This is a genomic window from Streptomyces sp. NPDC005266 (assembly GCF_040607655.1).
Taxonomy (GTDB): Bacteria; Actinomycetota; Actinomycetes; order Streptomycetales; family Streptomycetaceae; genus Streptomyces.
Map to the genome: position 1 here is coordinate 97,815 of NZ_JBEXHC010000010.1, position 57,671 is coordinate 155,485.

The window sequence follows — 57,671 nt, forward strand, 5'->3', positions numbered from 1 at the left end:
CTCGGCCATTGATGCGGCGCAGGGAGGCCCGCTACGGGCTGGAGACGATGTGCATCGGTGGCGGGCAGGGGCTGGCCGCGGTGTTCGAGCGGATCGGCGACTGACGGGCCAGGCAGCGCGGAACGGCACACTCGGCCATTGCCCATCAAGACGCAACGGCTCTCACTGCAGCAAGTATTCGGTATTGGACCCGTCTAGGTTCCGGCTGGCACGGTTACCGCCATCACATTCGGGATGCAGACGCGCCGGGACGGCGCCCTCCCCCCACTCCCCTTGATCACTGATGCCCATGGGAGCCGCCGCATGAGTGCGTCCGCCGCACATCAGCAGAGCAGAACCGCCAATCGCGCTGGTCTCGGAGCCTTCATCGGCTCGACCATCGAGTGGTTCGACTTCTACATCTACGGCACCGCCGCAGCCCTGGTCTTCGACAAGGTCTTCTTCCCGGAGCTGGAGGGCCCGCTGGGGACCCTCGTCGCCTTCGCGACCTTCTGGGTGGGCTTCCTCGCCCGCCCGCTCGGCGGCATCATCTTCGGTCACTTCGGCGACCGCCTCGGCCGCAAGACGACGCTCGTCATCACTCTGCTCATGATGGGCATCTCCACCACCCTGATCGGCCTGCTGCCCGGCTACGCCTCGATCGGGGTCGCCGCCCCGATCCTCCTGGTCTGCATCCGTATGGTGCAGGGCATCGGGCTCGGCGGTGAGTGGGGCGGCTCGGTGCTGATCGCGTCCGAACACGCGCCCAAGGGCAAGTCCATCCTCTACGGCGCCTTCGCCCAGCAGGGGTCGCCCGTCGGCAACACCCTGAGCACCGTAAGCTTCCTGGCCATCAGTCAGCTCCCCGACGCCGCCTTCGTCTCCTGGGGCTGGCGCATACCCTTCCTGGCCTCGGCCGTCCTCGTCTTCGTCGGTCTGCTGGTCCGGCTGAAAGTCGCCGAATCCCCGGCGATGGCGAACATCATCGGGTCCAAGAAGGTCGCCAAGACGCCGCTGACCGAGGTGCTGCGCACCCAGCCGATGCTGATCGTCCTGGGCATCGGGGCCTGCACCATCGGCTTGTCGGCGACCTACTTCAAGTCCACCTTCGCCCTCTCCTGGGCCACCTCGAGCCTGGACTTCACCCGCAGCTCCTTCCTCACGATCATCCTGGTCGCCAACGTCACCCAGGTCATCGTCCAGCCCTTCGGCGCCGTCATGGCCACGAGGATGAAGAGCCTGTCGCGCGCGGTCTGCGTGATGCTGCTTCCCGAAGTCGTCCTGATGCCGCTGATGTTCATGCTGATCAGTACGGAGAACTACACCCTCGCCATGGTCGGCGTCACGGTCGCCACCATCCCGCACTGCCTGTACTACGCGGCCCTCGCCGGAATGCTCGCCAGCCGCTTCCCGGCCCAACTGCGCTACACCGGAATCTCGTTGTGCTATCAACTCTGCGGCACCCTGCTGGGCGGGACCACCCCGATCCTTGGTCAGTTCCTGCTGAACCGGACCGGCTCCATCACCGCCGTGATCGTCTACGCGGTCCTCCAGGTCCTGCTCACGCTGGGATGCATGCTGCTCCTGCTGCGCCGCCCCGACCACGACGAGCGGAGCGCCGCGCATCCGCAGCCCCGTACCGACGCCGTCGCGGCCTGATCCCGGATCCGCTTCCCGGCCCGTCCCCGGGGTAGATTGAGGAGGTGGAAATGCTGCACCTGCGGTACTTCGTGGCCGTCGCGGAAGAGCTCAACTTCTCGCGGGCGGCGCGCAGGCTGCACATGGCGACCTCCCCGCTGAGCCAGCGCATCAAGGATCTTGAGCGTGAGTTGGATCAGGTGCTGTTCGAGCGCACGACCCACCGGGTCGAGCTGACACCCGCGGGCGCGGCTCTGCTGCCGATGGCCCGTGAGGTGCTCGAGAGCGTCAACTCGATTCCCTGGCGACTGAGCGAGGCCGTCCGGCTGCGGCATGCCACGGAGCTGATCGGCATGCCCGCCGGAGTCCACCCGGATCTGCGCGAGCGCGTCCGGTTGCTCGAAGAGGCCTGCGGCGAGGCGTTCGAGCTGCGGCGCTGGCCCGGTACCTCGGCCGACCTGGTCACCGGGGTGCGGGACGGAAGGCTGGCGCTGGCGCTGGCACGGCTGCCGGTGGCCGACCCGGCGCTGGAGGTCATCGAGGTCATGAGCGAGCGGCTCGGCGCCGCCGTGCCGGCCGACCGGTTCGCCGACCGGTCCTCGGTCACACTGGACGATCTGAAAGACCTGTCCTATACGGCCACGCCATATGACGCGCTGCCCGCGTATTTCGAGGAAATTGATGCGCGGCTGAATCACGCGGGAATCAAGAAGAGAATTCGGATCAACACCGCGCACTATTCCGGCCCCGCCGAAGTGATCTCCACCGGCATCGCCTTTTCGATGACCATGCTTTCCGAGAAGAGTCCGATGCACCGCTACCGGCTGGACAACGTGGTCGTCCTGCCTGTCGAGGACTTTAAGCCCTCCCTGGTCACAGGTCTGTTGTTCCGCAGGGACCGGGCGGTGGACGGGGCCGATCTCGCGGGGCTCGTCAGCCGGGCACGCGGCATCTTCGCCGATCCGATTTCCGCGTAGGAATTCCCGTGCAACGCCTTTCCGGAACATCCGTAAAAACGGCATGACCGCTGCGGTCATGCCGTTGTTCGCCACATGATCATTCCCTGTCCGTGTATTTGCCATTAGCTTCGGTGGCGGAAACGGAAGACCACGAGACAGGAGTGGTGATGGACGTCACGGCCAAGAACGCGACCGGCCCGTTGGACGGCGTGCGGGTGATCGATCTGTCCACGGTGGTGATGGGGCCGTACGCGGCCCAGATCCTCGGTGACCTCGGCGCGGACGTAATCAAGATCGAGTCCCCTGTCGACGGCGTACGGGTCGGCCCGTACCGCCACACCCCGGGCATGACCCCGCTCGCCCTCAACGTCAACCGCAACAAGCGCAGCGTCACGCTGGACCTCAAGCGCGACGACGATCGCGAGCGGGCGCTGGAGCTCATCGACACCGCCGATGTGCTCATCACCAATATGCGCCCCGGTGCGCTGGCCCGCCTCGGCCTCGATCACGAGCAGGTCGCCACGCGCAATCCCCGCCTGGTCTACGCCCACGGGCAGGGCTTCCGCGGCGACTCCGACCGGGCGGGCAACGCCGCCTACGACGAGACCGTGCAGGCGGCGTCCGGGCTGGTGGACGTGGCGAACCGGGCCATCGGCAGCCCCGTCTACCTGCCGACGATCCTCGCCGACAAGGTCTCCGCGCTGACCATTGTCTACTCGGTGCTCGCCGCGCTGGTGCACCGCGACAAGGCCGGGGCCGGGCAGTACATCGAGATCCCGATGGCCGACACCCTGCTCGCCTTCAACCTGGTCGAGCACCTGGCGGGCCACTCCTTCGAGCCGCCCATCGGCCCCACCGGGTTCCCGCTGTCGATGACCAGGGGACACCGCGCGGTGCCCACCCGGGACGGCCTCGCCTGTGTGATGCCGTACAACCCGCGTAACTTCCGGGACTTCTTCGCCGCCGCGGGCCGCCCCGATCTCGCCGAGGATCCGCGGGTGAACGGCGACGCGATCGCCGACGCCGACATCGACCCGCTGATGGGGCTCATCGAGGAGTGCGCGCCGAGCCTGACCACTGCCGAGTGGGAGCGGGTCTGCGCCAAGCGCAACATCCCCATGGCGCCGGTGCTGGAACTGGACCGGGCCGGCGAGGACCCGTACGTCAGGGACGGGCATCTGCTCGACGTGGTGGACCACCCGAGCGAGGGCGCGACCCGCTCGATCGGCATCCCGGTGCGCTTCGCCGCCACCCCCGCCACCGTACGGCGGCTCGCCCCGCTGCCGGGCGAGCACACCGACGAGATCCTCCGCGAGCTCGCCGCCCGCCCCTGAGCGCGCCACGCCAGGACACATCCCATCGGACACCACACAAGGACATCCGCCATGGACAACCTTCCCCAGGTGCGGACCGAGCGAATCGGTTCGACCCTGCTCATCACCATCGACCGGCCCGGGGCACGCAACGCCGTCAACGCCGCCGTCGCCGCCGGAATCGCCGCCGCCCTCGACACGTTGGAGGACGCGAGTGAGCTGCGCGCCGCGGTGCTGACCGGCGCCGCATCCACCTTCAGCGCCGGAATGGACCTCAAGGCCGCGCTGGCCGGCGAGTCACCCGAGGTGCCCGGGCGGGGCTTCGGCGGCCTGACCCAGGCCGCGACCACAAAGCCCCTGATCGCCGCGGTCGAGGGCTGGGCGCTGGGCGGTGGCTTCGAACTCGCGCTCGGCTGCGACCTCATCGTGGCGGCGGAGGACGCCACCTTCGGCCTGCCGGAGGTCACCCGGGGTCTGGTCGCGGCCGGTGGCGGCGCGATCCGGCTGCCCAAGCGGATCCCGTACCACCTCGCCATGGAGCTCCTGCTGACCGGGGAGCCGATCTCCGGTCGGCGGGCCGGTGAACTCGGCATCGCCAACCGGGTGGTGCCCGCGGGCACCGCCGTCGACACGGCGGTGAAGCTCGCAGAACGGCTCGCCGCGGGCGCCCCGCTCGCGCTCGCCGCCGTCAAGCGGATCGCCCGCGCGGCCGACGGCGTTCCCGAGCCGGACGCCTTCCGGGCGCAGGAGTGGGAAACGGCCGCCCTGGCGTCATCCGCCGATGTCCGGGAGGGCATGACGGCCTTCGCCGAGCGCCGCGCCCCGCGCTGGCAGGGCAAGTAGAGACCGGAGAGAGGTCATGAAGGAAGCAGACGTAGCCCGCCACATCGCGACCCCGCTGGTCAACCCGGCGTACGCGCCGGTGGTGCCCCGGTTCACCAACCGCGAGTACCTCAACATCGTGTACCGCACCGACGCCGACGCGCTGCGCGCGGTGGTGCCCGAGCCGCTGGAGATCGGCGAACCGCTGGTGCGCTTCGAGGTCATGCGGATGGGCGATGTGACCGGGTACGGGCCGTACACCGAGTCCGGACAGGCGATCCGGGTCCGCTACGACGGCGAGTGGGGCGAGTACCTGCACGCGATGTACTTGGACAACTTCCCCGCCACCGCCTCCGGCCGCGAGGCGGGAGCGTACCCCAAGACCGTCGGGCAGCCCGGCCTGTACGTGGACCACGGCGCCCTCGTCGGTGTCCTGGACTACGGCACACTCCGGGTGGCGACCGCCACGATGGGCTACAAGCACTACGAGATGGACCTCGAGGACGCCGCGCGGCAGATCAGCGTGCCGACGTATCTCCTCAAGCTGGTCCCCGGGTACGACGGCACGCCCCAGGTGGCGCAGCTCGTCCGTACCGAGATCACCGACGTCGAGGTGAAGGGCGCCTGGACCGGCCCCGCCCGGCTGCAGCTGTTCGAGCATGTGCTGGCTCCGCTGGCGGATCTGCCGGTGCGCGAAGTGATCTCCGCGAGCCACATCGTCACCGACCTGACGCTGGCTCCGGCCACGCCCGTTCACGACTACCTGGAACAGCGGAAGGAAGATGTGCGATGAGTGAGTCGTTCACCACCGCGGCGGTGATCGGCGCCGGGACCATCGGGCTGTCGTGGACCGCCCTGTTCGCCGGCCACGGTCTGGAGGTGCGGGTCACCGACCCGCGGCCCGACCTCGCCGAGGCGGTCGAAGCGGCACTGGCCGCCGCGGCCCCGCAGTTGGCCGCGCGGGGCCTGGATGTCAGGGGCATCGCCGACCGGGTCCGGCTCGCCGGCGATGTCGCCGAGGCGGTGCGCGGTGCCGATGTCGTCCAGGAGAACGGGCCGGAGGACGTGGTGTTCAAGCGGGAGCTGTTCGCCACTGTGGTCCGCGAGGCACCCGCGCACGCACTGCTGCTCAGCTCGTCTTCGGCGATCCCCGCCACGGCGTTCACCGGAGAACTCGACGACGCGAGCCGCGTGGTGATCGGTCACCCGTTCAACCCGCCGCATCTGGTGCCGCTGGTGGAAGTGGTGCCCGGTGCGCGCACCGGCGAGGAGACCGTGGCACGGGCGGTGGAGTTCTACCGCTCCGTCGGCCGCACCCCCGTGGTCGAGCGCAAGGAGATCCCCGGCTTCGTGGGCAACCGCCTCCAGAACGCGCTCAGCCGCGAGGCCCTGTATCTGGTCGAACAGGGCGTGGTCAGCCCCGCCGAGCTGGACACCGTGGTCGTGAACTCGCTCGGCCTGCGCTGGTCCACGGTCGGCCCGTTCCTCGGCGCCCACCTGGGTGGCGGGCCGGGCGGCTACCGGCACATGGCCGAGCACATCGGCGCGTCGATGCAGCGGATGTGGGACGGGCTCGGCACGCCCGAGCAGGGCCCGGAACAGACCGAAGCGCTCATCGAGGCCGTCGAGAACGCCTACGGCCACCGCTCCTACGCCGAACTCACCGAGGAGCGCGATCGCCGGCAGATCGCGGTGCTGTCCGCGCTGCGCCCCACCGACAACGCCACCGAGGAGAACCCGCGATGACCACCACCCTGCCTGCCCCCCTCGGGGAGAGCCGCCCCGCGGACCTGCTCACAGCCGACTTCTACGGCTTTGAGAATCTGCTGCCCGAGGAGGAGCGCAAGCTGCTGCTGAAGGCCAGGACCGCCATGCGCGAAGAGGTGAAGCCCATGGTCAACGAGTACTGGGCCAAGGGGGAGTTCCCCCGTCGACTGGTGGACGTCTTCCGCGGCCTGGGGCTTGCGGGCCTGCCCTATGAGGGATACGGCGACCCGCTGCCCGCCGCGAGCAATCTGCTGGTCGGCATGGTGTCCATGGAATGCACCCGCACCGACGCCTCGTCGGCCACCTTCTTCGGCGTCCACAGCGGGCTGGCCATGTACAGCATCTACCGCGGTGGCGACCAGCGGCAGCGGGACCGCTGGCTGCCCGCGATGGCCTCGATGGACGCCATCGGCGCCTTCGCCATGACCGAGCCGCTCGGCGGCTCCGACGTGGCCGGCGGCATGCGCACCACCGCCCGATGGGACGGCGAGAGCTGGGTCCTCAACGGCGCCAAGAAGTGGATCGGCAACGCCACCTTCGCCGACCTCGTGGTGGTCTGGGCCCGCGACGAGGCCGACGACCAGGTCAAGGGCTTCGTGGTGGAGAAGGGCACCCAGGGCTTCTCCCCGGCCAAGATCGAGAACAAGCTCGCCTTCCGGATCGTGGAGAACGCCGAGATCACCCTGACCGACGTCAAGGTCCCCGAGGCCAACCGACTGCAGTGCGTCGACTCCTTCCGTGACGTGGCGGAGATCCTCCGCGCCACCCGCAGCGGCGTGGCCTGGCAGGCCCTGGGCGTGATGATCGGCGCGTATGAGCTGGCGCTGGCGTACGCCACCGAGCGCCGGCAGTTCGGGCGGCCGATCGCCCGCTTCCAGATGGTTCAGGATCTGCTGGTCAAGAGCCTCGGAAACATCACCGCCTCCTGGGGCCTGCTGGTCCAACTGGCCCGGCAGCAGGACGCCGGGATCTTCCGCGACGAGCACTCCGCGCTCGCCAAGGCGTTCGTGACCTCACGGATGCGCGAGGTCGTGGCCTGGTGCCGGGAGATCTTCGGTGGCAACGGCATCGTGCTGGACTACGACATCGCACGGTTCTTCGCCGACGCAGAGGCGATCTACTCCTTCGAGGGAACCCGCGAGATGAACACGCTCATCGTGGGCAAGGCCATCACCGGGCACAGCGCCTTCGTGTGATCCCCGGGCGAAGTGAGCCACATATGCGCCGGACCCCTCAGCCGGGGGCCCGGCGCAGCACCGTCGCCCCGTGCCAGCGGCAGACGGCCAGGGCCAGTTGCAGCGCGAAGGTGTTCTCGTCCGGCGACACCCCGTACTTCTCGATGGTCTGCTGAATCCGGTAGTGGACGGTGTTGCGGTGCACCATGAGGAGGTCGGCGGTGGCGGCGTAACTGCGGTTGGTCGCCAGGAAGACCCGCAGCGTCTCGCGCAGGGACGCCCGCCACGGGTCATCGACCACCAGACCGCCGAGCGTGTCGGCGACGAAGTCCGCCAGTTCAGCGGGCTCGTCGGCGAGCAGCGCCACAGGCGCCACCTCGGCGAAGCAGACCGCCCGGGGTGCCTCCTTCCCCGCCGCGAGCGACAGCGCCTTAGCCCGGGAGGCAGCCCGGACGGAGCGGCGGAACCCTTCCAGCCCGGAGCGCGGCGTGCCGATGGCCACCCGCACCGGCAGCCGGGCCCGTTCCAGCTCCGCCGCCACCGCGTCGGTGTCCACCGCGAGACCGGCCCGCACCGGAAACCAGATCCGCACGTCCGTCCCGTCGGTGGGCACGATCAGCGGATGCCCACGCCCTTCGAAGACCCGCCGCAGCACGGTGCTCAGCCGCTCCAGGACGCTCATCGCGTCGTACGGATCGCTGATCCGGTCGATCCAGCCCTCCACGGCGAGATGGGTCCCGGCCAGCCGGTAGCCGAGGGCGGTCTCGGCCTGGGGGACGTCGGGGGAGGGGTCGCACAGCAGCCGGGTCACCCAGTGCTGGCGCAGTGCGCCCCGGCTGCTCACCCAGCGTTCGCGCTCCTCCTCGTAGGCGCGGGCGACCTGTTCGGAGACCCGGTCGATGTAGGCCGCCGAGATGTCGACGAGCGCGATGACCAAGGACGCGGTGTCCTGCCCCGGCAGCCGCGCGGATTCGCCGAGCGCGAGGTGCAGAAAGCGCGAGGCGCCCAGCCGGTAGGCGCGGAGCAGCGCCGACATGGGGACGTCGCGCTGGGCGAGCCTGCGGGCGTAGGAAATGGCCGACGGCGGCGCGTCCACGGTCCGCACGTCGATACCGTTGGCGAGCACATGCAGCCCGGTGACGACGTTCTCGGTGATGCTGGCGTGCAGCAGGCTGTGCAGCCGTTCGTCGTGGTCGAGGACCGCGATTTCCTTCTCGGTGGCCACGACGAGCTCCGCGATGACCGTGTCGCGATGGGGCAGCAGGGCGGCCGCGACCTGTGCCAGGGGGTCCGCCGATGTGCCCATGCGTGACATTTCCTCTCCGCTCCGGGGTGCGGGGATCTCAGCGGTCCAGGAATCGCAGGGCGGACCGCGCCGCGTAGGAGCCGCCCATCCCATGTGCACGGGTCGAGCGCCACCCGAGGTCCGCAGGGCCACCTGCAGGGCCGTGTTGGCCCCGGTGATGATGTCGCCGCCGACGTAGTTCGGATTGTAGTGCGGCAGCTCGACCGTGGAGCGGACGAAGCCCCACGATCCGCTCCCGGAACGCCGCGGCGAATCGCCCGACCCGTGGCGTCCCCTGCGCAGCCGTGCGTGACATGGGCGTCGACGTGGTGGCGGACGTGGGCCGGGACGCGGTGTGGCACGCGGCCCTGGCAGAACCGGGCTCGTGTGGAGGCGACCTGGGCGGATGAGAGCCGGGAGATCATCCGGGTCCGGCCTCCTGGGAGCTGGCATGATCCGATCCAGCGTCCTGCGATCGAGTTCCTGTGCGGTACTGCGGGGGCGCGATGCCGGAGACCGCCGGGTACCCAGGGCACACGCTTTTGAGCCGAAGTGTTTGCCGACCGCAGCGTGCCGCTGCTCCGACCACTGTGAAGTCGTCGGGGCGGTCTGCCGGTTACGTGGCAGACCGCCCCTTCGTCGTGCTGCCGGATTGCGGCGTCACCCCACGCAGGTGGGGACCGGGTTGCCCGCGCAGTTGTTGGGGGTGTTGCCCGTGATGGTGCTGGCGTTGACCGTCATCGGATCGTTGGACGACCCGGAGTAGACGCCTCCGCCGTTGAGTGCCGTGTTGCCGGTGATGGTGACCGAGTTCAGGGTGGTGGCGCTGTTTTCCCCGTTCAACAGCCCGCCGCCCAGCTCAGCGGCCGTGTTGCCGCTGATGCGCACTGAGGAGAGGTTGGCCGTGTCGGCCTGGATGACCAGTCCGCCTCCCCAGCCATCGGAGTCGTTCTCGGTGATGCTTCCGCCCTGCACGGTGAGGGTGTCGCTGGACTGCGTGTGGATACCGCCTCCGCAGAAACCGCTGAGGTTCCCCGTGACGGTCGTGTTCTGCAGGGTCAGATCGCTGTCCTCATCGGCGAAGATGCCTCCGCCGGAGAAGTCGGGGGCGTTGTTGTCCGAGATGGTGCTGGTCCGGACAAGCAGGGTCGAATCCACGTCGGTGGCGATGCCGCCTCCGTTGAGTGCGGTGTTTTCGGTCACCGTCGAGCTGTTGAGCGTGAGGGAACCCTGGTTGAGGATTCCGCCGCCGCGATTGTTTTCCGGGACGCTACTGCCGCAGCTGGCGAAGGCCCGAGGAGCGATGGACGGTGCGGTGGAAACGTCTCCGTTGCGGAGGGTGAGCTGGTTGATGGTGAGGCTGCCCGTCTCCTCGACCTTGAGCAGGCGGAACTCCGAGCCTCCGGTGCGGGCGAGGGTACTGCCCCGGCCGTTCAGGGTGAGCGGACCGGTGACCGGCGTCACCGCGTTGATGCCGGCCAGCGGAGCGGCGAAGTTGTACGTGCAGTTGGATGCCAGGACGATCTGGTCGGCTCCGGGAGTGCTGTTGGACGCCACGATGGCGTTGTTCAATCCCGTCAGGTCGTTGCACTGGATGACGAAGACCTGCGCGTGGGCGGGCGACGGAAGCGCGACCACAGCCAAGGCCAGACCGACCGCCACGGCAATTCTGCGCAGTAACCGGACAAGTGACATGATGCCTCCTGGATCGAGTCGGGACGTGATCCGAGTCGTCCACCAGGGAGGCACGCCCGAAAACCGCGGCTGCATCGCTGCCTGTTCTCGGTCAGATGGCAGGCAGGTCGCGTCCCCTGGGTGGATGGGCGGCCCGCCCGTTCGGATACCTGAAGTACCTCATCCGGAGCTGTCCGTCACAAGGGCCCCTCCACGCATTCACTCCAACGGCGCAGCACGCGAAGCGCTCCAGGTCCTGGAATACCAACGGGGAGTGATGAAATACCCCCCGCGCTTCCATGCGCGGGTACCGCCTCAACGGATGCCCTCGTCCCGGGTATTCGCAGGGCTGACAATCCGAGGCAGGCGGTGACAATCGCAGGCAGGCGGTGGTTTTCACGGGGAGGGTTCCGCGGGGTCGACTCTCTCCACGGCGACCCCAAGGTGCCGGATGGCCTCGATGTCCTCCTCCGGCCTGCCGGTATCGGTGAGCACAGCGTTGCAGACGGTGGCGGATCCGTATGCCTACGGTCGCGGTCTTGCCGAACTTGGAGTGGTCGGCCAGCAGCACCGACCGGTTCGCCGCAGCGCGTGGATCAGCCTCCGGGCGGGACCATGCGGTGGCCACCGCACAGAGTCTGACGAAGTCAGGTGGCGTAGAGCCCTTCGATTTCCGCCGCGTACGCCTTGACGATCGCCCCCCGCCGCATCTTCAGCGAGGGTGTCATCAGGCCGTCCCGCATGCTGAACTCGAAGGGCAGGATGCGGAACGCCCGTACGGACTCGGCACGGGAAACGGCACTGTTGGCCATCGTGACCGCCCGCTGGATCTCCGTCTTCAGGTCCTGGTCGGCGGTGGCTCTGGAGAGGTCGGACGAGTGTTTGCCGTGGAGCATGAGCCAGTGCCGCATGGCCTCCGGGTCCAGGGTGATCAGTGCGGCGACATAGGGCTGGTTGTCGCCGACCACCAGGCACTGGGAGATCAGGGGGTGAGACCCTATCCGCTCCTCCAGCACCTGGGGCGCGACGCTCTTTCCGCCGCTGGTGATGATGATGTCCTTCTTCCGGCCGCTGATGACCAGATACCCGTCGTCGTCCAGGTAGCCGACGTCACCCGTGGCGAACCAGCCGTCGCGCAGCACCGCCTCGGTGGCGGAGGGGTTGGCGTGGTAGCCGGCGAAGACCACGGGGCCGCGGACCCACACCTCCCCGCCCCGGGCGATGTGAATGGCGCAGCCCGGCAGCGGCCGGCCCACGGTGCCGAACCTGACATGCCCCACCGGCTGGCCGGTCACCGCGGCGGTGGTCTCGGTGAGGCCGTAACCGTCGTAGATGGTGATTCCGGCGCCCGCGAACAACAGACCGAGCTCGCGTCGGAGCGTCGATCCGCCGGAGACGGCGTATCGCACGCGTCCCCCCAGCACCGCTCGCAGCCGGGCGTACACCATGCGGTCGAAGACCGCGTGCGTGGCCCGGAGAAGCGGGCCGGCACCAGGTCCGTTGCCCGTGTCCCGTTGCTCCACGGCCTCCGCATGGCGTATGGCGATGTCCGCGGCACGGTCGAAGAGGTCGCCCCTGCCGGACTCCTCGGCGACCTGACGCGCTCTGCTGTAGATCTTCTCGAAGATGTAGGGCACCGCGAAGATGAAGGTCGGCCGGAAGGACGCGAGGGCGGGCAGCAGCGCGGCGGGCGAAAGATCGGCCTGATGCCCGAGGAGCACGCCGTTGCGCAGACAGAACACCTGGACCATCAGCCCGTATATGTGAGACAGAGGCAGAAAGGCCAGGATGGACGGCTGCTCGCCCGGCACCGCGAGGATCTCCTGCCAGCCGGTGAACAGCGTGTCGCACTCGACCGCCAGATTGGCGTGGGTGATCAGACACCCCTTCGGGGGTCCGGTGGTGCCCGAGGTGTAGGTGATGGTGGCGACCGACCGCGGTTGCACCACTTGGCGCTCCCGGTCCACCACCACGTTCGGGATGACGCTGCCCTGCTCGGTCAGCCGTGGTAGGCAGTCCGCGTCCAGCTGCCAGATCCGGCGCAGCTGCGGCAGGGCGTCGCAGACTGCCCCTACCGTCATGGCGTGGTCCTCATGCTCGACCACGATCGCCACCACCTGCGCGTCGGACAGGATCCAGCGCACCTGCTCGGCGGAGGACGTTGGGTAGACCGGAACGACCACGGCGCCGATGGACCACAGCGCGTAGTTGAACAGTGTCCACTCATAGCGGGTCCGCGCCATCACAGCGACCCGGTCCCCGAAGTGGATGCCGTCGGCCAGCAGCCCCTTGGCGAGGGCCACCACCTCGTCCCGGAAGGCGAGCGCGGTCACCGGAACCCACTCGTCACTCCCCGGGCCCGCGCGGCGCGCGAGCTGCTGGAACGTCGGGTCCCGCTCGGCCACCTCGTACACGGAATCCGCAAGACCGCCTGACCGCAAGGTCTCCACCAGGGGCGGAAGGCTGAAGTCCCGCACTGTATCCCCCTTAACGTGCTAACAGCGTGCCACCCGGAGGCGACAGGGAGCGCAAGATACCGCCTGCCCGTCCGCCGCACCAGCCGTTGGCGCCCCTGGCGCCCGGGGCCCGGCGCTCCTCTAGAGTCGGCCGTATGACCGAGGCACCGGCCCAGGACCGCGGCATGCGGTCCCGCGACGCGATTCTCGACACCGCCAGCGCACTGATGTCGCGGCACGGCTATGCCGCCACGTCCATCTCGATGATCTCCGCCGCGTGCGGTCTGCCAACCAGCTCCCTGTACTGGCACTTCGGCAGCAAGGAGGGGATCTACGTCACGGTGCTGGAGCGTGCCAGGGCCGCTCTGCTGGCGGCCCTGCCCCCGGTGGAGGTGCCCGGCACCGACGTCACGCGACGCCTGGACGCCTTCCTCGAAGCGGTCAAGGAAGCGTTTCAGCGCCATCCGCACGGTCTGAAGCTGCTGCTGGGGCTGGGCATGGTGCAGCAGGACGCCAGCGCGGCGGCCGTGGCCGAGGTGCACCGCTACCGCGATGCGCTGATGGCCTGGGCCCAGGGCTCGCTGAGCGCGGTCTTCGGCCTGTGCGGCCGCCCGGATGTGTCGGACGAGCTGGCGCGGTTCACGCTCAGGATGGCCAGCGGAACCGCCGTCTCACGCTGGTTCGACCCGGGCGCCGTACTGGAGACCGGGCCGTTGCGTGTGGCGTTGCTGGCGCTGGTGGCACAGCACGGCGTTCCGGTACCCGGGGCCCCGGCCGGCGCCCCGGGTACCGGAACGCCGGCCGAGGCCCAGGGCCCGGCCGCGCGCGCTGTCACGGACAGGGATTGACGACGCGCGGCGAGTCCGGTCCGAGCGCGGCGCCGCCACCGGCCGAGTGGGGGCGGCCGCGGTGGCCGCCATCGTCGCGGCCTTCCCCATCAAGCGGGGGACGGCCGCCAGAACGCGCAGTGATGGCCGGCCGCGAAGCCGGTGGTGGGCGCGACCCGGTCCGGTGCCAGCACCTGGACGCGGTCCCCGTCGGCGGTGTGGTGGGGCCACGTGGGCAGGCGGGGCCCGTTGGGATCGCCGGTGGCCACGAATCGGGCCCAGTAGGCGGTCATCGTGGCGGACAACCGCCGCTGGGCGGGCGTCAGGGGCGGCACGGAGTCCATGGGGAAGAGGTAGGCCAGTTCCGAGGCGTGGAACGCGCCCTGCGGGGTGTGCGGCGCGGGGATGAACGGCGGTGCCTGCGGGTCGTGGAACTCGTAGGCGTAGACCGGCGCCCGGCCGCTGTACAGGTGGCCGTCGGCCCGGGCCGGGCAGGCGAACCGCTGGTCGGTGACGGCGGCGGAGTACGCCAGGTTGGGGGAGGGGTGGGCCGAGGCCGGGTACGTGCCGAGGACCGCCGCCGCCCGGTCGCCGTACTGGAGCCGGATCAGTGCGGCGTACGAGGCGGGGCTCAGCGGGCCGCCGCCGAGCAGATCCACGTAGAGGGCGGTGAAGTAGCGGTATTCGTCGTGGGTGCTGCCGCTCAGCGTGGGGACCGCGTTCACCCGCCCGTCGGCCCACGCGGTGTCCGGAGGATGGGGAAGGACACGCGGACCGGTGTTAGGTGCCCACATGGACGCGGTTCCGGTCCCGGTGGCGCGGATGAGATCGGCGGTGGGGACGGCGCGCAGACAGGCGGCCGCGGTGGACGGGTCCGCGCAGCCGACCGAGGCCGCGAAGCCGTTCCCCTTGCGCTGGGCCGCGTCGAGCGTGAGCGGTCGCAGACCGCCGTCCGCGACGCAGCTTCCGCTCTGCTGGATCGCCCGGTGGAACAGGCCATTCGCGGTGGGCGAGGCGATGTGGAGACAGGTGTCCGCGGAACCGGCGGACTGGCCGCCGAGCGTGACCCGGTTCCGGTCGCCGCCGAAGACGCCGATGTCGCGCCGTACCCAGTGCAGCGCCGCCTGCTGGTCCATCAGACCGTAGTCCCCGGAGGCGTGGTCCGGGCTCTCGCCCGACAGGGCGGGGTGGGCGAGGAAGCCCAGGGCGCCCAGGCGGTAGTTGACGGTCACCACGACCATGCCGCGCGCGGCCAGCGCGGAGCCGTCGTAGTCGCTGCCCGCGCCGTAGGCGTTGCCTCCGCCGTGCAGCCACACCAGCACGGGGAGGGGCCGGTCGCCGGCGTGGGCAGGGGTCCACACATTGAGGTACAGGCAGTCCTCCGTGGTGCTGCCGGTGCGGTTGGACTCCCCGGGCAGGACGGGGCCGCCGTCGGGGAGCAGCGTCAGCGGTAGCTGCGGGCAGGGGTGTGCCGGTGAGGTGGCCTCCCGGACACCGGTCCACCGTGCGGCGGGCCGCGGCGGGCGCCAGCGCAGCTCGCCCGTCGGCGGGGCGGCGAAGGGGATGCCCTGGAAGACCCGCCCGCCGTCACGGTCGGCCGCGCCGTGCACCCAGCCGTGGGTGGTGCGCACGAGCAGGGGGCCGTGTCCGGCATCGGCCCGGGCCAGGGGCGGGGGCGCGGTGAGTGACAGCAGCAGGGCCGCGGCGGCGGTCATGACGCCGGCCAGGGTCCGTAGCAGGCCCGGCGGGCTCGGGAATCTCATCGAATCGCTCCTCATGCCGTACGGGGCCGGGTCACTGCGTGTGCTCGTAGGCGCCGATGTCGCAGGACGCGCCCTGGGGGCGGGCGACACCGCGCTGATCCGTGGCCGGGCAGCCGTCGGCCGCGTCGAGGGCGGGGCTGCCCGGCAGCAGCGCGGCGGTGTCCGTGGGGCCGCCGTTGTCGGCGAGCGGTCCGACCAGCGGGGTGCGGCTGGGCAGATCGCCCACGGCGGTGAGCCGGCAACTGCCGTCGCTGTCGATGTTGTGGCCTCGCGACGCGATGGTGGCGAAGGCCTTCTCGCAGTCGGCGGCCGCGCCGTCGACGGTATTGCCCGCCACGATGGAGTTGCGCAGGGTCAACCGCCCCAAGGGGAGATCGATGACGTCGGGGATGGGCCGCGGCAGGCTGTCGAGGTAGGCGGGGGCGATGTTGATCCCGCCCCCGCCGTCGCTGGAACGGTTGCCGATGACGGTCGAGTTGAGGATCTCCACGGGACCCAGGCCGCGGATGTCGATGCCTCCGCCGTAACCGCCGAGGCTGCCGGGGCGGTCGCCGGGGTTCGTCACCCGGTTGCCGGCGATCGTCGAGTTGGTCACGGTGCCGCTGTCGTCGAACCTGATGCCCCCGGCCTCTCCCGCGACGTTCTCGCTGACGCTGCTGTCGATGAGATCCAGATGCGAGTCCGGGACGTTGAAGACGCCGCCGCCGTAACCGGCGGAGTTCCCGGTCACGGTGACACGTCGCAGCGTCATGTGCCGCCCGTTGGCAATGCCGCCGCCACCGGTGTCGGTGAAGGGCAGTTCGCGCTGTCTGGCCACTCCGCCGGTGATGGTCAGATCGGACAGCCGGGTGTCCGCCCGCATGCGGAAGGCCCGGTCCAGCCGGTTGGCGTCGATCACGGTGGTCCGCGCGCCGGCGCCCCGGATCGTGGTGGGCGCGTTGATGTTCAGGTCGCCCGTGGTCGGGTCGGGGTGGTCCCCGATGATTAACTTGGGGTCGGGCGGGATGGTCAGCCGGTAGTGGCCCGGAGGCAGCGTGATGGTGCTGCCCGGCCGGGCGTTGGCGGCCATCACCGCCGCGCGTAAGGTGCAGGCGCCCGACGCGGTACGGCACCGGCCGTCCGACGGGTCGGCGTCCACCGCGTCGGACGTGGTGTCCACGGTGAACTCGGCCGGGTCGGCGGCCGCCGGCGCCGCGGCGCCGGCGGCGGGTGCGACGGGTGCGGCGAGGATGGCCGCCAGGGCGAGGCCGACGGCCGTGGGCGCGGTCGGGGCGATTCGGACTCTCATCCGGTGAGCTCCTTCTCGGCGAGCAAGCTGAGCGTGCGGGGACTCCTGTGCCAGGACTGCGAGGGTTGGTACAAGACCGCTGGCTGGTACGTACGTTCACGGCTCGTGCGAGGAATGCGGCCGGCGCCCAGGCCGACCCGGTAGGCGCTGGAGCGCGAGGGCAGCAGGCGGGGCCCGACGAAGCTACGCGGCCCGCGCTCTGTAGCGAGCGTTCCATTCAGAGCGGCCCTTGTCCACAGAGCCGGCAGAGAAAGGTGCGGCGGACGCGGCGCCATCCGGCAGCCGCGCCGATGTGCACGCGCATCGCACGTCCGCGAACGACCGGCGTTCACCATGTGGTCGCCGTGTCGGCCCAACCATTCCACCTGCTCGTTGGTCTCACCCTGCGCACCCCCTGACGGCCATGGCCGGCGAGCCGGGGGCCGCGAGCCGACGAACCGCTCGGCCGGAACGTCGGCCTGCCCTTCGTCGACTACAAGGCCGTGGTCGGTGACATCAACGGCGACGGCAAGGACGACGTCGTCGTCGGCACCGGTTTCTCCGACGGCCCGGAAGACTATCTGCTGTGCACCTTCCCCGGCAGCGTGAGCGGCCTTGACGCGGCGGGCGCCGTGGTGTGGACCGGCGGCCCGCACCAGGGCACCGCGGCGCGGCTCGGGGGACGTCAACGGCGACGGCCACGCCGACCTGCTCATCAGCGACCCGAGCGCGGACGACAGCGATGGTTTCCACAACGCCGGCGCGATCACGGTCGTGCCCGGTAGCGCGCGCTGGCCGGCCGACTCCGAGGCACGGACGCATCTGCATTATGTTTCCGCGCGCCCGAGTCGACCATCATGAAGATCGGGTTGGTCTTCGGGAAGTTCGCGTTCATCGCCTCGGCGACCTCGTTGGTCGCCTTGATCCAGATCGCGATCAGCTCCTGGGTGCGCTCGTCCTTGGTGATCAGACCGCGCTCGTACCGTTGTCGCTCGACATCAAGGGCGTCGTCGGCGTCGCCGAGACGGGCGACCTGTTCGGCTCGGCGCCGGCCCCCGGCGACTACAACGGGGACGGGACGGCCGGCATCGCCGTGGGCGTCCGGGGCAAGTGGCGCGGAACCGGTGCGGTCAGCATGCTGTACGGCGGCGGAACCGGTGCGGTCAGCATGCTGTACGGCGGCGGCGACGGTCTCACCGGCGACGGCTCGATCCTCTTCGGCCCGGACTCGTTCGGCTACGAGGCGGTAAGGGCGTCCTTCGGCGCGGCCCTCGCCGGGGGAGCTCCGGCGGCGGGCCGCTTCAGGGGTGGGGCGGAGCTGGTCGGCGAGATCATCGGCGCCCGCGTCCATGGCTCAGGTCGGCAGCTACCAGGACATCGCTCGCTGGGCGGCGGACGACCGAACGCCCTGAGGGCTCCGGGTCGCCCCCTCGGTGTGGGGTGGTACAAGGTTTCTCAGCGTCTGGGAGGGCTCCAGGCCCAATTCGTCGAGCAGGACGCTGCGGCATTGTTCGTATTGCCGCAGTGCCGCGCCTCTGTTGCCCGCGGCGAGATGTGCCTTCACCAGGACGCGATGGCCGCTTTCCCGCAAGGGTTCCGCGCGTACGGCGGCGAGCCCGGCGGCGACGGCCTCGCCGTGGCGGCCCGCCGCTGTCAGCCGTTCGGTCATCGCCTCCAGGGCATACAGCCGGAGCTCATGGTATTGCTCCTGTTCGACCAGCACCCACTCGTTCTCCGACCACTCGGGTAAGAGGTCGGCCGAGAGGTCCGCCCGCGTCTGGGCGGTGAGGATGTCATCGCATGAGCGCGGCATGTCGAGCAGCCGGTGCGCGCGTCTCGCCGCCTCGTGGATGTCCACGTTGATGCGCTTGGAGATCGCCAGTTCCTGCGTGCACGCGTCGATGACCTGATGTCCCGTTCGCGTCGCGCGCCACAAGGACGATCTGAGATTGGCGTGGGCGCGGGACGCCGTGACGTCCGGCCACAGGGTGCCGGCCACATAGGTCCGGGTTCGCGGCATGTCCTGCAGGGCGAGAAACGCCAGGAGGCGTTGGGCGCTGGAAGAAATGGGAACGCGTATGTGATCGACCGTTAGCGCGAAGCCTTTGAGGAGTCTCAACGTGATGACATGGCCTTCTGCGCTCATCGGCCCCCCGGGTCGATATCGGCTTCAGTGACCCACCCCATGACGGTCATCGGGGTGCACGGAAGCCATGTTACGAGTAACTCATGATCCTGTGTCCGGCTTCGGGCAAAGGAGGTTATATGGCGAGGCATCACCGGAACGTCGCGGAGGCGTCACCTGTCCGGCTCGAGCAACTCGTCGAGCCAGGCGCGCACGGCGGTGAGCAGGTCATCGGCCGCGCCAACCGCGGCTGGGGGTGCCTGGTGCCGACCGCCCGGTCGCACGATGCGCGCACGGAAGCCGTCCGGCCTGCCGCCTTCCACCCACACCCGGAGGATCAGGACACCAGTTCGCTCTGAGGGTATTTCCACGAAAAGAAAATATGCCTCACCCATGTCACCCCGGCGTTGTCGGAACGTGTCCGGCTACGTCATCCCCGACCGCGAAAACGGGCCGGTGACGCTCGTGTGATGGGCGGATCGCGGTCTGGGCACGCCGTTACCGGCATCCTCTCGGTGCACGTCGACACACGCTTTTCGAGCGCGGAGCCGGGGGGAGGATGCGAATGGGTGACTTCGGCGTCATCGCCGATGTCTCGACGGTCATCGTGGGGACCCTGACCCAGGCCCTGCGCGGGCTCAGTCAGGTGGAACCGCCGATCGCGGAACTCAACGACCTCTCCGAGGCGGTACAGACACCGCCACCGAAACTCACGGTGTTCCTTTACGAGATCGCCGAGGACCCGGCGTCGCGCAACAGGCCGCCGGTGCGCTCCCGGCCACCCGACCCACCGACCACCCGCAAGCCGCCGATGGCCCTGCTGCTGCGGTACCTCATCACCCCCTGGGGCGGTGACCAGGAGACCCAGCACCGGATGCTCGGACGGGCCCTGCAGACGTTCTACGACGACGCGATCCTCGACGGCGCGCAGCTGTCCGGCAGCCTGGCGGCGAGCACCGACTCGCTGCACCTCAGCCTGACCCCGCTCACGCTGGACCAGAAGTCGTGGGTCTGGTACGCGATCCAGAAGCCGTACCGGCTGTCGCTGAACTACGAGGTCCGCGTCGTCAACCTGGACTCCGCCGTCGAGACGCCGGTCCGCCCGGTGCACAACCGGGTCGTCAGCGGGACGGCCACGCCATGAGCCGCTTCGTACCGCTGGAACGCTCGACGCTCCACAGCCCCGCCTGGTTCATACCGTTCGACGACTGGGCCAGGCGGGTGCGCGGGGCCGGGGTGACGGTCCGGCTGGACCGGTTCGAGGACGGCGACTGGCTGCCGCTGGACGACGTGGCGGTGTGCACACCGAGCGCGGCCTTCGCCTATCCGGGGCTGGGCAGATGCCGCGAACCGTGGGCGGCCCGGCCGCGACGCCACCGGGCCCGCTTCGCGGCCGCCGGCTACCAGCCGCTGTACCCGGCCGACGGGGAGCCGTTCTCGGCCGGTCTGGTGGGCGTCGAGTTCCTGGTGCACCCGTATGACGACGCCCACCCGCCGGCGGCGGTGACCGAGCCGCGGCTGGTGCGGCTGCTGCCGAGTGTCTCCTTCCCCTACCCGCCGCATGTGCGCACCGTGCACGGCGCCGTGGTCGACGCGGCCACGGCGGCGCCGATCGCCAATGTGCTGGTCGAGGCCCGGGGACGGACCAGCCGGGACCTGACGCCATGGCACGAGCGCACCCTGTCCGACGCCGCGGGCGCCTTCCGGATGGCCCTGCGGTGGGAGGGCGAGAAGGCCGACGAGCACGCCGTCGAGGAGACATTCCGCCTGCAGGCCACCGAGCGTCCGGGCCGGTCCGGATCGCTGGTCGTGCGGCTGCCCCAGGACGCCGAGCGCCGACACGTCATAGAGATCCGCGAGCAGTGAGGAGCCGTCCATGCCGGAGTATCTGAGCCCCGGGGTCTACATCGAGGAGATCGATGCGGGCCCACGGCCGATCGCGGGGGTGAGCACCAGTACGTCCGGCATGGCCGGCGTCACCGTGCGCGGCCCGTACGGCGGCAAGCCCAAGCTGGTCACCAACTTTCTCGAATTCCAGAACACGTTCGGGGGCTTCCTCCCCGAGCCGGACCCGCTGATCCGGGACACGTGGGCGAACGATCCGGCGGAGGGCGGCCGCTGGTGGCTGTTCCCGCTGGCGGTCAAGGGCTTCTTCGACAACGGCGGTCAGCGCCTGTACGTCAAGCGGGTCGCCAGCAGGCAGGCGAGCCCGGCCTCCGGCGTGCTGGGCCACGGCCTGGTGAGCTCGGTCGCCGGTGACGCCGCCAAGGGCGCGACCCGGCTGGAGCTGGGCCACCTGATCGGGTTCACCGGCGTGGGGCAGCAGATCCAGATCTTCCGCGGCGACGACCAGCAGTCGATCCACACCGCCGGCGTCGCCGCCTACGACGCGACCGCCCACCGCGTCGAACTGGACGCCGCGCTGCCCGCCGAGGTCAGGACGGGCCGCGGGGACTATGTGCAGGTCGGGACGCGCAGCGCGGAACAGACACTGGAGTTCACCGCCGTCAGCCCCGGCTCGTGGGGCGGCGGGGTGCAGGTCAGGATCCAGCCGATGGCCGCGGCCGCGCTGCCGGTGCTGCCGGATCCGCAGGAGGGTGGGCTGTTCGTCACGCAGCTGGCCGCGGACGCCGCCGCGGACAGCGAGACGGTCGAGGTGGCGGCGGTGGCCGGGCTCGACCCCGACGACCTGCCGCCCGACGTCTGGGTGCAGATCGGCTCCGGCCGGTTCAAGGTCCAGGTGAGCCAGCCGGCGGACGGGAAGGTCACGCTGACCCTGCCGTCCGGCGCGGCACATGAGGCGTGGCGGACCGGGCTGCTGGTGCGCCGGGTGCGCCGGGGCAACACCTCGGCGGGGGCGAAGCTGCGGGTCGGCGGAGCGAGCCGGCTGTACGAGGGCGCCGTCGTCCAGCTCGACGACGGGACCAACCTGACCATCCGCACCGTCAAGGCGATCGCCGCGGACGTCGTCACCCTCGACGGGAACGTGCCGGGGACGTTGTTCGAAACCGACCGGCTGCACCTGGTCGAGGCGCAGGTCGACGCGCGGTTCGCCGAGCCGTCCGGGGCCGTGGTGACGGAGACGCACCGCAACCTCCGGCTCACCGGCGACGCGCCGGCCAACCTGGTGACCACCCTGGCGGGCCGCTCGCAGCTGGTGCGGGCGAAAGCTCTGGCCGGCCTGTCCACCGATCCGGCGAAGTTCCCCGTGCCCGCGGTCGGGTCCTGGCTGACGCTGGGAGACGGGGACGACGCCTACGGGAGCCTGAGCGTGGCCGACTTCGTGGGCGAGGACGGCGGCAGCGGCAAGCGCACCGGGATCGCCGCGCTGGAGGACATCGATGAGGTGGCCCTCTGCGCGGTGCCGGGGGTGTGGTCGGGGACGGTCGAGTCCGCCCTTGTCACCCACTGCGAGCTGCTCAGGGACAGGTTCGCGATCCTCGATCCGCAGGACGGCCTGGACACCGAGGGCATCCAGGCGTTCCGCGAGCCGTTCGACACCAAGTACGCGGCGCTCTACCACCCCTGGCTGGTCACCCGCGACCCGTCGACCAACCGCGACGTCGAGGTGCCGCCGTCGGGCCACATGGCCGGGATCTACGCGCGCGTGGACGTGGAGCGGGGTGTGCACAAGGCACCGGCCAACGCGGTCATCCGGGGCATCCGGCTGACCGACGGCATCGCCCAGGACGTCACCAAACGGCATCAGGATCTGCTGAACCCCAAGGGCATCAACGCGCTGCGGTTCTTCCCCGGCCTCGGCCACCGGGTGTGGGGCGCGCGCACGCTGTCCTCGGACAGCTCGTGGAAGTACATCAACGTCCGGCGGCTCTTCCTCTACCTGGAGGAGTCGATCGACGAGGGCACCCAATGGGTGGTCTTCGAGCCCAACGACGAGGCGCTGTGGGCCCTGGTGCGCCAGACGGTCACGAACTTCCTCGCCACGGTCTGGCGCGGCGGCGCGCTCGCCGGCACCACCGCCGACGAGGCGTTCTTCGTCGCCTGCGACCGCACCACGATGACCGAGGACGACCTGGCCAACGGCCGGCTCATCTGCGTCATCGGCGTCGCGCCGGTCTTCCCGGCGGAGTTCGTGATCTTCCGGATCCAGCAGAAGACCCGCGAGACCCAGCTCGCCTGAGTGCCCGAGGAGAGGCCACCATGCCGCCCATTACCAGGGACGATCCATACGCGTCCTACAACTTCAAGATCATCGTGACCAACGTCAGCGACGACGGGGTGGCGGTGAGCGGGTCCTTCACCGAGGTGAGCGGGCTGGAGCTGGAGATCCCGCCGATCGAGTACCGCACCGGGAGCGAGGACATCACCGTCCGCAAGATCCCGGGACTGAAGAAGTTCACCAACCTCACCTTCAAGCGTGGCATCACCGGCCACGTCGGGTTCTGGAAGTGGGTGGTGGAAGCGCTCGACGGCAAGGTACGGCGCACCTCCGGCTCGATCGTGCTGCTGGACGAGAACCGCAACGAAACGATGCGCTGGAACTTCAACCGCGGCTGGCCGACCAAGTACACCGGTCCGACGCTCAGCGCCACCAAGAACGAGATCGCCATGGAGACGCTCGTCCTGGCGGTCGAGAAGCTGGAGATCCAACTCTGACATGGCCGCCGAAGCGCTCCCAGGCGTATCCCTGACCTCCGTGCCGCGCGGCTCCGGCGAGGAGCCGCTGCGCACGGACGTGGCGGCGTTCCTCGGCCGCCTCCGCCGCGGCCCGGTGGGCGCGCCGGTCCGGGTGGAGAGCTGGAACGACGTCCTGGGCACCTTCGGGCCGCCGGGCGGCTCCTTCGCCACCCCGTACGCGCTGCGCGGCTTCTTCGAGAACGGCGGCCGCACCGCCTGGGTGCTCCGCGTGTCGGGGCCGGCCACCGCGGCCCGGACACGGTGGACGGTCGGTCCGCTGAGCGGATGGGCCGCCACCCGCTACCAGGTGGTGGCCACCAGCCCCGGAGCCTGGGCCAACGGCGGGCACGTCGCCATCCGTTACCAGGCCAGCACGGTCGCCGGACCGCCCACCGTGGGCGTACGCGTCATGATGCCCGGCGAGCCGCCCGAGACCTTCCCCGGACTGCCGCCGGCCGAGGTGGCCGACCGGCTGACCGGGTCGCGCTACATCCGGCTGGTCCCGGACGGGCCGCCACCGCCGCCGGGGCGGCCCGGGCCGATCTCGATGTCCTGGGACCTGACGCTCGCGGGCGGCGCCGACGCGGCGCCCACCCGCGGCGAGTACGCGGACGCCGTGACCGTACAGGCCGAGCTGCCGGAACCGGCGCTGGTGGCGCTGCCGGACCTCGGCGCGGACCTGTCCGGCGCCACCCACACCGACGTGGTGCTCGAACTGCTGCGGAGCGTGGAGCCGTTGCACGACCGCCTCGCCGTCCTGGACGTACCGCCCCGGCTGTCCTCCGTGGACGAGGCGGTCGACTGGGTGGGTTCCCTGGCGGCCACGGGCGACAGCGGGCTGCTGGGCTGCGCCGCCGTCTACCACCCGCCGCTGCGCACCCCCGACGGGCAGGACTTGCGGACCGTCCCGGCGTCCGGGCACGTCCTGGGTGTCATCGCCCGCCTCGACGGCGAGCGCGGGGCGCACCACACGCCCGCGGGCGCCGTGATCCTGGAGGCGGTCGACCTCGCGGCCCAGTACTCCGAGCCGCAGCAGGTCCGGCTGTTCGACGCGGGCCTGGACCTGATCCGGTGCACCCGCGGGCGGGGGCTGATGGTGTGGGGCGGGCGCACGCTGTCCGCCGACCCGCGCACCCGCTGGATCGCCCACCGCCGGCTGGTGCACCTGCTGGTGCGCGCGATCCGGCGGGTGGCGAGCCCGCTGGTGTTCGACGTCAACTCGGCCGAACTGCGGCTGACGTTGGTGCGGGCGCTGACCTCCGTGCTCCTGTCGGCCTTCCGGGCCGGGGCGCTCGCCGGCGCCCGGCCCGAGCAGGCGTTCCGGGTGGTGTGCGACGACACCAACAACCCGCCCGAGCAGGACCCGGGGGAGCTGGTCTGCGAGATCGAGGTCGCCCCGGCCGTCCCCATGGAGTTCATCCGGCTGCGTCTCGTACTCGGCCAGGACCGAGGTCTGGAGGTGATCGAGGCATGACCCTGGATCCGCTGCCCAAGTACCGTTTTCTGGTCACCCTCGACCCCGGCGACGCGTATCTGCCCCCCGCGCAGGCGCTGCTGCTGCCCATGGCCGCGTCCGGCGCCTTCCAGGAGGTCACCGGGCTCGGCGCGCAGCTGGAGGTGACGAGCTACCCGGAGGGCGGCCGCAACGACTCGGTCCACCAACTGCCGCTGCGCCACTCGTGGAACCGGATCACCCTCAAGCGCGGGGTGGTGCGCGACCCGGGGCTGTGGGCCTGGTACCAGGCGGGGCTCGCCGACTCGCTGGGCGCCCGCCGCGACGGCGCGGTGATCGTGCTCGGCCCGGACGGGGTGCCCGGCGCGGCGTGGGCCTTCCACGGCGGGCTGGCCGCCAAGTGGAGCGGCCCGGATCTGCACGCGGAGCAGAACGCGATCGCCATCGAGTCGCTGGAGATCGCGCACGAGGGGCTGACGAAGGTCCTGCAGGACGCCGCGGCGAACGCCTTGTCGCGCCTGAGCCAAGGGAGGTGACCGACGTGCCGAAGGTGACCATTCACCATCTTGAGGTCCGGTTCCAGGTGGACGGCGACGACGGTGCCGTGTTCACCCGCCTGTTCAACAAGCACATCCAGGCCTGGGCAAAGCTGTACGAGGACCAGTGCGCGCGCGCCAAGCACACCGAGTCCGAACGCCGCTTCGCCGAAGGGGAGGCGCACCAGTGAGCGTCGCACGCGCGGCCGCCGGGCCGCAGACAGCCACGACAGCCGCGCCTCTGCGCCGCGCGGGCGACAGTGACATGAGCCGCTGTCGCGGCGGGGCGAACGAGGAGGCGCTGTGAGTGTGACACCCGTGTCTTTCGCCCGGCAGGGCGCGGCCCAGGCCCGCCTGGAGATCGTCCGGCCGGTGATCGCAGACGAGCGGCAGCGGCGGATCCCGCTGCGGTTCAACCCCACCGACTACAAGCTGAGCAAGAGCAACACCTTCGCCGAGATCACCATCCCCGGCCTGGAGACACCGCCCCTGCAGTACGTCCGCGGCGGCACCGAGACCCTCACGGTCCAGGCGCTGGTGGACACCTCCGACACCCTGGAGAACGTACGCGAGTCCTACGTCAACGCGGTGCGCAACCTGCTGCGGCCCGACAGCCGCGAACACGCGCCGCCGGTCGTCCGCTTCGTCTGGGACGAGGAGGTCTTCACCGGCGTTGTGGAGAAGCTGGACGTCAACTACCAGCTGTTCCGGCCGGACGGCGTGCCGCTGCGGGCCATGCTGGACCTGTCGCTGAAGGAGTTCCGCCCGGCCGCCGTGCAGGTCGCCGAGACACCGCGCTCCTCGCCCACGGTGGAGAAGAGCTATGTGGTGCGCCGCGGCGACACGCTCAGCTCCATCTCCGCCGCGCTCTACCGGCGGCCCGACGCCTGGCGGGAGCTGGCCCGCGCCAATGGCATCAGCGACCCGCGGGACCTGCGACCGGGCCGGGTGCTGACCGTGCCCCGGCTGCCGTGAGGAGCGCGATGACCACCCCCACACCCGAGGTCGCGTCGCCCGACCGGTACGCGCCCGAGTTCGAGGTGCGCATCGAGGGCCTGGAGATGGACCCGTCCACCAAGAACGACATCATCGACATCAAGGTGAACCGGGACCTCGACGAGATGTCCGGCTTCGACCTCACACTGAACAACTGGGACGACGCCCATCTGCGGTTCAAGCACAGCGACTCGCCGCGCTTCCGGCTCGGCGGCCGGGTCTCGGTCCGGCTCGGCTACGCCGAGAAGCTGCTCACCGTCGCCACCGGGACCATCTCCACGCTCAGCCCGAAGTTCACCGAGGGGGCGTCGCCCACCGTCCAGGTCAGCGGCGTGGACGGGCTGCTGCGGCTCAAGGACCGTAAGCCCACCGAGAACGAGACCAAGATCTACCGCAATCTGCCCGACTGGCGGATCGCCGAGCAGATCGCCCAGCGCAACCACCTGCGCATCGAGGTCACCAGGGAAGGGCCCACACATGACCGGGTGGTGCAGAAGAACCAGGACGACGCGACGTTCCTGCTGGAGCGGGCCAAGCGGCTCGACTTCGACTGCTACATCCTGCCGGACCCGAAGACCGGCGAGGACACGCTGTACTTCACCAAGCCGACCGACGGCCGCGACGGCCGCCCGATCCGGGTGTACCGGCTGGCGTACGCACCGGGGCTGAGCACCGGCCCGACCGGCCAACCCCAGGGGCTGATCCCCAACCTGATGGAGTTCACCCCGACGCTGACGGTGTCCCAGCAGGTCAGCAAGGTGACCGTGCGCGGCTGGGATCCCCGTACCAAACAGCCGATCGCGTTCACCGCCACCGCCGAGAACCTGCCGGCGGGGCAGAACGCGGCCGACGGGCAGAGCGGGCCCCAGGTCGCCGAGTCCACCCTGCAGGGCCGCCAGGAGGTCATGGTCGACGCGCCGGTCGGCAGCGACCAGGAGGCCCGCGAACTGGCGATCAGCCTGCTGCGCGAGCGCGCCTACGAGTTCATCACCGCGACCGGCAAGGTGGCGGGCCTGCCCGAGCTGCGGCCCGGCGACAACCTGGAGATCTACGGCCTCGGCCGCCGCTTCTCCGGTACCTACTTCGTCAAACGGGTCGAGCACACCCTGAACACCAGCGGGTTCTTCACCCAGTTCACCGCTCGGCGGATCCACCAGGGGGACCAGTGACCATGAGGGGCACGCCACGCGCCCGCTCCACCGACAAGCGCTACTACGGCGTCGTCGAAGCGCTCGTCGTGGAGAACGAGGGCGACGACGAGGGCCAGGTCAAGGTGAAGTTCCCCTGGTTCGACGACACCACGGTCACCGACTGGATCCGGGTCAGCCAGCTGTACGCGGGCAACGGCTACGGCTCGGTCTTCGTTCCCGAGAAGGGCGACGAGGTGCTCGTCGCCTTCGTCCACGGGGACATGCGGTACCCGATCGTGCTCGGCGGCCTCTACAACGGCGAGGACAAGCCGCCGACCGCCCGCACCGAAGGCCGCGACCAGAAGATGATCCGGACCCGGCACGGCCACGAAGTGCTCCTCGACGACACGCGGTCCAAGGCCGTCGTACGGATCACGTCCGCCGCCGGGCACGTGGTGGAGCTGGACGACCAGGGCAAGGCCGTCCGGATCACCGCGGCCGAGGGCGGCAGCGTCACCGTGACCGCACAGGGCGAGATCACCCTCAAGGCGTCGAAGCTGACGGTCGATTCCCCCTCCATCGACCTCGGCGGCGGCGCCACCGAACCGCTCGTGCTCGGCAACGCGCTGCTCCAGGCGTTCAACACGCACACCCACCCCTCCGCCGCCGGGCCGACCGGCCCGCCGACCCCGCCGCTCACCCCCGCCGTGCTGGCCAAGAAGGCGAGGACGGCATGAGCGAGGAGTTCCTCGGGGCCGGCTGGCGGTTCCCGATCCTGCCCGACGCGTCCGGGCGGCTCGGGTACGCCGTCGGCGAGGAGAGCATCGAGCACTGTCTGCGGGCGCTGCTGCTCACCGGCACCGGCGAGCGGGTCATGCGGCCCGAACTGGGCACCCGCGCACAGGAGTTGGTGTTCGCGCCCGGCAGCGTGCAGAACCTGCGCGACCTGGAGCACTCGATCGCCGCCGCCGTCCGTGACCACGAGCCGCGGGTGGAACTGGAGGAGGTCCGCGCGGAGGCCGACCCGGCCGACGAGTCGCGGATCACCGTCTCGGTCGTCTACCGCATCCGGCGCAGCAACACCAAGGCGAACCTGGTCTTCCCGTTCTACACCGGACTCACGGGTCTCACGGGTCCCACGGGGACGACGCCATGACCCTGCCCGCGCCCAAGCTGGACGATCTGACCTGGGCCGACATGATGGCGGCCATCCGCCGGCGGATCCCCGCCGAGTCGGACGGCACCTGGACGCTGCACGCGCCCGTCGACCCCGGGGTCACCCTCCTCGAACTCTTCGCCTACCTCCTCGAGCAGCGGCTGTACTGGCTCGACCAGGTGCCGGACGCGCTCGTGGTCGCCGTCCTGAGGCTGCTCGGCCTACAACCGCCGCGTCCCGCCCGCCCCGCCGCCACCGTGCTGCGCGTCGCCGCCCGGCAGGAGGACACCGCTGTGCCGGTCGTCACCGCAGGGACGGCGCTGACCCGGGACCCCACGGGGCAGGTCGTCTTCACCCTCGACGACGACGTGGCCGTCCTCCCGCTCGCCGAGGGCGGTGAGGTGACCGTGTGGACCGACCGTGACCGTACGGCGGATCTGCGGGCCCGTCGCGGCATCGCGCTGCTGGCGAGCGACGGCGCCCCGGCACAGGTCCGGTTCACCCTGCCGCTCACCGGAGCGCACCTTGCGCCCGGGCCGATCGGTCTGCTCGTCGAACTGGAGGCGCCCGCCGCGTCCGCGCCGTCGTGGCTGCCCGGGGCGGTCGCCGATGTGCCGCCTCCCGCGGAGCTGACCTGGTCCTGGTTCCGGCCGGGCACGGACGTGACCGGCGGGTTCGAGAAGGTCGAGGACGGCACGGCAGGGCTCAGGCGGTCCGGGGTGGTCCGGCTGCACCCCCCGGCCGGCTGGTCCACGCGGGACACCGGGCTCCTGGTGTCGACCCCGGCCGCCACGTACGCGGCCCCGCCCCGCCTCCTCCAACTCGCCGTCAACGTGTCCGCCGCGCACCACCGCCGGCACCGCACCGCGCGCGGCGCCGACCTCCAGGAGCAGCTCGACGCGTGGCTCAGGCTGCCCGGCCAGCACCTGGTCCTGCCGGACGCCGCCGACCGCCTCCTGGAGGCGACCCTGCGCCTGGCGGGTCAGGACTGGCAGCCGGTGCCGGACTTCACCTTCGGCGCGCCCGCCGACCGGATCTTCGTGCTCGACCGGGCCGAGGGCGCGCTGGTGTTCGGCGACGGACTCACCGGGCGCATCCCCCGCCCGGACCCGGATGCGCACATCGCGTACGTGACCGGTGGCGGCCGGTCCGGCAACGGCGGCATGACCGGCAACTGGCTGGTGGCCGGGGACGCTCCGGGTCCGCCGGGAGCGGTCGCGGCCGCCAACCTCGTACGGGCCGAAGGAGGCGCGGACCCGGAGACGATCATCGAGGCGCGCCGGCGCGCGGCCGCGTCCCTGGGGGAGGTGACCCGCGCGGTCACCGCCGAGGACTTCGTCACCCTGGCCCGTACGACACCGGGCGTCGCCGTCGCCCGCGCGTACCCGTCCCTCGGCGAGCACCCCGGCTTCCCGTGCTCCACGGTGCCCGGCGCGGTGACCGTCCGCATCGTCCCGGCGGCACCCCGGGACGACCTCGCCCGCGAGGACTTCGTCGCCGCTCCGCTCCCCGACCCGGGCATGCTGTGCGCGGTCGCCGCCCGCCTGGAACAGGCGCGGCTGCTCACCTCCGAGGTCTTCGTCCGGGCCCCCCGCTACCGCGAGGTGACGCTGCGCGTCGCCCTGACGGGCGACCCGGCCGACCGCACCCGCGTGTCCACCGTGCTCACCGCGGCGCTGCGCCGCTTCCTCGACCCGCTGGTGGGCGGTGAGGAGCGGGACGGCTGGCCGTTCGGGCAGCCGCTGCGGCCCTCGGCCCTGCTGCGCGCCGCGCGGCGGGCGCTGGGGGACCTCGCGGACGTCGCCGCCGTGGCGATCGGCCTCGACGGAGCCGACGCGGACGAGGACTGCGGCGAGGTGCCGCTCGGCGCCGGGGAACTTCCCGTGCTGCGCGCGGTCCGCACCCGGATCGTGCCCGCCGCCGAACCGGGGGAGGGGCTGGCATGACCGACGAGGTGTGGTGGGAGAAGGACGCCCGGGAACGGGAGAGGGCGGACGGACGGATCGTGCGCGGTCCCGGACCGACCGGCACGCAGCCCGAACTGGTCGACGCGACCCGCGAGGCGGTCCGCGCCGGCGTACGCGGCCGGATCGCGGGCTACACCCCGGACTGGACCGACCCCGACCGCCAGGACGCCGGCGTCGCGCTCGTCCGCCTCTTCGGCACCCAGGCCGAACCCGTACTCGCCCGCGTCAACCGGCTGCCGGAGAAGGTGCTGGCCGAACACCTGGCGACGGCGGGCGTGCGACGGCGCCCGGCCGGCGCGGCGACCGCGCTCCTGGAGTTCACCGTGAACCCGCCGGACGGCGCCTCCGTGCTCATCCCGGCCGGGTTCCAGAGCGCGGCCTCTACTCCGGCGGGGCAGGTCGTCTACGAGACCGACCAGGACCTGTACGCGACACCGGCCACCCTTGGGGCCCTCGCCGTCCAGGAGGCCGGACGGCTCGAGACACTGCCGCTGGGGCCGTCCGGCCCCAGCCGTCCCTTCGCGCCCTTCGGCCGGGATCCAAATCCCGGCGACGGGCTGTGGATCGGACTCGCCGGGCCGGCCGGCCCCTACCCGCGGCTGTCCCTGGGCTTCGTGGTCGTCGCCGCTCCTCCCGCGCCCGCGGGCTCCGGCGGGGCGGCGCCCCTGCCGCTGCCGCCCGCGCCGCTGCTGCGCTGGGACGTGCTGGACGGCACCCGGCTCGTACCCGCCGAGCTGATGCGGGACTCCACGGCCGGTCTCACCGCGAGCGGGACCGTCGAGCTGAGGGTCCCGCGCTCGTGGGAGCCGGGCAGTCCGCCCGGCACCCGGCCCCGGCCCCGGCTGCGCTGGCTGCGCCTGCGGATCGCGCACGGCGCCTTCGCCGGACCGGCGCCGGTGCTGTCCGGACTGCGGCTGAACGTGGTCGCCGCCACCGCCGCCCGCACCATCCGGGACGAGCCGTTGCAGCCCGTCCAGGACCCCGCGGCGACCGGGCGGCGGCGCATGACCCTCAGCCAGGTGCCCATCCTCGCCGGATCGGTGGTCATCGAGGTCGACGACGACGCGGGCGGCGATGTGTTCGGCACCACGGCCAACACCTCGTCCCGGTGGCGGGAGGTGGAGAGCCTGGCCGGGTACGGCGCCGACGACCGGGTGTTCACCGTGGACCACGACCGCGGCGAAGTGACCTTCGGGGACGGCGTCAACGGCGCGGCCGTCCCGCTCGGTTTCCGCAACGTCCGCGCCGTGCGCTACCGCGTGGGCGGCGGCAGCGCCGGCGCCGTACCGGCGGGTGCCGTGGGCGGGGTGGTGACCGCGCTGCCGTTCGTCACCGGCGTCAACAACCCCTTCCCGGCCTCCGGCGGGACGGACGCCGAGCCCGACGCCGACGCCATGCGTCGCGGGGTCGGCGAACTGCGGGCCCGCGGCCGGGCCGTGGCCCCGGCCGACTACGGCCGGCTGGCCGTCCGCGCGCCCGGTGCGTCGGTGGCCCGCGCCCGGGGCGTGCCCGGCCTGCACCCCGACTTCGCCGGGGTGCCGATCCCCGGCGTCGTGGGAGTCCTCGTCGTACCGCCCGTACCGCCGGGCGACGACGCGAGCGAACCCCCGGTCCCCACCGCCGCGACCCTGCGCGCCGTCGCCGACTTCCTGTCGCGCGAAGCCGCCCCCGCCGGGGTAACGGTGGTGGCCGCCCCCGCGCCGTACCGCCGTGTCGCGGTGGAGTCCTGGGTCACCCTCGATCCGGACCTCGACCGGGCCGCGGTGCTGGCCCGGGCGGGCGACGCGGTGCGCACCTACCTGGATCCGCTGCGCGGCGGGGAGGACGGCGCGGGCTGGCCGTTCGGTGGGGCGCTGCGCCACACGGCACTGGTCCGACGGCTTCTGGCGGTCGACGGGGTGCTTGCCGTCACCCGGCTCTCGCTCACCGTCGACGGGGTGCGCCGGCCGCCTTGCACCGACCACGCCCTCCCGCCCCACACCCTCGTCTGGCCGGAGCGCCCGCTGCTGATCCCGGTAGGAGACCCGCCATGACGTGCACACCACACCCCGCGACCTTCCGTCTCCTGGACGCGTACGTCGGCTGGGACGAGCAGGAGGCGCACGGCATCGTCGGCTTCGACGACGCGGCCGGCCTCCGGCTCGCCTACCGCGGCCCCGCGCCGGAAGGGCCCACCAGGGCGGCACTGCTGCCGTGGTTCCCCGACCCCCGCCTCGCGCCGGGGTGCGGGCCGTGCGCCTGGTATCTGCTCGTCCCGGACGAGCGGCGGCTGCTGCGCCGCGACGTCTGCAGCGGCGCCTTCGCCCCCCTGTGGCCGCCCGGCCGCGACTCCGGCCCGCTGTGCGAGCCGGTCTCCGTCGCGGCTCGCGGCCACCGGCTGGCCGTGGTGGAGTCCGACCGGGTCCTGGTGTGGCGCCGCGAGGGCGAACAACTCGCCGGGGTGATCCGGGCCGAGCGGCCGCGATGGGCCGCCCCGACCCTCGGCGACGAGGTCCTGGTGGCCTGTCAGGGCAGCACGGAACTGCGGCGGTTCGACTCCACGGGCGGCTTCCGCGGCGTGCTCCGCACCGGCGCGCGCGGCGAGGTCATCGGCCTGCGCACCGGGCCGGAGCGGACCGTGTGGCTGCTCACCGACGACGGTGGACGGCTCAGGATCCACCGGGGCGGTCACCGTGGCCCCTTCCGTACCGTCACCGTGGACGAGCTGGCCGCGGCCCTGCCGCCGTCAGCGCTCACCTCGGCGGACGAGGACGGGTTCTGCCTGAGCGAGAAGGGCCCGGATGGCCCCGCGACCACCTGTTACACCTGGCAGGGCCTGCCCCGGGACCCCGCGCCGCCGGCCACCGGCACATACGTGGCCGGCGGGTCGTACGTCACCACCCTGATCGACAGCGGCGTCTCGCGGTGCCGCTGGCACCGCGTACGCGTGGACGCCGACGTGCCCGCCGGGACGGCGGTCGCCGTCGGGATCGTGGTCAGCGAGGACGGCCGGTACGAGGAGAGCGACTGGCAGGCGTCGGCTGCGGGAGCCACGGACTTCCTCGTCGACCAGCCGCCCGGCCGCTTCCTGCGGCTGCGGCTGCGGCTGTCTGGCGACGGCGGTGCGACTCCGGTCGTACGCCGGATCCGGCTGGACTTCCCCCGGGTCACCAGCGCCGACCTGCTGCCGCCCGCCTTCCGCCAGGACCCCGCGGCCGACGACTTCACCGAGCGCTTCCTGTCGCTGTTCGACGCCACGCTGGCCCAGCTCGACCGGGTGATCGAGCGATATCCGGCGCTCCTCGACCCGGCCGGCGTCCCGGACCGGGTGCTGCCGTGGCTGGCCGGTCTGCTGGGCCTGTCCTTCGAGGCGGGCTGGGACGCCTCCACCCGGCGCGCGCTGCTGGCCGCGGCACCGCAGCTCTACCGGCGCCGGGGCACGCCGTGGGCGCTGCGGGAGGCGGTGCGCCTGGTGTTCGGGGTGGCCCCGGTCATCGACGAGCTGGCGACGGACCGCCGCTGGGCGCACCTGCGCGAGGCCGTCGGCGGCTTGGGAACGGCACAGGCACAGGGCCAGGGCCAAGGGCCGGGACAGGGCCAGGGCCAAGGGCCGGGACAGGGGCAGGGCCAAGGGCCGGGACAGGGGCAGGGTCCGGGCCAAGGGCTCGGCGCCGTGCGGCTGTTCGGCCGGTCGGCCAGCCGGTTCCGGGCCGGCGGATCGGCGCTGGGCACGGCGCCGCTGCGCGCGTTCGGCGTGCCGGACGGCGACCCGTTCACCACGCACGCACACCGGTTCCGGGTGCTCCTGCCCGTCGGATCGGCGGACGGGGCGGCGCTGCGGCGGCTGGTGGAGCGGCAGGCGCCCGCGCACACGGTGGGGTCGATACGGACCGGCGGCGCGGGGTTCGTGGTCGGTTCGCGGTCCACGGTCGGCGTGGACACCGGGTTCGCCCCGCTGCCGGCGCCCGTGCTGGGCGGCGCGCATCCCGTGCGGCTGAACCGCGACGGGGTGCTGAGGCCGGGACCGAGAGGGTCGCGGCCAGGAGTGGGCGTCGGAGTCGTCTCCGCCGTCGGTGTGCATACGCGAGTGTCGTGAGAGGACGGGGCGATGACCGGGACAGAGACACCGAGGACAGAGGGGTTCGACGCGCCACCGCTGCGCCGGCTGCGGTACTTCCACGGCCAGATGCTGGGCGCCCGGGACTTCCAGCGTGAGCAGGATTACCACCGCGAGAAGTTGCGACTGCGCATGCGCTGTCTGCTCGGCTACGGCGTGGTGTGCGGCCTGCACGTGGAACCGGCGCCGCGGGAGGAGGACGACTGCCCGCCGGACGCCGCCGAAGAGTCCGCGCGGCCCGAGGCGAGCGTGGAGGAGGGCGGTGCCGAGACCGAGCACACCAGGCGCCGGGCCAAGGCGAGGATCACCCCCGGTCTCGCCGTGGACTGCGCGGGCAACGAGGTCGTGGTGCGCGGCGGCTGCGTGATCGACCTGTGGAAGGCGCTGCCGCCGCACGAACGGGACACCGACACCGTCTGGGTCGGCATCGAGTACGCCGAGCGGCCCGTCGAGCCCACCCGCGCCGTCTACAACGACGCCTGCGCGGACACCTCGGACTGCGAATTCGGCTGGACGGAGGAGTGCTACAAGGTGCGGGTCACCGGGTGCGAGCCGCCGGTGGACGAGCGCTGTGACACCTGCTGCTCCGCTTGCGAGCACAAGGTGCTGTGGCTGGCCAGGATCGAGTGCGTGGACTGGTACGAGCCGGTGCGCCGCGACCAGATCCATATGAACGTACGCCGTCCGTTCGGCCGCCACCTGCCCACAGTGATCACCGGGATCAACTGGATCCACGGACACACCTACACCATCGACGAGGCCAAGGCCCTGCTCGGCACCCAGGACGAGGACGGCGGGCTCGTCGTGCGGTTCTCCGCCGACGTACGCTCCGACACCCTGCGGCCCGGCGTGGTGGAGGTGCAGGTGATCGAGGGCGGCAGCGGCCGCAACGCCTCGACCTGGTACATGGGCGGCACGTTCGCCGAACCGGACGCCGAGTGCGACGAGTTCACCCGGCAGTTCCGCTACCGCCAGACCACCCGCGAGACGCTGCAGGACGGCGACCGCGTACTGATCACCGTCCGTGCCGCGTTCATCCTCGACCGCTGCTGCCGCCCGGTCGACGGCACCCACGTCGGCGGACGCGTACCGACCATCGCCACCGACGCCACCCGGTCGGCGGCGCACGGCGGCTGCGACCTCCCGCCCTCGGGCATCGGGCCCTGGACGTCCGGCACCGGTGCGGGTGGGGACGTCTTCGAGAGCTGGTTCTTTGTGAAGGAGCGCTGATCATGCGAACCGACTGCGGATGCGGCTGCGGTGGCGACGCCACCCGGACCTCCGCCTTCGTACGTCCCCGCTTCTTCGCAGGGCAACTGCTCACCGAGGACGATCTCAGCCTGCTGGTCGAGTACACGACGGCGAAGAGCAGACTGCACAACCGGTCCCTGTACGGGCCGGGGGTCATCTGCGGCCTGGGCGTCACCTGCGATCCATGCGGCGGCGGAACCGTGGCGGTCCACCCCGGACACGCGCTGGACTGCGCCGGAAACGACATCGTGGTGCCCTGCACCGAACGGGTCGACGTACGGGCACTGGTGCGGGAGGGGCGCGTCAGCGCCCTCGGCGTGGACTGCGGGGAGGACTGCGACGAGGACGGCGGGCGCCGCTACGGGCTCTATGTGCGCTACCAGGAGCTCCCCGTCGAGCCGGTGGCACCGTACGCCACGGAGGAGCCCTGCCCCTCACCGGGCTGCGTGCCCTCCAGAATCCAGGAGGCGTTCCGCTTCGTCGTCAGGTGCGACGACTTCGAGGACCACCGCCACAACCCCGGCACCCGGCTCCTGGCGAGCCTCGGCGACCTGGCGGGGGCCGACCGGGCCCGCACCCGCGACCGGCGGCTCGGGCACTACGCCGACGCCCTGTTCGCCGCGTCACTCGGCACGGGCCGGACCTTCCGCCTGGACGCCGCCGACGCCCAGCGGTACGCCACCGCCCTCACCTGGCTGCGCGAGAACGCGGGCGGAGAGGGCCCCCCGGCCCCGCCGACCGCCTGCGAGATGACCGAGCAGGTACGCGCACTGGCCGCCGCCGTCGCCCGGTTCGACACCTACGACCCGGCCGGGCAGGACCAGCTCAGGAAGGACTACCCGGACCTCGCCACCGTGCGGGAGGCCCGCCGCGTCCTGGGCACGGCGTGCGAGCGGCTCAGCGGCGCCGACCTCGAAGCGGCGTGGCCGGACCCGCTGCGCCGTACGATCGCTCGCGCCGTCGTCACCGAGACCGCCGCCCGGGTCGTGCCGGAGCGGGGCGACCCGGACGCGCCGCTGGAAGTGCGCATGCTGGCCCAGGGCACCCCGCTCGCCCACGCGTTGCGGGTGGAGTTCCGCGCGGACATCGGCCTGGTCAGGGAGTGGCTGCTGTGCCGGCTGGACCAGGCCGCCGGCCTCGCCGACTGCGCGCTGCGCAAGGACGTCGCCGCCATCGACGTACCGCCCCTGCTGCCTCCCCCGCCGTCGGACAGCACCGAGAAGGCGACCATCGCGGAGGTGCGGCAGATCGCGGAAGCGGCCGCGGCACTGGGCACCGCGGTGCGCCGGTTCCTGACGGACGCGGCGTGCGCCACGCTGAACCCGCCGTGCGCCGCGTGCGCCGACACCGACGTTCTGCTCGCGCATCTGGAGCTGGACGGCTGCGATGTCGTACGGGTCTGCTCCGCCACCCGGGAGCAGGTGCTGCCGGGCGGATCGGCGTACGGCGAATGGCTGCCCAAGCTCTACCGGCTGCGCGAATTGGCCGAGCGCGTGTGCTGCCGGCCCCTGCCGCGCTACCAGAAGCCGACGCTCCCGACGGAAGGGCCGGTGCCGCGCCCCTACCCCGACGACCTCCTCGGTGACTGGCCGCGCACCGGCGCCCTGGAGGAGATGCTGTCCCTGCTGCTCACCCCCGCCCCCGGCGAGACACCGCCCAAGGCGCTGCACGAGCAGGTCTACACCACACCCAGTGAGGTGACCGACAGCATCCAGGAACTGGCCCGGCTCAGGGCGCAAGTGACCGACCTCACCGCCGCGTTGGAGGGGCTTCGGGGCGGACTGGGCAGAGCTCAGGCTCAGGTGTCCCAGGTGGCGGAGCAGCTGCCGGACCGGCTCGGCCCGCGCCTGGAGGAGCTCGAAGGCGCACCGAGGGAAGGCCCGGCCGAACCCTCCAGGCCACCGGCCAAGCGGTCCCGGTCCCCCCGTACGAACAAGCCCGGTGAGACGCCATGACGGGCCCGCTGCGCCCCGCCTTCCACGAGGGTCAGGTCCTGGCCGCCGCGGACCTGTCGGCCACGGTGGAGTACGCGCGCGGCCGGTCCGCCCGGTACGCGCGGCACCTGCACGAGTGGGGCATCGCCGAAGGGCTCGGCCTCGTCACCGAGCCCCGTACCGACCCGCTGACCAACGCCCGTCACGTCGAGGTGAGCGTGGAGCCGGGGATCGCCCTCGACGGGGCCGGCCGGGAGGTGGTCATCACCGAGCCGGTCGTGCTGCGTGAGAGCGACTTCGAGGAGGTCAACGGCGCGGACCAGCCGACGGACGAGCCCTACCCGGTCTTCCTCACCGCCGCTGACCGGGAACCGGCCCAGCTCCCCGGGCCGGTCTCCTGTTCCGGGAGCGCCACGAAGACCCGTGTGGAGGAGTCGTACCAGATCCTCTTCGGGCGTCTCGGCGACGAGCGGCTGGTCGCGGAGCAGCGGCCACCCGCGATCGGCGCTCCACCGGCCGACCCGCCCGCCCGCTGGCTCGTCCTGCTGGGCTACGTCCAGTGGACGGACGGCCACTTCAGCGGCGTCGTGACCACGGCGCGCGGCGTCGCGGCGCGCTTCGCGGGCGTGCGTGCGGACACCGTGTCCGCCCGGTCGGGCGCGCTGACCCTGCGGACGGGCCCGGAGACCCAGGAGGGCAAGCCGGCGCTCGTACTGTCCGGGGGCGAGGCGCCGAGCCTGGTCTTCGGCCTGTACCAGGGCGGCGGCGCGGTCGCTCCGCTGATGACCGTGGCGGCCAACGGCAACCTGACGATCGAGGGCAGCTTCAGCGGCCGGATGCCGGCCGGGAGCACCCAGGTGATCTCCGGGACCGCCACCGACGGGATGCTGCTGCCGCTGCCGTCCGGCATCACCGCGCAGCAGGTCGCCGACGGCCGGGTCGTCATCCATGTCCAGCTGACCCCGCACACCCCGCGCTTGACGGACGCGACGCTGTTCAGCCCGGTGGAGGCCACCGTGGACGGCGAGCGGCGGGTCCGATGCCGGGTGCGCCTGTACAACCCCCTGGTAACTCCGGCCCAGGTCGTCGAGGAGCCCGGGGCGGTCGACTTCCTCGTCGTGGCGACGGTCGCGGCATCGAACGGCGGTGGCTGATGATGGCGCTTTCCGTGGTGTACGCGGTCGAGACCGGCCACGTCGTGGGAGCGCTGGCCCTGACCGGCGCCGGCGCCCCGGCCGATGTGGCCGCACTCGTCGGACGCGCGCTGCCGCTGCGCGTCTCCCTGGGCGCGGGCCACGTCGCGGCCCTTCCGCTGAGCGCCAGGGAGCTCGCCGTGGCGGCCGTGGACGAGGAACCGGCTTCCCTCGCGGCGCCGCTGGCCTTCGGGGTCGAGGTGACGCCCGAGGGCAAACCCAAACCGGCGCTGGTGCGCCTCGCGTCGTGGACCGGCGGCATCGCGCTGGCCAAGGAGGGGATCACCGTCACCGTGAAGGTCCCCGCGGCCCGCCCCACCCCTGTGGTCGCCCTGGTCTCCGACGAGCAGGACACCCATGTGCTCGCCGGGGAGATCCCCGCCCAGCAGACCCAGGTGAAGCTGCCGGTGACCCTCGTCGGGGGGACCGTGCACGGTGTGCTGGTGCTGGCGGCCGGCTGGGCGGGCCGCCTGGAGAAGGCGACAGTGACGTGAGCGCGCCCACCGCGCCGACCGCCGGTGAGCCCGGCGAGCCCGGTGGGCCCGGCGAGATCACGGTGCACCGGTGCACCGTGACGGTGGTCCGGCGCGGTGGGTGGAGCTGGGGCCCCGACCCACGCGGCTTGGTGCGCCAGGTGGCCGATGCCCTGCCGGAGTTGCTGGCGGACCACTTCGCCGAGCGGCTGGCGGCCGACGGACCGGACGTGGAGATCACCGAACCGCTGACGGTCACCGTCCGTCCGGGCCGTCCGGGCCGGTCCGGACGGTCCGCGAGCGGCGGACTGCCCGTCGAGGTCCACTTCGCACCGGTGCCGATGGCGGAGATCCCCGTCGACGCGCCCGCCGCCGAGGCCGTGTCGTTCGAGGAGTCCTTCGCGGCGGAGCCGGACCCGTGGACCGCCCCGGGCGCCGCCGCGCTCTTCGCCGAACTCGCCGAGCGCGGCGAACTGGACGCGCTCCTCGCGCTGTTGCCGGACGAGTCGGTGCGGGCGTACCTGCTCGCCCTGCTCGGCGTCGACGACCAGGCGGGCGCCCGGCTGCTCGCCGAGCTCGTCGGGCGCGCCCTCGCGGCCGGGGCCGCGGGCTCGCTGCCCGAGCGTCTGCGCGCCGCGGTCGCGGGCGCCGACGCGGCGGACCTGACCGGGCTGCTCGCCGATTTCCTGGCGTCGGCCGACCGCGCGGAGGCGGTACGGCTGGGGCGGTCCCTGGCCGGCCCGCACGACCAGGTCGTCGAGGAGCCGCCCGGGGCAGTCGGCGGCGGCGCCGCCGCGGTGCGTACCGCCGACGAGGTACGGGTGTGGTCCGCGCTGCCCTTCCTGCTCGCCGGTCCACTGGCGCGCATCGGGTACCTCGACGCGATCGGGCCCGCCCTGGCCGGTGTAGAACTGGCCGAGGAAGCACCGCTGTTCGCCGCGGCCCTGGCGTACAAGGTGCTGGGCGTGACCGCAGGGGGCTGGCGCCGCGCCGAACGGGACGGCGAGGCCGCGGCCGCCTTCGCCGGTCTCCAGCCACCCATCGCCGAGGAGCGGCTGGCCGCCTTCACCCGCCAGGTGCGCCCCGCGCTCCCGGTCCTCGACGGTGTCCTGGCGCTCTCGGTGTGCCGCGGCCACGACCCCGCCGACCCGCTCTTGATCATCGGGGCCGACGACGGGCTGCTCCTCGTCGACGCCCAGGGCATGTTCCCGATCGCCTGGTCCGGGGAAGCCGCCGGGCTGCCGCCGTACTGGCAGGCGTGCGGGCGGCCGCCCGTGCTGCTCTGCGACGGACCCTTGCCCGCCGGTACCCTGCGCGAGCTGGCCGCGGCGGACGTGCCGTTCCTCACCGGCGTACGGCCGCTGCGCGGCGATCCGGTGGCGCGGCTGCCCTGGCGCACGCCGCTGTGGACCGCCGCGGGCGCGCGAGCGGACCTGCGCCTGGCCGCGGAACTGCCCGGCCACGCCGAGCGGTTCGCGGACCTGGTCACCGCCCTGGTCACCGAGCGCCGGGCGGTACCGCTCGCGCCGGACGGCGGCCTGGAGCGCACCGTCACCCTGGCCGCGGCGCTCGGCCTGTCCACGATCGCCTGGACGCTCTGGCGTGAGCGCGAGACACCGGATCCGCTGCTGGCCCTGAGCCGCTTCGCCGACCTGGAGGCCACGGTGCGGTTCGAGCCCGCGGCCGTCCGGGTACGGGTCCCGATGGGACGGCGCCACGCGGACCTGCTGCGCGGCGGCCTGCTCGCCGACGTGCCCGACGTGGTCTGGCTGGGCGGCCGGACCCTGACCTTCTCGGCCGGGTGAGACACATGGGCGAACCAGCGGTGGAGCACCTGCGGATCCGGCTGGCCGACGCGCACCGGGCGCTGCGCGCGGCCGTCGAGCGGCAGGCGCGTCTCGCGGCCCGGCTCACCAGGCCGGACCTCACGCCGTACTGCGTGACAGACGAACAGGTCGATGTGCTGCTCGGCGAGGTGCACGCCTTCACCGACACCATGGCCGAGCCGTACGCCCCCCGGCAGCCGGAGCCGGAAGCCGAGCGGGACCTGCGACGGCGCGCGTCCGCCCAGGGCACGACCCTGCCGCTGGACACCCTCGCCACCCGGTTCGGCCTGAGCCGCGCCGAGCAGGACGCGCTGCTCCTGGTGGCCGCGCCCGAACTGGACCGCGGTTACGAGCGGATCTACGCCTACATCGTGGACAACCTGAACCGGCGGCTGCCGAGCGTGGAGCTGCTGGTGGCGGTGGGCGCGGACAGCGCGGCGGCTCGCCTCGCCCTACGCCGCTCCCTCGGCCCGGCCGGGCCGCTGCGCCGCTACGGTCTGCTGCGCGCGCACGGCGAGGCCGCGGTCGAGCTCGCCCAGGAGCTGGTCCTCGGCCCCGGGGTGCTGGACTTCCTGCTGGGCTGGGGCGGCGACGTCGGGTTGGTCGGCCACGACCCCGGCGAAGTCGCGCCGCCGGAACCGCGCCTGCCGTCCCCGTATCTGTCCTCGGACCGGCTCACCCGGCTGGGCCGTGCGCTGGGCACCGGCGACATCAACCTGGCCGGGCTGTGGGGCTGCCCGCCCGACGGCCAGCTCGATGCCGTACAGGCGCTGGCCCGGGCCGCCGGAGCACCGCTGCGGACCCTGACCGCCGACCCCGAGGCCGACCTGCGGACGGCCGTCGTGTTAGGCGCGGTGCTGTGGGTCCCCACCGACGACCTGCACGGCGAGCCACAGCGGCCGCACGCCGAGGCGGTGTCCGCCGCGCTGGTGCGCTCGCGTGTGCCGGTGTGCCTGACCGGCCTGAAGCCCTGGCGTCCGGCGGGCCTGCTGGCCGCGCGCGCCTACGCCGAACTCACCGTTCCGGTACCGGGGTTCACCGACCGCCGGGCGATGTGGTCGGCCGCGCTCCCGGACCTGAACGCGACCCTCCTCGAAGACCTCGCCGTCCGGTACCGGATGAGCGGCGGCGAACTGCGCGCCGTGGCCTCGGTCGCGGAGGCCGGGGCACGCGTGGCCGGCAACGGGCATCCGGAGCCGGTCGCCGACCACGTCGAACCCGCCATCGCCACCGTCACCCGCGGACGCGGCGGCAGCGCCGTCCACTCGATCATGCCCCGGCGCACCGTCGACGACCTGGTCCTGCCCGACGTCCAGTTCCGCCAGATCCTGGAGATCGCCTCCGCCTTCCGCGCCTGGCCCCGGATCGCCGAGAGCTGGGGCTTCGCCCGCCGCTCGGCGCACGGCGGGGTCAAGGCGCTCTTCACCGGAGAGCCCGGAACCGGCAAGACCATGTCCGCCGAGATCGTCACCGGCATGCTCGGCCTGGAACTGCTCAAGGTGGACCTCGCCCAGGTCGTCTCCAAATGGGTGGGGGAGACGGAGAAGAACATGGAGACCGCGTTCCGGCAGGCCGAGGAGAGCCACGCGGTGCTGCTCTTCGACGAGGCCGACGCCCTGTTCGGCAAGCGCGGCGAGGTGAAGCACGGCACCGACCGCTACGCCAATCTGGAAGTCGGCTATCTGCTGCAACGCCTGGAAGAAAGCGACGGCCTGGTGATCCTGACCAGCAATCTGAAGGACAACATCGACCCGGCGTTCACCCGGCGCTTCCACTTCGTCGTCCACTTCCCCCGCCCGGCCGCCGCCGAACGCCGCAGACTGTGGCGCCTCGTCTTCCCCGAGGAGGCACCGCTGGCGCCCGACGTGGACCTGGACGCCCTGGCCCGCCTGGACATGACGGGCGCCGGCATCACCGCGGCGGCCCGCACGGCCGCCCTCGCCGCGGCGGACGGCGGCGGCGCCGCGATCGGCATGCGCCATGTCGTACGCGGCGTGGCGCGCCAGTTCCAGCGTGAGGCCCGCCTGCTCCGCCCGGCCGAACTGGGCCCACACGCCCATCTGCTCGACCACGCGTCCAAAGGGTGAAGCCGATGCTGCCCACCGAACCCCCGCTCTCCCTCCACCGCCTTATGGCCCCGGTCCCACCGGCACGCACCCAGGACACGGCGACGGCCACCCGCCAGGTACCGGCTCCGGCACCGGCCCCGGACAAACCGCCGTCCCCCTTCGAACACCCCCTGGTGGCGGGCCAGAATCAGGTGGGCAACGCGGCTGTGGCCAAAGCGATGGCGCGCCCGTCACCGCCGCCGGTGATCGTGGTGGCGAAGCAGAAGTCGGCTCATCAGCCCTGACGCCGGGCGGCCGCGGCCCCGCGCCGCGGCCGGCGTCAATCGACCGGCCACGCCAACAGCTTGCCGTCATCTCCGCCGCTGAGCAGGAGGGAGCCGTCGGGGCTGAAGGTCAGCGTGTTCACCCGGCCGGCGTGCTGCTGCCGGCTGTCTAGCAGTTCGCCGTCGGACAGCCGGTAGAGATTGATGTAGCCGAACAGCATGCCCATCGCGCAGTGCTCGCCATCCGGATGAAAAGCGACGGACCAGTGGTCATCGGCGTTCTCACCGAAGATGTCCGGCAGATGGGGCTCGGTCTCCCCGGATCGCCAGACGACGGTTCGTTTGGCATACGCGTCGACAGCGACGAGATATCTCCCGTCGGGGCCGAATTCGAGTCGGCGCAGTCGTTCCGGTGCGCCGGAGAGTGTGGCCGACGGGTCGGCACCGAGCAGTGGCTCTGCTCCGGCCAGCGGGTACAGCAGAACACTCGGGTCGCCGGAACCGCCCACCGCGAAAGCCCGCCTGTCCGGGCGGAAGGTGATCAGCGGGACCATGTTCGTGTGGCTCGGCGGTGGGGGCGCCGGCGGCTCCTGGCGCCAGACCAGCCTGTCCGCCGTGAGGTCCAAGATCTCGGTCCGCGTACCACTGCTGGCGAGCAGCGAGCCAGCCAGCTCGGCCCACAGGACGTGCCCTTCGACCGGCGTCGTCTGCGTGCCTTCGGTCACCGCGTCCACCACGACCAACTGCTGGGTTCGCATACCGGCCACGGCCAGCAGGCCGTGCTCCGAGCGGGTCAGTACGTTGCAGATGTCTCCGTGCGGGGTGAGCGGGCAGGGATCCGGCCCGGGGAGCGGGGACAGCCCCGGCAGGCTCCACCGGCTCAGCGCCGGATGCCGGTCGTCGGCCACTTGGCCCACGATCACGTCCGTGCCGTCCGAACCGACCGCGACGGCCATGATCGGGGCGTGATTCGCCAGGGCCACCGGAGTGGGGGGTGTGGCGAGCCTCATCAGGGGATTGGCCTTTCCTTCTCGTCGAGCAGCGGACGGCCGTCGATCCGCTTGGCGTTCGGGATCCCACCGTCCGCGAGCTCGCTGGTGAACGACTTCCCCAGATCCCGCTGCTTGTGGTAATGGTAGCCCCCGGCCTGGAGGCTGACGTTCTTCTTGTGAGTGATGAGCCGCCAGTTGCCGGTGTCCACCGTGGCGTTCCGGCGGTCGATGTCGCCCGTGTTGTATCCGATATTGGTCCAGTGCTGCGCCAGCGGCATGGGGTGGTGGTCGACGTCGTATGCGGTCTGCTCCACAAGCGCGGCTTTGAACTGTCCCTTGTCGAACAGGTCGAGCGCGTTTTCCGGCAGCTTGTACCGCTGGTCCAGCTTGACGAGCTGGGCACGGGCCTTCGGCGTCTGCCCCAAAGCCAGTGCTGTCCGCACAATCTCGACGAGGGTCTTCTTCTCCTTCGCTCGCCAGGCAGAGGACTGTGACTTCCAGCCGCTCCCCAGGACATAGAGCCGAGTACGGACGTCGTAACCGCGTGGCAGGCGGCGGGTGTCCGATGCCCGCACCTGGACGAACTGCTTCATGCTCGTGAGCTTGCTCAGCTCCCTGATCTGGTCGGCCAGGAGCTTTTCGATGGGCTGGTAGAGCTTCTGCTCCTTCTCGGCGAGCCATTGCCTGCTGAGCGCCTCGGCTTCCGCCGCGGTCTTGATCTTGCCCTTCGCCTTCCGCTTCTCAACCCTTTTCTTGACCGCCTTCTCGGCCGCCGCCTTGCCCGAAAGCCATCTCTTCTCCGCAGCTGACACGCGGACGAGTTGACTCTTGATGCCGGAGATGGCCGTCAGCGCCTTCGCTTTCTCGGGGTCGGGGAGCTTGTTCGCCTCGGCCTCCACCTTCGTCATCACGGACCGGATCTCACCGGCGAACGCACTCGCGATGGTGATCTTCAGGCCGGATCCGGAGGGATGGGCCGTAAGGGTATGGCGCTCCCCCGCAGCCATGGCGAAGGGCTTCGCGATGGTCTTTCCGGTGATCTTCTGGGCGATCCAGCTGAAGACGGCCGCCGCCTTTTCCTTGACCTTGGACCACGCCTTGCCGCTCCTTTCCTTGACCTTGGACCACGCCTTGCCGGTCTTGTCCTTGGCCTTGGACCACGCCTTGCTGCTCTTGATCTTGGTCCACACCTTCTTCACCAGGCCCACGATCTTGTCGATCACCCAGTCCACCGCCCGGTTCACGGGCTTGGTCATCGCCTGGACGATCTGCTTGACCCGGGCGGCGATCCCGCCCACGCCCAGGATCGCGGCCAGGACGCCCAGCAGGACCGGGATGGAGCGGGCCAGGGCGCGTTCGATCAGGCCCGGTACGCCGCCGCTGCCGCCTCTCGCGATCGAGATGACCGCGTCGAGCACGGCGCCCACGAACTCGAAGATCTGGCGCGCCTGGGTGACGATGAAGCGCACGATGTCGATGATCAGCTTCACCGCGCGGACGAACGCCGACGCCGGGTTGAGCAGCGAGATCACCCACATGATCCCGGCTTGGACGATCGTGGGCGTCACATACTCGATGACCTTGTCGAGGAGGTTCTTGCGCAGGTCGCCCACGCGCGTCTTGAGGTCCTCCCACATCCCCGCGACGCCCCGCTTGCGGACCTCCGCGACCAGCGGCACCGCGGTCTCGGCCGCCGCGATCGCCGGTTCCATCTTCGGGACCTTGCGGACGATCCGGGCGCGGATGTTCTGCCAGGTCAGCCCGAGCAGCGAGGCGAGCATCTTCAGGACGCCCTGCGCGTCGAACTTGGCCGGCAGCTGGATGCCCGCCTCGGCCGTCTTGCCCAGCAGCCAGGACAGGATGCCCTGTTGCAAATGCCGGCCGATGTTCTGGAGGAACTGCCGCAGACCGGCGCCGACGGCCGAGACCAGGTTGCGCAGAAAGCCGATCGGATCCTTGAGGATCAGCATGACGGCCTGCGCGGCCTTGGCGAGGACCGACAGCAGCAGCCGCTTCAGCTCCAGGATGGTGTTGATCACGGCCTTGACCGCGTCCACGGCCTTGGCCACCAGGCCCTTGTTCTTCTCCTTCTCCGCCGCGATCTCGTCGTCGACGGACTTGAGCGCATCGGTGTACTTGGTGGCCAGGGTGTCGACCAGCTGGGTGCCCTTGTCGTCCACGGACTGCGTGAGTTCGTCGAACTTGTCGGTGAACTCGGCGGCCGCCTGCTGCCCGATGGACCGCAGCTCGGCCGGGAGCTTCCGTACCGCGGCCTGCAACTCGGTCCGGCCCTGCGCGATGCGGCGCTTCGCGCGGTTCAGCTCCGCGCCGATGGTATCGGCGACATCGGAGATCACCTGGCGCATCCGGCGGACGTAGTTGTCGCGGGCCTCATCGAAGATCTTGTCGGCTTCGGCGGGCAGCCCGGCGAACAGGTCCCGGACCCAGCGCAGTTTGCCCATCGCGCCCGAGTACCGGCGGTCCTTGTACTCCTCCATCTTCCGCTTGTGCTCGGCGGTGAACGCGTCCCGCGCCGCCTTCTCGCCCCTGCCGAACTGGGCGTCGACCAGCTTGTCGAGGCCGCCGAGGATGGCCTCGACGTCCTTCTTCATCGTGTCGAAAACCCCTTGCAGGACCGCCGTGACCTGGGCCCGCTTCTCCTCGTCCCGGCCCTTCGCGCCGGTCTTGCCCGTGTCGACCCGCTGCCCGGCCCGTACCCGCAGGGCGCCCATCGAGGCCATGGCCGCGGTGCCGAGCCGCTTCGCCTGCGCGGTGGACGCGCGCAACTCGGTCGCCTCATGCTTGCGAAGCTTTCCGGGGGCTGTCGCGGAGTGCCGCTCGGCGGCCTTCTTCTCGCTCAACGCCTTACTGAACGTCGGCTCGTTGGACCGCTTCAACTGCGTCTCGGTGACGTTCGCCTCCGCCATCTGCCCGTCGACCCGTGCGGGACCGGAGGACATGTCGGTGGCGGACGGCGGCAGCTTGTCCGGCACAGCGTTCGCCGGATCAGGGGTGGCGGGGGCCCCGGGCGGCCGGTCGGCGGCCATCGGGACGACCTTCTTGGGCACCGCCGCGGAGGTGTCCGGCGGCGCCGCGGTCGTCGTGGCGATCTGCTCGGCCGAGTCCCGCTTTCCCTCGCCGACCTCGCCCTGCACTTCCGCGCGGACCTCGTCGGCCTTGCCGGAGTCGGCGAACTTGTCCGCCTCGTCGAGGTTCTTCGGCGCCTTCTCGGCGATCGCCTTCTCAACCGCTTTGATGAACGCGTCCTTGTCGAACTCCTTCGGCTTGGCCTCGTTCATCTCCTCGGCGTTGGCGGCCTTGCCCTGCGCCTCCTCGTCGTCCTTGGGCGGCCGGGCCGCATCCTGGGCAGCCCCTGACTCGGCCTGCGGGGTCGGGTGCGAGGCGGCCACCGACCGCCTCTTGCGCCGCACATCCTTCTTCAGCGCCGCGAACTTCGGATCCGCACCCGGACCGGGCCGTGCCTTCGGCCCCGGCCCGGCACCGGAGCCCCCAGCCGCGGGCGCCGCCTCGGCCCTGTCCGCCCCCGCTGCCGGTTCGGCCGCGGACGGCTGCCGAGGGCCGGGCTCATGACGGCGAGCCGCCGCGACCGCCCCATTGCCGACCGTGTCCTGCCCGGCAGGCGACAACCGGCCCGGCAAAGGGCGAATCGGCGCCGCTTGGCGTCCACCGGCCAAAGCGGCTGTCACCGCCGCGTTGGACGCGGGGAACTGGGGGCGCGCGGGGTTCCGTACTTCTGGCCGATCCTGTGCCGGCACGGATACCGTCTTCGACGCCATGGGCCGCAGCGCGAGAGCCTTCGGCGGTGGCATCGGACGGAATCCCTCCCACGGCACGTCGGTGCCGACACGAACTCGGAGTCCTGCCGACACTCCCCGTCGAAGGGTGGCAGCACAGGCATGACCAGGCCGTCACCCCTGTGTCTCCGAGGCGTCTTCCACCGCCTCCTCCGGGTCGATGGCGGGGTTCCGCGTGGCCTGTGCCACCCATGCCGCGGTCGGTGCGCGGTGGCGCCGAGGATGCGGATCCGGCGGCGGGCGTGCTCGATCACCGCGCCCGCTGCGCAGGCACGAGGCCAACCCGATCCGCATCGTCGGCGCGCAGCGGGTGGCGGGGTGCGGGTCAGCACCGTACGAGCAGGATCGTCTCGCTGGCCGGAATCATGCCGTCGGCCCGGTCCTGGAGGACGGTGACGGCCGCGGCGACTTCGTGGCAGGCGTCGGTGAACGCGGGATCCGCGTTGCCGAGGTGCAGTGCGCCCAGCCGTACCGCGGCCGCGGCGCCAGGTTCTCCGGCGACTCCCCGTGCGAGAAGCTCGCTGCCCACCGCGCTCAGTCGGCCGGCCAGTTCGGCAACGTGATTCCGCTTCGCGGGGTCCAGGGGGCCGGCGTGGCGCACGAGGTCAGGCAGTTGTGCGAGCCGTTCAGCGGCGGTCTCGGTATCGACGAGACGGCTCCCCTCAGGGATCGGCAGTGCTTTCTTGTCCTGCAGGCTCATGGCCAGTCCGGCCAGAAAACCTGCCCTGATGTGCAGTGAGTCCAGGGTTTCGGTGGGGAACATGCCATCGACGGCACTCAGGAGACGTGCGGACTCGAACCCGTCGCCCAACCGTTCCAGAGCCTCCGCGAGCGCACGGGGCAAGCCTTCCAGAAGGGTTTCCGGGGTGAAGATGCGCAGCGGTTCCGGCGGGTCGTCGAGGAGGGGCAGCGTGAGTGCCCGCAGTTCGGCCACGGTGGCCAGGCGGGTCAGGTCCAGGCCAAGGGCGATGACCTGCGCGACCGGACCGTCGCCGTGCCAGGGTTGCCGGGCGCCGAGCTTGCGGGCGACGTCGAGGTAGCGCCTGGCGCTGAACTCGGCTTGGGTGGACATGTCGATGCCGCCCTGGTCACTGGCCGACTGGGGGTCGGGCACGGTGTGGCGGAGCAGTGTCACGTCGGAGGTGAGGGCTTCCAGGAGGACCAGCACGCCGCGGTGCACTTCGTCGGCGCGGTCGGCGTCAGTACGGCGCCGACGGCTCGCCGATCGCAGGTCCTGTTGGGTGCGGAGCCAGATCCGGTCGGAGCGGGAACGCCAAGGGTGCGGGGTGCCCGCCGGGACCCACAGCTGAGGGCGCTCCTCGGGTGGTGCACCGGCCGACAGGGTCCACACACTCTGGTTCGGCGCGAGGAGGGGGAGCAGGACCGGGTCGTCCGCCTCTGTGTACTCCGGGAGTCGGTAGTGGTCCCTTCCGTCCAGGACCCGATTGACCCATTCCGGGAAGGCCCGGGCAGCGGAGGCGGGGACGCCGGCCACGACATCGGGCGCCGCGTCGCCGCCCGTTGGGCCGCCCGGTGGCTCCTGGTCCGGTGGGCCGACCAGCTGCGGGTGGTCCGCGGCGAAGAGCCGATACAGCGGACCGGTGATCGGCCGGGCGCACACCACGGTGTCCTCGGACAACCAGACGGCTCTGCGCAGATGACGTTCGACGGCGACCGCGGTCATCAGGCGGCTGCTGTCCGGGGTGACCAGCCGGGACAGCACGGTCCTGGTCTCCGGGGCGACCTGGCCGGCCTCTTCGACGCAGTCCTCGGCCAGAGCCAGCGCTGACGGCGTGCGGAGCTCGGCGCAGGCGCGTACCACCCGGCCGGGCTCGGTACGGGCGGCCCACAGGACGATGGTCTCCCGCCACCACGGGTCTGCGACCGCCCGGAGCAGCACGTCAGTCGCGGCGTGCTGGTGGATCCACGCGGCAGCCAGGTACTCCTGGAACGTCAGGTGCGCGAACTCGTGGACGCCCGACTGGGACTCCACCAGCAGCCCGATGGCTGCCATCAGTTTCAGGAACGTGTCGGCGTCCGGCAAGTGGGCGTCGCTGAGCCGGGGCCGCAGCCAGGCTTCCGCTTCCGCCGTCGACACGTCCCTGCGCCGGGCTTTCGTCATCCGGTAGGCGAGCTCGCGCAGCGCGGCCTCCCGGACCACGGCGTCCGCTTGCGGTCCGGACTCCGGCAGGGCCTTGGCCTGCTGCCGGGTCCGCAGCAGTACGCGGAAGATCTGCTCGTACAGTTCGGATCGCCTGCCCGGCAGGGTGTCCTCGGCGGCGTAAACGTTCACGATGATCGTCAGCAGCAGCGGGTTGACCGCCAAGTCATACAGCACCGGTTCGGTCCGCAGGCGCCGCAGCAGCTCGTCCGGCCCGTGCTGCCCCTCGTCACCGACGTGCCGGAGCCAGTGGTACCAGGAGCGGACGAAGCGTGTGACCTGGTCCGGGGTCATCCGCCGGACCGCGAGACACTTGGCCCGTCTGAGCAGCGGTGTCTCGTAGCCGTGGGGACGGGAGGTAACCACCCAGTGGTTCTTGTCATAGCTGCTGGCCTGCCGGTCCACCCAGTCGGCGACGAGCTGACGGTGGTCGGCGCGGGCGACCTCGTCCAGGCCGTCCAGCATGACCACGCAACGGCCCTTGCCCAGCTGCGCCGCGAACCAGCCCGCCGGGACTTCCAGGCCGGCCCCCGCCAGAGAGAGTTCGATCAGCTCTGGAAGAGATGGTCCGCCTCGGCTCCGGGTGTCCGGAGCCGACTCGTCCGACGGGACGATGTCCGCCACGTGGTGTCGCAGGGCCAGCAGAACCGGCAGGTCACGGCGGCGTCGGCGACGCAGCCTGCGCCGGGTACCGGCGAGGGAGAGTGCCGTGTGGTCCAGCAGCGTGCTCTTGCCGGTGCCGGGCGCCCCGATGACGGCGAGGACCGCGGGCTCCCGGTCGGCCAACAGCGTGCCCAGGGACAGCCGCTGCCCCTTCCGGACCACCGCGGATTCGGGACCGGTCAGCGGCGTCCGTCCCGCCTCGTGCGGCGGTAGCGGACTGAGGCTCACATCGACGAACACCTCGTCGAGCCGAGGCCCTTGACACCCCCGGATCCGTAGCCCTCGCACATCGCTGGAGCCATAGCGCATCCTCAGATAGTGGCGGTAACGGCGCTCGAAGCCCCTCTGTCGTCCACGGCTCTGCCTGTCGATCCGATCGGCGGTCCGCTCTGCCACCCGCTTCTGCAGTTCCTCGTGGACTTTGCGCGCCAAAGGGAGTACCAGGAGCGCACATCCGGTCAGCACACCGGCCGACAGCGGGTAGCTCGTGAACACGCCCCGCAGCCAGTACGCCACCGCGGCGACCGGCGGCACGCCGAGCAACCACCTGGCCACGTCCGCTCCCCGCCCGCTGCCGCTCGCCATGGCCGTCCCCCCCGGCTCCCCCGACCACCGTTTGAGGGATTATGCCCCTCCGCAGGCGAGGGACGGGCTTCTTCTGTGGTTTTCATCCATCGCGCTGCCTGGGCGCCCCCGCGGGCGCGGTCACTCGGGGCAATTCCGGAGTGATGATATGAGTAGTCACCCTACGAGTGACACCTTGTCAGTTCAACGCGAGAATGGGAGATACCTCGGCGCCGCGGCAGCGGCATTCCGCCGAGGGGACCTTACCATTCAGTGGAGGCGAGTGATGTCCTGTTCCATCGACACCCGAAAAGCTCTGGAATTCCTGCAGACCAGCGGACTCGTCCATCTCGAAATCCCCCTGGAGCAGTTGGTCCGCGCGACCACCACGCTCGACGAGGTCGCGGGCTATGTGCTGGCCTGGGAGAAGTACGTGCTCGTCGTCGCCGCCGAATGCGACGAGGCGGCTCAGGCCGAGCAGTAAGGCCGACCTCGCGGCGCGGGTCCGACCCTATGGGCAGACAGTGACTAGGGGGCAGTTTTGACACCGAAGAAGGCGGGGGGCGAACTGCCCGAGCCGTGGCGCGCGGTCGAAGAGCGAGCAGTCTCCTGGCTGGCCGCGCACCACACCCGATTCGACCCGGACACCGCGGAAGAGGGAGCCGTACTTTTCGCCCGCAAGGCGCTGGTCGAGATGGCGCTGCTGACCGGGCTCCGGGCCCGTCTGGACCCCGCCCCTTTCGACGAGGACTACCAGCGGCTGTTCGACCGGATGGGCGCTGTGGCGAGGCGCCCGTCCTATCGGGAACTCGTCGGTCGCGACGAGCGCGCACTCCTGTTGTACGCCGGCACCCACGCCGCGCTTCGGTTGTGCGGGCAGGATGACGACGAATTCCATCACCTCATCGAGCAATCTGCCGCAGGTCGCTATGCGACTTGCTTCGAGCGCATCCCCTATCGGCAGTTGGATCTGCTGCACACCCTGGAACTGGCGGGAGTCGAACACCGGCTGCCACCGATCGAGGCGACGCTGCCCTTCACGCTGTTCTGCGCGGATCCCTCGGTCCTCGGGCTCGGGGACCGGGACATCTACGCGATCACCCATACCATCTTCTACGCCACCGACTTCGGTTTGCGTGTCCCGCAGTGGCCCACCGACTTCGACCTGTCCCGGGCCGTCCATCTGCTTGAGGCGCTGTGTCTTCTGTGCCGACGCCGGGGAAACGCGGACCTGGTGGGGGAGCTGCTCTGCTCTCTGCTGTGCTTGGGCATCCGTGATTCGGCGGAGGCGGAGCGGGCCTGGGCCTTTCTCTCGGAGGTTCAGGAACCCGACGGCCGAGTCGCCGGTCCGGAGGGGATCGTCCATCCGGGGCTCGAAGGTCGCGATGACGAGTACCGCTCCTGGGCCACGGCGTACCACACGACGATCGTCGCCGCGCTCGCCGGGCTGCTCGCCAGAAGCTCCTCCGTCGTTCGCTGTCGGCGGCCTGCCCGCCCCAAGGCGCCCGACGCCTCGCCGTTCGAAACCGCCCTTCGCCGGGCCACGGTCTGGCTCGCCGAAGCCGCTGTCACCGCTGACCTTGAGGACGCCCTTCCCGCGGCAGCCGCCGCCGCACGCGGAGCCCGTTCGATCCGTGAACCCGAACTGGCCCATTCCGCGCTCGGCTCGGTGGTCAAGCGCGCCGAAGCCGAGCCGTCGCCGTCGCTGTGGCGACGCGTCGGAGCCGATGTGGTCTTCGAGTGCGCACACGGGCTGCGGGCGACATCTCGCAGCTGTGCGACGCTGGACCTCTTCCTCGAGGGCACCGCCACCGCGCTCGCCGGTCTCACGGCCATCCCCGCGGCCGCGGTCGGTGGCGTCATGCAGCTGACGCGGCTGGGCTTGCTCGCTGAGCAGACCGCACACTCCCTCATCACCTCGGCGGGCCCGGCCCCACTGATGGCGGAAGGCCGCCCGCCCGCGGTGACCGCCAGGGATCTGATCCAGTACGCCGGGGACGATCCGAGCCGTCTTCCGTCCTCCTGTGGCTCCTCGGCCCATGCGGTCGGGGAGCGGCTGGCCGCCGGTCTTCCGGCTGCCTGCCAGGACTACAAGCTGGATGAAGTGGCCGTGCTCCTGCAGGGCCTGGCCCTGCTCGGCTGGGCCGACCACCGTGTCGCGCGCGATGGCTTGGAGTTCCTGCTGCGCCAGCAGAACCCTTCAGGGGCCTTCGGCTATCCGGCCGCTGACGATCCCCAGCAGCGCGCAAGCCTGCAACGGCGGTGGACGCAGAGCTGCGTGGTCGCCCTGTCTTCCCCGGCGGTGCCTGGCTTCGGCCCCGCCGCCGGCCACATGCTCTGACCACTGTCTTCGGCCAGGACGTCCGCCGCCCGGCGCACCAGCCACTCCTCCGTCCGCTTCCTGCCGAACACCTCAGCGTCTCTGGTGCCCGTATCGCTGGTCCAATCCACCGACGGCCCGCGGGCCTTGCTCCGCGCGTTCGTCCGCGCCGGCACCGGCGAGGCGACGGCCGCCGAAAGCGGTGAGGGGGGCGTTGAGCGCGGGGTTCACGCGGGCGATCCGCTCCAGGTGTGCTGCCGTCGGGCAGTTCAGCCACAGGTGGTAGCCCCTATACATCGTGCTGACGACCCTCGCGCCGCAGGTCTCCACCACCGCGCATTCGGCGGTGGTCATCGGGCCCCTGCCTCTGGCCACCGCCACGATGTCCGCCGCGCTCACCGGCCGACGCCCGCCCCGCGCCTTCTGGACGGCCGCCGTGAGCGGCGCTGGCACCGTTGTGGCCTTCACCCTCCAGCAGAGCCACGGACTGCCCACCCTCGGCGACATGTACCTCTTCGGCGCTCTGCTGATATGACGCCCGGGGGCCCACCGGCACCTCGTCACCCGCCGGTAGTCCGAAACCGGCCCGATGAGGGTAAGGAATCCGCCATGCGAGACGGGTTCCAGAAATCGTTGACGGAGGCTGTACGCACTGCCATCCTGCTGGACGTGAGCCAGTCAGAGAATTTCGCCGTGCGCCTGCACGTCGATCTCCGTCGCCAAGCCAGCGCCATCTGTGCCGCCGGCCGCTGAGCCATTCGCGCTCGGCTCTCTCACTCTTCTCCCCGCTCGGCATCTGACGGTATTCACTGCCCCGTGAGCGTGGCGAGTCCTGCCTTCCCGGTCCGCTCCCTTGCCTTCCTCGGCTCTCCCTGCACCACATGACGAGGAAAGGCTCATGGTGATGCCAGGGCTCACCCGTGCACGGTTTTTCGGATAGTGCTGTGCGGTTATCCGTCCTGCACCCCCGTCCCCTTCCGCAAGGAATTCCTCATGCGCACAGCCATGTCCAGACGACAATTCACGACCCTGCTCGGCGCCTCGGCCGCGGCGGTGAGCTGCGGTACGGCCACGGGCAACTCATCCGGGAAGCAGACCAAAAAGCTCCGGTACCAGGGATGGGCCGGTCAGGTCACCCTGCCGGAGCTCGCCGAGGACCTGGGGTATCTGGACGACGTGAAGCTGGACTGGGTCGGCAACACGATCAGCGGCCCCCAGGACATCCAGTCCGCGGCCACCGGGCAGGTCGACTTCGGTGGGGCTTTCAACGGGGCGGTCGTCAAACTCGCCGCGAACGGCGCCCCCATCACGTCCGTCATCGCGTACTACGGGTCCGACAAGGCGGCGTACAACGGCTTCTATGTGCTGGAGGACAGCCCGATCCGGTCGGCTCGCGACCTCATCGGCAAGAAGGTCGGGATGAACACCCTCGGCGCCCACTCCGAGGCGATGCTCGACATCTACCTCCAGCGCCATGGCCTGTCGAAGGGGGAGATCGGCAAGGTGCAGCCCCTGGTGGTGCCGCCGGTCAACACCGAGCAGTCGCTGCGGCAACACCAGATCCAGGTGGGTGTGCTCGGGGACATCCTGCGGGAAAAGGCCCTGACCCACGGCGGGATCCGGCCGCTGTTCACCGACGTCCAGCTGCTCGGGGAGTTCAGCGCCGGTACGTATGTGATGACCGATCGCTTTCTGCGACAGAACCCCGACACCGCCAAGACCTTTGTCACCGGCGTGGCCCGGGCCATCGAGTGGGCCCGCAGGACGCCGCGCGATGAGGCGATCGATCGGATGACGGAGATCGTGAAGAAGCGCGACCGCAAGGAGGACGCCACAGCCCTGAAGTACTGGAAGTCCTTCGGGGTCGCCGAGACCGGGGGCCGGATCACCGACAAGCAGCTCCAGTTGTGGATCGACTGGCTGGCGGAGCGCGGTGACATCAAGCAGGGGAAGGTCAAGGCGTCCGACCTCTACACCAACGAATACAACGGCTACCGCCCCGCGAGCACCTCGCCCAGCCCCTCGGCCCCCTCCGCGACGACCACCCGGAGCTGATCCCATGACCGTCAAAATCGCCTTCGAGCAGGTCCGCAAGGTGTTCCCCGTGAAGGGGGCGGCAGGCGACCGCCGGGCCACCGAGTTCACCGCCCTGGACGGGGTCGACCTGGAAATCTCCGCGGGTGAGTTCGTGGTGGTCGTCGGGCCCAGCGGCTGCGGCAAGTCCACACTGCTCGACCTGCTCGGTGGCCTCACCCGGCCCACGAGCGGGCGGATTCTCCTGGACGGAGAGCCGGTCACCGGCCCCGGTCTCGACCGTGGCATCGTCTTCCAGCAGTACGCCCTGCTTCCCTGGCGCACGGCCCAGGGCAATGTCGAGTTCGGCCTGGAGGCCACCGGAGTGCCGCGGCGCAAGCGCGCCGCACGCGCAAGGGAGTACCTGGACCTGGTGGGCCTGGCCGGATTCGAAGACCGCCACCCGCATGAACTCTCCGGCGGGATGAGGCAGCGCGTGGCGATCGCGCGCAGCCTCGCCTACGACCCGGATGTGCTGCTCATGGACGAGCCCTTCGCCGCCCTGGACGCCCAGACCCGGGAGCTGTTGCAGAACGAGCTGCTGCGGATCTGGGAACGGACCGGCAAGACGGTGGTCTTCATCACCCATGGCATCGAGGAAGCGGTCTACCTCGGCCAACGGGTGGCCGTCCTCACCTCCCGGCCGGGGGTCGTCAAAAAGGTCGTACCGATCGCGCTCGACGCCCGCACCACAGCGGACGACGTGCGCTCCAGCCCGGAGTTCGCGCGCTACCGGCATGAGATCTGGAGCCTCCTGCGCGACGAAGTGGCCCGTGCCCAGCAGTTGGAGAAGGAGAGTGTTTCCGCATGAGCCCCGCCACCGGGACAACCACCGCGACGACGGACCCCACCGCCTCCGTGACGGAGCCCGCCCCGGCTCCCGAAGCCGCCGCCGGGCCACGCGCCCCGGATCGCGCGGGCGCTCCGGCACCGCACAAGCACTCGCGGCGGACGACACCTGTGACGGCCAGGGCCCGCGCCATCGGCCGCCGGCTGCCCGGCCTGCTGGTGCGCGGCCTCACCAAGGTGGCGGCGATCGCCGCCCTCCTGGC

47 protein-coding genes and 1 pseudogene (1 of these 48 only partly in view) are annotated in these 57,671 nt (G+C 71.4%); 38 read left to right on the forward strand and 10 right to left on the reverse strand.

The window, feature by feature from the left end; translation table 11 throughout:
• Positions 1 to 303 precede the first annotated feature (303 nt).
• The 7 genes from ABZU99_RS19990 (at position 304) to ABZU99_RS20020 (ending at position 7,674) form a co-directional block, all read left to right on the forward strand.
• A complete protein-coding gene (locus tag ABZU99_RS19990) occupies positions 304 to 1,638 on the forward strand; it encodes an MFS transporter (protein ID WP_356046102.1) in 1,335 nt (444 codons plus the stop codon).
• Positions 1,639 to 1,688: 50 nt separating this feature from the next.
• On the forward strand, positions 1,689 to 2,594 hold the full coding sequence (locus ABZU99_RS19995) for a LysR family transcriptional regulator (RefSeq protein ID WP_355944232.1): 906 nt from the start codon (positions 1,689 to 1,691) through the stop codon (positions 2,592 to 2,594).
• A gap of 149 nt (positions 2,595 to 2,743) precedes the next feature.
• Complete coding sequence (locus tag ABZU99_RS20000) at positions 2,744 to 3,910, forward strand: CoA transferase (protein ID WP_355944233.1); 1,167 nt, start codon at positions 2,744 to 2,746, stop codon at positions 3,908 to 3,910.
• 51 nt (positions 3,911 to 3,961) lie between these two features.
• Complete coding sequence (locus ABZU99_RS20005; protein WP_356046105.1) at positions 3,962 to 4,732, forward strand: crotonase/enoyl-CoA hydratase family protein; 771 nt, start codon at positions 3,962 to 3,964, stop codon at positions 4,730 to 4,732.
• Positions 4,733 to 4,748: 16 nt separating this feature from the next.
• Entirely contained in the window at positions 4,749 to 5,504 is a 756-nt protein-coding gene (locus ABZU99_RS20010; RefSeq protein WP_355944237.1) for an acetoacetate decarboxylase, read from the forward strand.
• Complete coding sequence (locus ABZU99_RS20015) at positions 5,501 to 6,457, forward strand: 3-hydroxyacyl-CoA dehydrogenase NAD-binding domain-containing protein (protein WP_356046107.1); 957 nt, start codon at positions 5,501 to 5,503, stop codon at positions 6,455 to 6,457. The genes ABZU99_RS20010 and ABZU99_RS20015 overlap by 4 nt, the downstream gene beginning before the upstream one ends.
• A complete protein-coding gene (locus ABZU99_RS20020; protein WP_355944241.1) occupies positions 6,454 to 7,674 on the forward strand; it encodes an acyl-CoA dehydrogenase family protein in 1,221 nt (406 codons plus the stop codon). The genes ABZU99_RS20015 and ABZU99_RS20020 overlap by 4 nt, the downstream gene beginning before the upstream one ends.
• A gap of 37 nt (positions 7,675 to 7,711) precedes the next feature.
• On the opposite strand, the gene ABZU99_RS20025 is transcribed toward ABZU99_RS20020, so the two are convergent.
• From ABZU99_RS20025 to ABZU99_RS20035, 3 genes are all read right to left on the reverse strand, one after another.
• Positions 7,712 to 8,959 (reverse strand): helix-turn-helix domain-containing protein, encoded by a 1,248-nt coding sequence (locus ABZU99_RS20025; protein WP_356046109.1) that lies wholly within the window; start codon positions 8,957 to 8,959, stop codon positions 7,712 to 7,714.
• Between the two features lie 639 nt (positions 8,960 to 9,598).
• Positions 9,599 to 10,633, reverse strand: a complete 1,035-nt coding sequence (locus tag ABZU99_RS20030; RefSeq protein WP_356046111.1) for a right-handed parallel beta-helix repeat-containing protein — start codon at positions 10,631 to 10,633, stop codon at positions 9,599 to 9,601.
• A gap of 626 nt (positions 10,634 to 11,259) precedes the next feature.
• Positions 11,260 to 13,089: an AMP-dependent synthetase/ligase gene (locus ABZU99_RS20035; protein WP_356046113.1), complete on the reverse strand. Its 1,830-nt coding sequence runs from the start codon at positions 13,087 to 13,089 to the stop codon at positions 11,260 to 11,262.
• A 134-nt stretch (positions 13,090 to 13,223) separates the two neighbouring features.
• On the opposite strand from ABZU99_RS20035, the gene ABZU99_RS20040 reads away from it, so the two are divergent.
• On the forward strand, positions 13,224 to 13,916 hold the full coding sequence (locus ABZU99_RS20040) for a TetR/AcrR family transcriptional regulator (RefSeq protein ID WP_356227909.1): 693 nt from the start codon (positions 13,224 to 13,226) through the stop codon (positions 13,914 to 13,916).
• A gap of 89 nt (positions 13,917 to 14,005) precedes the next feature.
• Here ABZU99_RS20040 and ABZU99_RS20045 read toward each other — a convergent pair whose 3' ends face one another.
• Together ABZU99_RS20045 and ABZU99_RS20050 are read right to left on the reverse strand one after the other, a co-directional pair.
• Positions 14,006 to 15,658: a carboxylesterase family protein gene (locus ABZU99_RS20045; RefSeq protein WP_356046116.1), complete on the reverse strand. Its 1,653-nt coding sequence runs from the start codon at positions 15,656 to 15,658 to the stop codon at positions 14,006 to 14,008.
• A 31-nt stretch (positions 15,659 to 15,689) separates the two neighbouring features.
• A complete protein-coding gene (locus ABZU99_RS20050; RefSeq protein ID WP_356046118.1) occupies positions 15,690 to 16,946 on the reverse strand; it encodes a right-handed parallel beta-helix repeat-containing protein in 1,257 nt (418 codons plus the stop codon).
• A 594-nt stretch (positions 16,947 to 17,540) separates the two neighbouring features.
• On the opposite strand from ABZU99_RS20050, the gene ABZU99_RS20055 reads away from it, so the two are divergent.
• Positions 17,541 to 17,786, forward strand: coding sequence for an FG-GAP repeat protein (locus tag ABZU99_RS20055; RefSeq protein WP_356046207.1), 246 nt, complete (start codon positions 17,541 to 17,543; stop codon positions 17,784 to 17,786).
• Here ABZU99_RS20055 and ABZU99_RS20060 read toward each other — a convergent pair.
• On the reverse strand, positions 17,692 to 18,276 hold the full coding sequence (locus ABZU99_RS20060) for a hypothetical protein (protein ID WP_356046120.1): 585 nt from the start codon (positions 18,274 to 18,276) through the stop codon (positions 17,692 to 17,694). The genes ABZU99_RS20055 and ABZU99_RS20060 overlap by 95 nt on opposite strands.
• A gap of 15 nt (positions 18,277 to 18,291) precedes the next feature.
• On the reverse strand, positions 18,292 to 19,071 hold the full coding sequence (locus tag ABZU99_RS20065) for a BTAD domain-containing putative transcriptional regulator (protein WP_356227911.1): 780 nt from the start codon (positions 19,069 to 19,071) through the stop codon (positions 18,292 to 18,294).
• A gap of 119 nt (positions 19,072 to 19,190) precedes the next feature.
• Here ABZU99_RS20065 and ABZU99_RS20070 point away from each other — a divergent pair, with 119 nt between their 5' ends.
• The 22 genes from ABZU99_RS20070 to ABZU99_RS20175 all read left to right on the forward strand — a co-directional run bounded on the left by ABZU99_RS20070 (position 19,191) and on the right by ABZU99_RS20175 (position 44,052).
• Positions 19,191 to 19,409: a hypothetical protein gene (locus ABZU99_RS20070; protein ID WP_355944261.1), complete on the forward strand. Its 219-nt coding sequence runs from the start codon at positions 19,191 to 19,193 to the stop codon at positions 19,407 to 19,409.
• 206 nt (positions 19,410 to 19,615) lie between these two features.
• Complete coding sequence (locus tag ABZU99_RS20075; protein WP_355944263.1) at positions 19,616 to 20,194, forward strand: DUF4255 domain-containing protein; 579 nt, start codon at positions 19,616 to 19,618, stop codon at positions 20,192 to 20,194.
• Positions 20,191 to 20,916, forward strand: a complete 726-nt coding sequence (locus ABZU99_RS20080; protein ID WP_355944265.1) for a carboxypeptidase regulatory-like domain-containing protein — start codon at positions 20,191 to 20,193, stop codon at positions 20,914 to 20,916. The genes ABZU99_RS20075 and ABZU99_RS20080 overlap by 4 nt, the downstream gene beginning before the upstream one ends.
• 10 nt (positions 20,917 to 20,926) lie before the next feature.
• Positions 20,927 to 23,191, forward strand: a complete 2,265-nt coding sequence (locus ABZU99_RS20085; RefSeq protein ID WP_355944267.1) for a phage tail sheath C-terminal domain-containing protein — start codon at positions 20,927 to 20,929, stop codon at positions 23,189 to 23,191.
• Positions 23,192 to 23,211: 20 nt separating this feature from the next.
• Positions 23,212 to 23,667, forward strand: a complete 456-nt coding sequence (locus tag ABZU99_RS20090; protein WP_355944269.1) for a phage tail protein — start codon at positions 23,212 to 23,214, stop codon at positions 23,665 to 23,667.
• A gap of 1 nt (position 23,668) precedes the next feature.
• On the forward strand, positions 23,669 to 25,162 hold the full coding sequence (locus ABZU99_RS20095) for a phage tail sheath subtilisin-like domain-containing protein (protein ID WP_355944271.1): 1,494 nt from the start codon (positions 23,669 to 23,671) through the stop codon (positions 25,160 to 25,162).
• Entirely contained in the window at positions 25,159 to 25,677 is a 519-nt protein-coding gene (locus ABZU99_RS20100) for a phage tail protein (RefSeq protein WP_355944273.1), read from the forward strand. Before ABZU99_RS20095 ends, ABZU99_RS20100 begins: the two co-directional genes overlap by 4 nt.
• A 5-nt stretch (positions 25,678 to 25,682) precedes the next feature.
• The gene (locus tag ABZU99_RS20105; RefSeq protein WP_355944275.1) at positions 25,683 to 25,868 is read left to right on the forward strand and encodes a putative phage tail protein; all 186 of its coding nucleotides are present in this window, start codon (positions 25,683 to 25,685) and stop codon (positions 25,866 to 25,868) included.
• 112 nt (positions 25,869 to 25,980) lie between these two features.
• Positions 25,981 to 26,652 (forward strand): LysM peptidoglycan-binding domain-containing protein, encoded by a 672-nt coding sequence (locus tag ABZU99_RS20110; protein WP_355944277.1) that lies wholly within the window; start codon positions 25,981 to 25,983, stop codon positions 26,650 to 26,652.
• An 8-nt stretch (positions 26,653 to 26,660) separates the two neighbouring features.
• Positions 26,661 to 27,842 (forward strand): type IV secretion protein Rhs, encoded by a 1,182-nt coding sequence (locus ABZU99_RS20115; RefSeq protein ID WP_355944279.1) that lies wholly within the window; start codon positions 26,661 to 26,663, stop codon positions 27,840 to 27,842.
• A 2-nt stretch (positions 27,843 to 27,844) separates the two neighbouring features.
• Entirely contained in the window at positions 27,845 to 28,540 is a 696-nt protein-coding gene (locus ABZU99_RS20120) for a phage baseplate assembly protein V (protein WP_355944281.1), read from the forward strand.
• On the forward strand, positions 28,537 to 28,959 hold the full coding sequence (locus ABZU99_RS20125) for a GPW/gp25 family protein (RefSeq protein ID WP_355944283.1): 423 nt from the start codon (positions 28,537 to 28,539) through the stop codon (positions 28,957 to 28,959). Before ABZU99_RS20120 ends, ABZU99_RS20125 begins: the two co-directional genes overlap by 4 nt.
• A complete protein-coding gene (locus ABZU99_RS20130; RefSeq protein WP_356046127.1) occupies positions 28,956 to 30,905 on the forward strand; it encodes a baseplate J/gp47 family protein in 1,950 nt (649 codons plus the stop codon). Before ABZU99_RS20125 ends, ABZU99_RS20130 begins: the two co-directional genes overlap by 4 nt.
• Positions 30,902 to 32,959: a putative baseplate assembly protein gene (locus tag ABZU99_RS20135; protein ID WP_356046129.1), complete on the forward strand. Its 2,058-nt coding sequence runs from the start codon at positions 30,902 to 30,904 to the stop codon at positions 32,957 to 32,959. Before ABZU99_RS20130 ends, ABZU99_RS20135 begins: the two co-directional genes overlap by 4 nt.
• The gene (locus ABZU99_RS20140; protein ID WP_356046131.1) at positions 32,956 to 35,001 is read left to right on the forward strand and encodes a phage tail protein; all 2,046 of its coding nucleotides are present in this window, start codon (positions 32,956 to 32,958) and stop codon (positions 34,999 to 35,001) included. Before ABZU99_RS20135 ends, ABZU99_RS20140 begins: the two co-directional genes overlap by 4 nt.
• A 12-nt stretch (positions 35,002 to 35,013) precedes the next feature.
• Positions 35,014 to 36,252, forward strand: coding sequence for a hypothetical protein (locus ABZU99_RS20145; RefSeq protein ID WP_356046133.1), 1,239 nt, complete (start codon positions 35,014 to 35,016; stop codon positions 36,250 to 36,252).
• A 2-nt stretch (positions 36,253 to 36,254) separates the two neighbouring features.
• Positions 36,255 to 38,228 (forward strand): hypothetical protein, encoded by a 1,974-nt coding sequence (locus tag ABZU99_RS20150; protein WP_355944293.1) that lies wholly within the window; start codon positions 36,255 to 36,257, stop codon positions 38,226 to 38,228.
• Positions 38,225 to 39,361, forward strand: a complete 1,137-nt coding sequence (locus ABZU99_RS20155) for a hypothetical protein (RefSeq protein WP_355944295.1) — start codon at positions 38,225 to 38,227, stop codon at positions 39,359 to 39,361. Before ABZU99_RS20150 ends, ABZU99_RS20155 begins: the two co-directional genes overlap by 4 nt.
• A 2-nt stretch (positions 39,362 to 39,363) precedes the next feature.
• A complete protein-coding gene (locus ABZU99_RS20160; protein ID WP_356227913.1) occupies positions 39,364 to 39,894 on the forward strand; it encodes a hypothetical protein in 531 nt (176 codons plus the stop codon).
• Complete coding sequence (locus ABZU99_RS20165; RefSeq protein WP_356046137.1) at positions 39,891 to 41,678, forward strand: hypothetical protein; 1,788 nt, start codon at positions 39,891 to 39,893, stop codon at positions 41,676 to 41,678. Before ABZU99_RS20160 ends, ABZU99_RS20165 begins: the two co-directional genes overlap by 4 nt.
• Positions 41,679 to 41,683: 5 nt before the next feature.
• The gene (locus ABZU99_RS20170; protein WP_356046138.1) at positions 41,684 to 43,786 is read left to right on the forward strand and encodes an ATP-binding protein; all 2,103 of its coding nucleotides are present in this window, start codon (positions 41,684 to 41,686) and stop codon (positions 43,784 to 43,786) included.
• A 5-nt stretch (positions 43,787 to 43,791) separates the two neighbouring features.
• Positions 43,792 to 44,052: a hypothetical protein gene (locus ABZU99_RS20175; protein ID WP_355944303.1), complete on the forward strand. Its 261-nt coding sequence runs from the start codon at positions 43,792 to 43,794 to the stop codon at positions 44,050 to 44,052.
• A 35-nt stretch (positions 44,053 to 44,087) separates the two neighbouring features.
• Here ABZU99_RS20175 and ABZU99_RS20180 read toward each other — a convergent pair whose 3' ends face one another.
• From ABZU99_RS20180 to ABZU99_RS20190, 3 genes are all read right to left on the reverse strand, one after another.
• The gene (locus tag ABZU99_RS20180; RefSeq protein ID WP_355944305.1) at positions 44,088 to 45,041 is read right to left on the reverse strand and encodes a hypothetical protein; all 954 of its coding nucleotides are present in this window, start codon (positions 45,039 to 45,041) and stop codon (positions 44,088 to 44,090) included.
• Positions 45,041 to 48,454: an HPC2 multi-domain protein gene (locus ABZU99_RS20185; protein ID WP_356046139.1), complete on the reverse strand. Its 3,414-nt coding sequence runs from the start codon at positions 48,452 to 48,454 to the stop codon at positions 45,041 to 45,043. The genes ABZU99_RS20180 and ABZU99_RS20185 overlap by 1 nt, the downstream gene beginning before the upstream one ends.
• 709 nt (positions 48,455 to 49,163) lie before the next feature.
• Positions 49,164 to 52,217 carry an NACHT domain-containing protein gene (locus ABZU99_RS20190; RefSeq protein ID WP_356046141.1) on the reverse strand — a complete coding sequence of 1,018 codons (3,054 nt, stop codon included), beginning with the start codon at positions 52,215 to 52,217 and terminating at the stop codon, positions 49,164 to 49,166.
• Between the two features lie 295 nt (positions 52,218 to 52,512).
• Here ABZU99_RS20190 and ABZU99_RS20195 point away from each other — a divergent pair, with 295 nt between their 5' ends.
• The 7 genes and pseudogenes from ABZU99_RS20195 to ABZU99_RS20225 form a co-directional block, all read left to right on the forward strand.
• Positions 52,513 to 52,710 carry a hypothetical protein gene (locus ABZU99_RS20195; RefSeq protein WP_355944309.1) on the forward strand — a complete coding sequence of 66 codons (198 nt, stop codon included), beginning with the start codon at positions 52,513 to 52,515 and terminating at the stop codon, positions 52,708 to 52,710.
• Positions 52,711 to 52,767: 57 nt separating this feature from the next.
• On the forward strand, positions 52,768 to 54,567 hold the full coding sequence (locus tag ABZU99_RS20200; protein ID WP_356046143.1) for a hypothetical protein: 1,800 nt from the start codon (positions 52,768 to 52,770) through the stop codon (positions 54,565 to 54,567).
• A gap of 280 nt (positions 54,568 to 54,847) precedes the next feature.
• Positions 54,848 to 55,078 (forward strand): annotated as a pseudogene (locus ABZU99_RS20205) (EamA family transporter); the annotation flags it as partial.
• A gap of 77 nt (positions 55,079 to 55,155) precedes the next feature.
• Complete coding sequence (locus ABZU99_RS20210; RefSeq protein WP_355944313.1) at positions 55,156 to 55,299, forward strand: putative leader peptide; 144 nt, start codon at positions 55,156 to 55,158, stop codon at positions 55,297 to 55,299.
• Between the two features lie 240 nt (positions 55,300 to 55,539).
• Positions 55,540 to 56,601 (forward strand): ABC transporter substrate-binding protein, encoded by a 1,062-nt coding sequence (locus ABZU99_RS20215; protein ID WP_356046146.1) that lies wholly within the window; start codon positions 55,540 to 55,542, stop codon positions 56,599 to 56,601.
• 4 nt (positions 56,602 to 56,605) lie between these two features.
• Entirely contained in the window at positions 56,606 to 57,430 is an 825-nt protein-coding gene (locus ABZU99_RS20220) for an ABC transporter ATP-binding protein (RefSeq protein ID WP_355944317.1), read from the forward strand.
• On the forward strand, positions 57,427 to 57,671 hold the 5' end (the start) of the coding sequence (locus ABZU99_RS20225) for an ABC transporter permease (protein ID WP_355944319.1). It continues 709 nt past the right edge of the window; 245 of the gene's 954 nt are visible here — the first part of the coding sequence; its start codon is at positions 57,427 to 57,429; its stop codon lies beyond the right edge, outside the window. Before ABZU99_RS20220 ends, ABZU99_RS20225 begins: the two co-directional genes overlap by 4 nt.

Bases quoted from the DNA above. Each gene is read 5' to 3' on its own strand.
- ABZU99_RS20015 (WP_356046107.1), top strand. From the start codon at position 5,501: ATGAGTGAGTCGTTCACCACCGCGGCGGTGATCGGCGCCGGGACCATC.
- ABZU99_RS20085 (WP_355944267.1), top strand. From the start codon at position 20,927: ATGCCGGAGTATCTGAGCCCCGGGGTCTACATCGAGGAGATCGATGCG.
- ABZU99_RS20175 (WP_355944303.1), top strand. From the start codon at position 43,792: ATGCTGCCCACCGAACCCCCGCTCTCCCTCCACCGCCTTATGGCCCCG.
- ABZU99_RS20170 (WP_356046138.1), top strand. From the start codon at position 41,684: ATGGGCGAACCAGCGGTGGAGCACCTGCGGATCCGGCTGGCCGACGCG.
- ABZU99_RS20045 (WP_356046116.1), bottom strand. From the start codon at position 15,658: ATGAGATTCCCGAGCCCGCCGGGCCTGCTACGGACCCTGGCCGGCGTC.
- ABZU99_RS20030 (WP_356046111.1), bottom strand. From the start codon at position 10,633: ATGTCACTTGTCCGGTTACTGCGCAGAATTGCCGTGGCGGTCGGTCTG.
- ABZU99_RS20020 (WP_355944241.1), top strand. From the start codon at position 6,454: ATGACCACCACCCTGCCTGCCCCCCTCGGGGAGAGCCGCCCCGCGGAC.
- ABZU99_RS20090 (WP_355944269.1), top strand. From the start codon at position 23,212: ATGCCGCCCATTACCAGGGACGATCCATACGCGTCCTACAACTTCAAG.
- ABZU99_RS20135 (WP_356046129.1), top strand. From the start codon at position 30,902: ATGACCGACGAGGTGTGGTGGGAGAAGGACGCCCGGGAACGGGAGAGG.
- ABZU99_RS20080 (WP_355944265.1), top strand. From the start codon at position 20,191: ATGAGCCGCTTCGTACCGCTGGAACGCTCGACGCTCCACAGCCCCGCC.
- ABZU99_RS20195 (WP_355944309.1), top strand. From the start codon at position 52,513: ATGTCCTGTTCCATCGACACCCGAAAAGCTCTGGAATTCCTGCAGACC.
- ABZU99_RS20025 (WP_356046109.1), bottom strand. From the start codon at position 8,959: ATGGGCACATCGGCGGACCCCCTGGCACAGGTCGCGGCCGCCCTGCTG.
- ABZU99_RS20215 (WP_356046146.1), top strand. From the start codon at position 55,540: ATGCGCACAGCCATGTCCAGACGACAATTCACGACCCTGCTCGGCGCC.
- ABZU99_RS20060 (WP_356046120.1), bottom strand. From the start codon at position 18,276: ATGGACGCGGGCGCCGATGATCTCGCCGACCAGCTCCGCCCCACCCCT.
- ABZU99_RS20140 (WP_356046131.1), top strand. From the start codon at position 32,956: ATGACGTGCACACCACACCCCGCGACCTTCCGTCTCCTGGACGCGTAC.
- ABZU99_RS20180 (WP_355944305.1), bottom strand. From the start codon at position 45,041: ATGAGGCTCGCCACACCCCCCACTCCGGTGGCCCTGGCGAATCACGCC.
- ABZU99_RS20065 (WP_356227911.1), bottom strand. From the start codon at position 19,071: ATGAGCGCAGAAGGCCATGTCATCACGTTGAGACTCCTCAAAGGCTTC.
- ABZU99_RS20125 (WP_355944283.1), top strand. From the start codon at position 28,537: ATGAGCGAGGAGTTCCTCGGGGCCGGCTGGCGGTTCCCGATCCTGCCC.
- ABZU99_RS19995 (WP_355944232.1), top strand. From the start codon at position 1,689: ATGCTGCACCTGCGGTACTTCGTGGCCGTCGCGGAAGAGCTCAACTTC.
- ABZU99_RS20005 (WP_356046105.1), top strand. From the start codon at position 3,962: ATGGACAACCTTCCCCAGGTGCGGACCGAGCGAATCGGTTCGACCCTG.
- ABZU99_RS20130 (WP_356046127.1), top strand. From the start codon at position 28,956: ATGACCCTGCCCGCGCCCAAGCTGGACGATCTGACCTGGGCCGACATG.
- ABZU99_RS20040 (WP_356227909.1), top strand. From the start codon at position 13,224: ATGACCGAGGCACCGGCCCAGGACCGCGGCATGCGGTCCCGCGACGCG.
- ABZU99_RS20220 (WP_355944317.1), top strand. From the start codon at position 56,606: ATGACCGTCAAAATCGCCTTCGAGCAGGTCCGCAAGGTGTTCCCCGTG.
- ABZU99_RS20100 (WP_355944273.1), top strand. From the start codon at position 25,159: ATGACCCTGGATCCGCTGCCCAAGTACCGTTTTCTGGTCACCCTCGAC.
- ABZU99_RS19990 (WP_356046102.1), top strand. From the start codon at position 304: ATGAGTGCGTCCGCCGCACATCAGCAGAGCAGAACCGCCAATCGCGCT.
- ABZU99_RS20155 (WP_355944295.1), top strand. From the start codon at position 38,225: ATGACGGGCCCGCTGCGCCCCGCCTTCCACGAGGGTCAGGTCCTGGCC.
- ABZU99_RS20150 (WP_355944293.1), top strand. From the start codon at position 36,255: ATGCGAACCGACTGCGGATGCGGCTGCGGTGGCGACGCCACCCGGACC.
- ABZU99_RS20145 (WP_356046133.1), top strand. From the start codon at position 35,014: ATGACCGGGACAGAGACACCGAGGACAGAGGGGTTCGACGCGCCACCG.
- ABZU99_RS20120 (WP_355944281.1), top strand. From the start codon at position 27,845: ATGAGGGGCACGCCACGCGCCCGCTCCACCGACAAGCGCTACTACGGC.
- ABZU99_RS20095 (WP_355944271.1), top strand. From the start codon at position 23,669: ATGGCCGCCGAAGCGCTCCCAGGCGTATCCCTGACCTCCGTGCCGCGC.
- ABZU99_RS20160 (WP_356227913.1), top strand. From the start codon at position 39,364: ATGGCGCTTTCCGTGGTGTACGCGGTCGAGACCGGCCACGTCGTGGGA.
- ABZU99_RS20010 (WP_355944237.1), top strand. From the start codon at position 4,749: ATGAAGGAAGCAGACGTAGCCCGCCACATCGCGACCCCGCTGGTCAAC.
- ABZU99_RS20050 (WP_356046118.1), bottom strand. From the start codon at position 16,946: ATGAGAGTCCGAATCGCCCCGACCGCGCCCACGGCCGTCGGCCTCGCC.
- ABZU99_RS20210 (WP_355944313.1), top strand. From the start codon at position 55,156: ATGCGAGACGGGTTCCAGAAATCGTTGACGGAGGCTGTACGCACTGCC.
- ABZU99_RS20000 (WP_355944233.1), top strand. From the start codon at position 2,744: ATGGACGTCACGGCCAAGAACGCGACCGGCCCGTTGGACGGCGTGCGG.
- ABZU99_RS20115 (WP_355944279.1), top strand. From the start codon at position 26,661: ATGACCACCCCCACACCCGAGGTCGCGTCGCCCGACCGGTACGCGCCC.
- ABZU99_RS20075 (WP_355944263.1), top strand. From the start codon at position 19,616: ATGGGTGACTTCGGCGTCATCGCCGATGTCTCGACGGTCATCGTGGGG.
- ABZU99_RS20070 (WP_355944261.1), top strand. From the start codon at position 19,191: ATGGCGAGGCATCACCGGAACGTCGCGGAGGCGTCACCTGTCCGGCTC.